Annotated in this window: 49 protein-coding genes, 1 tRNA gene and 1 pseudogene; 29 read left to right on the top strand and 22 right to left on the bottom strand. The window is 61.5% G+C overall.

The genetic code is table 11. The features are described 5' to 3' along the window. The coding region (locus tag ACNA1V_RS14970; RefSeq protein ID WP_415834401.1) for a DUF6056 family protein at positions 1 to 1,673 on the top strand (1,673 nt) is incomplete at its 5' end. 25 nt (positions 1,674 to 1,698) lie between these two features. Here the strand turns inward: ACNA1V_RS14970 and ACNA1V_RS14965 are convergent. From ACNA1V_RS14965 to ACNA1V_RS14955, 3 genes are all read right to left on the bottom strand, one after another. Beyond that, positions 1,699 to 2,052, bottom strand: a complete 354-nt coding sequence (locus ACNA1V_RS14965; RefSeq protein ID WP_415834400.1) for a DUF6693 family protein — start codon at positions 2,050 to 2,052, stop codon at positions 1,699 to 1,701. Positions 2,053 to 2,189: 137 nt separating this feature from the next. Then, positions 2,190 to 3,434, bottom strand: coding sequence for an NAD(P)/FAD-dependent oxidoreductase (locus ACNA1V_RS14960; RefSeq protein ID WP_415834399.1), 1,245 nt, complete (start codon positions 3,432 to 3,434; stop codon positions 2,190 to 2,192). A gap of 14 nt (positions 3,435 to 3,448) precedes the next feature. After that, a complete protein-coding gene (locus ACNA1V_RS14955) occupies positions 3,449 to 6,346 on the bottom strand; it encodes a valine--tRNA ligase (protein ID WP_415834398.1) in 2,898 nt (965 codons plus the stop codon). 469 nt (positions 6,347 to 6,815) lie between these two features. On the opposite strand from ACNA1V_RS14955, the gene ndk reads away from it, so the two are divergent. From ndk to ACNA1V_RS14860, 19 genes are all read left to right on the top strand, one after another. Further along, on the top strand, positions 6,816 to 7,241 hold the full coding sequence (gene ndk / locus ACNA1V_RS14950) for a nucleoside-diphosphate kinase (RefSeq protein ID WP_068368458.1): 426 nt from the start codon (positions 6,816 to 6,818) through the stop codon (positions 7,239 to 7,241). A 66-nt stretch (positions 7,242 to 7,307) separates the two neighbouring features. Next, on the top strand, positions 7,308 to 8,591 hold the full coding sequence (gene rlmN / locus ACNA1V_RS14945) for a dual-specificity RNA methyltransferase RlmN (protein WP_415834397.1): 1,284 nt from the start codon (positions 7,308 to 7,310) through the stop codon (positions 8,589 to 8,591). Then, entirely contained in the window at positions 8,588 to 9,007 is a 420-nt protein-coding gene (locus ACNA1V_RS14940) for a helix-turn-helix domain-containing protein (protein ID WP_415834396.1), read from the top strand. The genes rlmN and ACNA1V_RS14940 overlap by 4 nt, the downstream gene beginning before the upstream one ends. A 50-nt stretch (positions 9,008 to 9,057) precedes the next feature. Beyond that, positions 9,058 to 10,332, top strand: coding sequence for a flavodoxin-dependent (E)-4-hydroxy-3-methylbut-2-enyl-diphosphate synthase (ispG, locus tag ACNA1V_RS14935; protein WP_415834395.1), 1,275 nt, complete (start codon positions 9,058 to 9,060; stop codon positions 10,330 to 10,332). A 60-nt stretch (positions 10,333 to 10,392) separates the two neighbouring features. Beyond that, positions 10,393 to 11,679, top strand: a complete 1,287-nt coding sequence (gene hisS, locus ACNA1V_RS14930; RefSeq protein ID WP_415834394.1) for a histidine--tRNA ligase — start codon at positions 10,393 to 10,395, stop codon at positions 11,677 to 11,679. A gap of 7 nt (positions 11,680 to 11,686) precedes the next feature. Continuing rightward, complete coding sequence (locus tag ACNA1V_RS14925; RefSeq protein ID WP_415834393.1) at positions 11,687 to 12,331, top strand: YfgM family protein; 645 nt, start codon at positions 11,687 to 11,689, stop codon at positions 12,329 to 12,331. Then, complete coding sequence (gene bamB / locus ACNA1V_RS14920) at positions 12,331 to 13,476, top strand: outer membrane protein assembly factor BamB (RefSeq protein WP_415834392.1); 1,146 nt, start codon at positions 12,331 to 12,333, stop codon at positions 13,474 to 13,476. Before ACNA1V_RS14925 ends, bamB begins: the two co-directional genes overlap by 1 nt. Before the next feature lie 6 nt (positions 13,477 to 13,482). Further along, complete coding sequence (der, locus tag ACNA1V_RS14915; protein WP_415834391.1) at positions 13,483 to 14,862, top strand: ribosome biogenesis GTPase Der; 1,380 nt, start codon at positions 13,483 to 13,485, stop codon at positions 14,860 to 14,862. Then, the gene (gene hisC / locus ACNA1V_RS14910; protein WP_415834390.1) at positions 14,859 to 15,932 is read left to right on the top strand and encodes a histidinol-phosphate transaminase; all 1,074 of its coding nucleotides are present in this window, start codon (positions 14,859 to 14,861) and stop codon (positions 15,930 to 15,932) included. Before der ends, hisC begins: the two co-directional genes overlap by 4 nt. Positions 15,933 to 16,125: 193 nt before the next feature. Further along, entirely contained in the window at positions 16,126 to 16,365 is a 240-nt protein-coding gene (hfq, locus tag ACNA1V_RS14905) for an RNA chaperone Hfq (protein WP_068368437.1), read from the top strand. A gap of 97 nt (positions 16,366 to 16,462) precedes the next feature. Beyond that, the gene (gene hflX / locus ACNA1V_RS14900; protein ID WP_415834389.1) at positions 16,463 to 17,569 is read left to right on the top strand and encodes a GTPase HflX; all 1,107 of its coding nucleotides are present in this window, start codon (positions 16,463 to 16,465) and stop codon (positions 17,567 to 17,569) included. After that, entirely contained in the window at positions 17,535 to 18,833 is a 1,299-nt protein-coding gene (gene hflK / locus ACNA1V_RS14895) for an FtsH protease activity modulator HflK (RefSeq protein ID WP_415834388.1), read from the top strand. The genes hflX and hflK overlap by 35 nt, the downstream gene beginning before the upstream one ends. 15 nt (positions 18,834 to 18,848) lie before the next feature. After that, positions 18,849 to 19,724, top strand: a complete 876-nt coding sequence (hflC, locus tag ACNA1V_RS14890) for a protease modulator HflC (protein ID WP_415834387.1) — start codon at positions 18,849 to 18,851, stop codon at positions 19,722 to 19,724. 609 nt (positions 19,725 to 20,333) lie between these two features. After that, entirely contained in the window at positions 20,334 to 23,249 is a 2,916-nt protein-coding gene (locus ACNA1V_RS14885; RefSeq protein ID WP_415834386.1) for a monovalent cation/H+ antiporter subunit A, read from the top strand. A 1-nt stretch (position 23,250) separates the two neighbouring features. Next, positions 23,251 to 23,595: a Na+/H+ antiporter subunit C gene (locus tag ACNA1V_RS14880; RefSeq protein ID WP_415834385.1), complete on the top strand. Its 345-nt coding sequence runs from the start codon at positions 23,251 to 23,253 to the stop codon at positions 23,593 to 23,595. Continuing rightward, positions 23,592 to 25,214 carry a monovalent cation/H+ antiporter subunit D gene (locus ACNA1V_RS14875; protein ID WP_415834384.1) on the top strand — a complete coding sequence of 541 codons (1,623 nt, stop codon included), beginning with the start codon at positions 23,592 to 23,594 and terminating at the stop codon, positions 25,212 to 25,214. The genes ACNA1V_RS14880 and ACNA1V_RS14875 overlap by 4 nt, the downstream gene beginning before the upstream one ends. After that, complete coding sequence (locus tag ACNA1V_RS14870; protein WP_415834383.1) at positions 25,211 to 25,702, top strand: Na+/H+ antiporter subunit E; 492 nt, start codon at positions 25,211 to 25,213, stop codon at positions 25,700 to 25,702. The genes ACNA1V_RS14875 and ACNA1V_RS14870 overlap by 4 nt, the downstream gene beginning before the upstream one ends. Beyond that, entirely contained in the window at positions 25,699 to 25,980 is a 282-nt protein-coding gene (locus tag ACNA1V_RS14865) for a K+/H+ antiporter subunit F (RefSeq protein WP_415834382.1), read from the top strand. The genes ACNA1V_RS14870 and ACNA1V_RS14865 overlap by 4 nt, the downstream gene beginning before the upstream one ends. Next, entirely contained in the window at positions 25,977 to 26,339 is a 363-nt protein-coding gene (locus tag ACNA1V_RS14860; protein WP_415834381.1) for a Na+/H+ antiporter subunit G, read from the top strand. The genes ACNA1V_RS14865 and ACNA1V_RS14860 overlap by 4 nt, the downstream gene beginning before the upstream one ends. Positions 26,340 to 26,512: 173 nt before the next feature. On the opposite strand, the gene radC is transcribed toward ACNA1V_RS14860, so the two are convergent. After that, complete coding sequence (gene radC / locus ACNA1V_RS14855; RefSeq protein ID WP_415834380.1) at positions 26,513 to 27,187, bottom strand: RadC family protein; 675 nt, start codon at positions 27,185 to 27,187, stop codon at positions 26,513 to 26,515. 51 nt (positions 27,188 to 27,238) lie between these two features. Between radC and ACNA1V_RS14850 the strand changes: the two genes are divergently transcribed. From ACNA1V_RS14850 to ACNA1V_RS14840, 3 genes are all read left to right on the top strand, one after another. Further along, on the top strand, positions 27,239 to 27,715 hold the full coding sequence (locus tag ACNA1V_RS14850; RefSeq protein WP_415834379.1) for an FKBP-type peptidyl-prolyl cis-trans isomerase: 477 nt from the start codon (positions 27,239 to 27,241) through the stop codon (positions 27,713 to 27,715). Beyond that, positions 27,715 to 28,716, top strand: a complete 1,002-nt coding sequence (gene ispH / locus ACNA1V_RS14845) for a 4-hydroxy-3-methylbut-2-enyl diphosphate reductase (RefSeq protein WP_415834378.1) — start codon at positions 27,715 to 27,717, stop codon at positions 28,714 to 28,716. The genes ACNA1V_RS14850 and ispH overlap by 1 nt, the downstream gene beginning before the upstream one ends. 476 nt (positions 28,717 to 29,192) lie before the next feature. Then, positions 29,193 to 29,492, top strand: a complete 300-nt coding sequence (locus ACNA1V_RS14840) for a DUF4148 domain-containing protein (protein ID WP_415834377.1) — start codon at positions 29,193 to 29,195, stop codon at positions 29,490 to 29,492. Between the two features lie 172 nt (positions 29,493 to 29,664). Here ACNA1V_RS14840 and ACNA1V_RS14835 read toward each other — a convergent pair whose 3' ends face one another. The 3 genes from ACNA1V_RS14835 to ACNA1V_RS14825 form a co-directional block, all read right to left on the bottom strand. Then, positions 29,665 to 30,261 (bottom strand): BPSL1445 family SYLF domain-containing lipoprotein, encoded by a 597-nt coding sequence (locus tag ACNA1V_RS14835; protein WP_415834376.1) that lies wholly within the window; start codon positions 30,259 to 30,261, stop codon positions 29,665 to 29,667. A 266-nt stretch (positions 30,262 to 30,527) separates the two neighbouring features. Next, positions 30,528 to 31,949, bottom strand: a complete 1,422-nt coding sequence (locus ACNA1V_RS14830) for an amino acid permease (RefSeq protein ID WP_415834375.1) — start codon at positions 31,947 to 31,949, stop codon at positions 30,528 to 30,530. Positions 31,950 to 32,199: 250 nt separating this feature from the next. Beyond that, a complete protein-coding gene (locus ACNA1V_RS14825; protein WP_415834405.1) occupies positions 32,200 to 32,811 on the bottom strand; it encodes an NAD(P)-dependent oxidoreductase in 612 nt (203 codons plus the stop codon). A gap of 359 nt (positions 32,812 to 33,170) precedes the next feature. Between ACNA1V_RS14825 and ACNA1V_RS14820 the strand changes: the two genes are divergently transcribed. Further along, positions 33,171 to 33,605, top strand: a complete 435-nt coding sequence (locus ACNA1V_RS14820; RefSeq protein ID WP_415834374.1) for a winged helix-turn-helix transcriptional regulator — start codon at positions 33,171 to 33,173, stop codon at positions 33,603 to 33,605. Between the two features lie 23 nt (positions 33,606 to 33,628). On the opposite strand, the gene ypfJ is transcribed toward ACNA1V_RS14820, so the two are convergent. Both ypfJ and ACNA1V_RS14810 read right to left on the bottom strand, forming a co-directional pair. Beyond that, positions 33,629 to 34,477, bottom strand: coding sequence for a KPN_02809 family neutral zinc metallopeptidase (ypfJ, locus tag ACNA1V_RS14815; RefSeq protein ID WP_415834373.1), 849 nt, complete (start codon positions 34,475 to 34,477; stop codon positions 33,629 to 33,631). 190 nt (positions 34,478 to 34,667) lie between these two features. Continuing rightward, positions 34,668 to 36,716 (bottom strand): PIG-L family deacetylase, encoded by a 2,049-nt coding sequence (locus tag ACNA1V_RS14810; protein ID WP_415834372.1) that lies wholly within the window; start codon positions 36,714 to 36,716, stop codon positions 34,668 to 34,670. A 260-nt stretch (positions 36,717 to 36,976) separates the two neighbouring features. Here ACNA1V_RS14810 and ACNA1V_RS14805 point away from each other — a divergent pair, with 260 nt between their 5' ends. Then, positions 36,977 to 37,843 (top strand): hypothetical protein, encoded by an 867-nt coding sequence (locus ACNA1V_RS14805; RefSeq protein ID WP_415834371.1) that lies wholly within the window; start codon positions 36,977 to 36,979, stop codon positions 37,841 to 37,843. Positions 37,844 to 37,855: 12 nt separating this feature from the next. On the opposite strand, the gene ACNA1V_RS14800 is transcribed toward ACNA1V_RS14805, so the two are convergent. The 13 genes and pseudogenes from ACNA1V_RS14800 to ACNA1V_RS14740 all read right to left on the bottom strand — a co-directional run. Then, the gene (locus ACNA1V_RS14800; protein ID WP_415834370.1) at positions 37,856 to 38,719 is read right to left on the bottom strand and encodes a DUF1838 family protein; all 864 of its coding nucleotides are present in this window, start codon (positions 38,717 to 38,719) and stop codon (positions 37,856 to 37,858) included. A 157-nt stretch (positions 38,720 to 38,876) separates the two neighbouring features. After that, the gene (locus ACNA1V_RS14795) at positions 38,877 to 39,137 is read right to left on the bottom strand and encodes a hypothetical protein (protein ID WP_415834369.1); all 261 of its coding nucleotides are present in this window, start codon (positions 39,135 to 39,137) and stop codon (positions 38,877 to 38,879) included. 356 nt (positions 39,138 to 39,493) lie between these two features. Continuing rightward, positions 39,494 to 39,569 (bottom strand) — tRNA-Lys (locus ACNA1V_RS14790). 286 nt (positions 39,570 to 39,855) lie between these two features. Then, positions 39,856 to 40,473, bottom strand: a complete 618-nt coding sequence (locus tag ACNA1V_RS14785) for a 2OG-Fe(II) oxygenase (protein ID WP_415834368.1) — start codon at positions 40,471 to 40,473, stop codon at positions 39,856 to 39,858. Between the two features lie 185 nt (positions 40,474 to 40,658). Then, complete coding sequence (locus tag ACNA1V_RS14780) at positions 40,659 to 41,129, bottom strand: MarR family winged helix-turn-helix transcriptional regulator (protein ID WP_415834367.1); 471 nt, start codon at positions 41,127 to 41,129, stop codon at positions 40,659 to 40,661. Between the two features lie 34 nt (positions 41,130 to 41,163). Next, entirely contained in the window at positions 41,164 to 42,957 is a 1,794-nt protein-coding gene (locus tag ACNA1V_RS14775) for an acyl-CoA dehydrogenase family protein (RefSeq protein ID WP_415834366.1), read from the bottom strand. Between the two features lie 149 nt (positions 42,958 to 43,106). Next, positions 43,107 to 43,844 carry an ABC transporter ATP-binding protein gene (locus tag ACNA1V_RS14770; RefSeq protein ID WP_415834365.1) on the bottom strand — a complete coding sequence of 246 codons (738 nt, stop codon included), beginning with the start codon at positions 43,842 to 43,844 and terminating at the stop codon, positions 43,107 to 43,109. A 1-nt stretch (position 43,845) separates the two neighbouring features. After that, a complete protein-coding gene (locus ACNA1V_RS14765; protein WP_415834364.1) occupies positions 43,846 to 45,654 on the bottom strand; it encodes a branched-chain amino acid ABC transporter ATP-binding protein/permease in 1,809 nt (602 codons plus the stop codon). A 2-nt stretch (positions 45,655 to 45,656) separates the two neighbouring features. Continuing rightward, complete coding sequence (locus ACNA1V_RS14760) at positions 45,657 to 46,694, bottom strand: branched-chain amino acid ABC transporter permease (RefSeq protein ID WP_415834363.1); 1,038 nt, start codon at positions 46,692 to 46,694, stop codon at positions 45,657 to 45,659. 77 nt (positions 46,695 to 46,771) lie between these two features. Next, positions 46,772 to 47,917, bottom strand: coding sequence for an ABC transporter substrate-binding protein (locus ACNA1V_RS14755; protein ID WP_415834362.1), 1,146 nt, complete (start codon positions 47,915 to 47,917; stop codon positions 46,772 to 46,774). A gap of 136 nt (positions 47,918 to 48,053) precedes the next feature. Beyond that, complete coding sequence (locus tag ACNA1V_RS14750) at positions 48,054 to 49,619, bottom strand: acyl CoA:acetate/3-ketoacid CoA transferase (protein ID WP_415834361.1); 1,566 nt, start codon at positions 49,617 to 49,619, stop codon at positions 48,054 to 48,056. A 92-nt stretch (positions 49,620 to 49,711) separates the two neighbouring features. Further along, positions 49,712 to 50,080 (bottom strand): hypothetical protein, encoded by a 369-nt coding sequence (locus ACNA1V_RS14745; protein ID WP_415834404.1) that lies wholly within the window; start codon positions 50,078 to 50,080, stop codon positions 49,712 to 49,714. Positions 50,081 to 50,185: 105 nt separating this feature from the next. Beyond that, positions 50,186 to 50,914 (bottom strand): annotated as a pseudogene (locus ACNA1V_RS14740) (thiolase family protein); the annotation flags it as partial. 165 nt (positions 50,915 to 51,079) lie between these two features. On the opposite strand from ACNA1V_RS14740, the gene ACNA1V_RS14735 reads away from it, so the two are divergent. The 4 genes from ACNA1V_RS14735 to ACNA1V_RS14720 all read left to right on the top strand — a co-directional run. Beyond that, the gene (locus ACNA1V_RS14735) at positions 51,080 to 51,868 is read left to right on the top strand and encodes a crotonase/enoyl-CoA hydratase family protein (RefSeq protein ID WP_415834360.1); all 789 of its coding nucleotides are present in this window, start codon (positions 51,080 to 51,082) and stop codon (positions 51,866 to 51,868) included. A 135-nt stretch (positions 51,869 to 52,003) separates the two neighbouring features. Continuing rightward, the gene (locus ACNA1V_RS14730) at positions 52,004 to 53,857 is read left to right on the top strand and encodes a feruloyl-CoA synthase (RefSeq protein ID WP_415834403.1); all 1,854 of its coding nucleotides are present in this window, start codon (positions 52,004 to 52,006) and stop codon (positions 53,855 to 53,857) included. Positions 53,858 to 53,863: 6 nt separating this feature from the next. Then, positions 53,864 to 54,628, top strand: a complete 765-nt coding sequence (locus ACNA1V_RS14725) for an SDR family NAD(P)-dependent oxidoreductase (protein WP_415834359.1) — start codon at positions 53,864 to 53,866, stop codon at positions 54,626 to 54,628. 71 nt (positions 54,629 to 54,699) lie between these two features. After that, positions 54,700 to 54,922: FAD-dependent oxidoreductase (locus ACNA1V_RS14720; RefSeq protein ID WP_415834402.1), on the top strand; the 223-nt coding region annotated here is incomplete at its 3' end.

The raw sequence follows: 54,922 nt of genomic DNA, 5'->3' as shown, positions 1-54,922 counted from the left end.
GGCAGGTCATGGAAATGGGCATGAAAGCGGGGCGGGGCTCGGCGGCAGTGTTTGCTGTCGCTTTTTGTATGGTGTTTTATTTGGCCTGGCTGGCGCCGATGCATTCGGACGATTTCAGCTACGCCAACATGGGGCTGGCGTGGGCGAATCATGTCACACACTATACGCATTGGAGTGGCCGCTTCCTGGCCGACTATATCAGCGCGCTGATTTTGTATGTGGATAGTCCGTGGGTGACGGCGGCGCTGAAAGCCTTTGCGACGGTTGCTGCCATTGCCATGATTGCGCGGATACCGGCGGTCTGGCTGGGAACACCGCCTAAAACCGAACTGTTGGTCTTTTTGCTGGCGCTGTATCTGGCGGGCAATCTTATCCTGGGCGAAACCGTGCTCTGGACCGTCGGGGCAGCCAATTATCTGTTCCCCGTCTTTTTCGCCATTCTCTATCTTTTCCTGTTCAGCCTTTATTGCAACCGGCCGCAGCAGAAGTGGCGCTATTTTGTGCCGCTGGTACTGACTGGCGTGCTGGCAGGTTGTTCCAACGAGAATACCGGCTGGGTGATGGTGGCTGCGACCTTGGCAGGGGCGCTGTATTTGCACTGGCAACGCAAGGATAGGGCTGTGTGGCTGTTGCTGATTCCTGTCCTGCTGGGGTTCGGTGTGCTGTTGCTGAGCCCGGGGAACGTGGCACGTGCGGCACAACCGGCCTTTGCCGAGTTCTATCAGACCCGGTTTTTCGAGCGAGTGCTGCGTTTCACTTTTTCAGGGGGATTTCCCAAGTCGGTGGCCAAGTTGCTACCATTTTGGGGAGTGGCGGCCATGCTGCTGATTCTGGGGCGCCGTGCCGCGAACGCGAAGGTGTGCCGCAGGGTAGCGGTGGGCGTGATCGTGTGTGCATTGGCCAGTGCGTATTCCATGGTGATGTCCCCCACTTTTCCTAGCCGTGCACTGGGCGGGCCGGTCTTTTTGATGCTGATAGCGGTGGCTTTTGCATATACGCCTTTGCTGGATGGCCCAAGTGGCCGCTTTCTGCGTTGGCGCGGGGCGTTCATCGTTGCCGCCTTGCTGGCGGCATTATTGATGTATGTAGCCATGATTTTTTCGTATCAGCGTGTGGCGCTGCAGGAACAGGTGCGTCAGGCGCTGGTCAGGCAGGCAGTGGCGGCAGGGCAGGAAAGCACGGTCATTCCCGCTTTTTTTTATCCCCCTTCGTTGCGCAAGGGTGATGCCGTGGACTCCTATCACAATGACCTGGCTATGGGAGAGTATTACGGCATGCAGGACATCCAGGTTGTGCCACTGGATTATGACTATTCCGTTCTGCTGGATGGTGTCCGGTATGACACGCAGCCGGGCACGGCATCAGGTGATGGGGTGTTCGATGCACTGTATTTGGGACGCAGCAATCTTCTCGGCAGTACGACGTTGGTCCTGGGCGGGCCGCTATCTGGACGCATGCCGGAGGATATTGCCCAGTTGCGCGTAGTGATGACTTTGCGAGATGGCCGCCAGGAAAGCCGACTGCTGCCCTGGGTGCCAGTGCGTATCCCAGATGGGGTGATGATGGGGGGGCGTGTTCCTGTATCACAAGGCGATATTGCCGAGCTTGGCTATACCCTTATCCAGGCAGATGGCTCGGAGAGTCCAGCCAGCGGCACGTTCCTGTTGCATTGAAGCCCGGTGAGGCGCAGGCGCAGCCTTATGGCTCGTTGACGCCGACGATCTTGGTATGGCTCATGCAGTGCGCTGAGATTTTATAGTTGAATACGATATAGCCGATGCCCAGCGTAAGAATGCTGATGATGGCCCAGAGAATGATGTTTCCGATAATGCTGGCCAGGTCTATGGTGCAGACCAGGCGGCCGACGCGTGCGCCCTGTGCGTCATAGGCATACGTTCTGCTGATGATGTATTTCTGCATGTAGTACGGAAAGACGAATAGGGCCAGCCCCAAGGTGACGAGGGCCAGCAAGACCCAGATCACGACGTGCCCGATGACTTCCATGAAGCCGAGATCGGATTTCAGTTGCAGGGATTGGAAACTGGGGTTCATGGTGTCTTGTCTCGGAAACGAAAAGGCAGGGTGGTGTGACGGCAGCCGGGCCGATGCCGGCAGTGGCAGCCCGAAAAAATGCCGCCGGAAAGTGAATTCCCGACGGCAATGGCAGGCCTCTGCGGCTGGCGGGACGGTCAGGCCGCGGGCACGAAGGATTTCAGGGCAATGCGGGCATCCACCACGGCTTCTGGCGCGGGGCTGATGCCCAGCTCAAGCAGCTTGCGGCTGGTGACATGATCCAGCGGTGCGTTGACCGATTCGACACAAACCAGTTGGCCGTTCACATAGTGAAATAGCGAGAAAGACTCGGGCTTGGCGCCCTGGCGTCGAACAATCAATTGGCCTTCGGTGCCGGGGGCAGGCGGCAGGCCGGCCATCTGCAGGCGCAGGCTGCCCTGTTCAGACCAGAACCAGGGCAGCGCTTTGTGCGCCGCAGGCGTGCCGCCCAGCGTGGCGCAGGCAGTCTTGGCCTGGTCGTTGGCGTTCTGAACCGATTCCAGGCGCAGGTTGCGGCCGGTGTAGGGTTCATCAAAACGTGTGCAGTCGCCAATGGCAAGAATGTCCGCGTCGCTGGTGCGCATGTGGGCATCCACGATGATGCCGTCATGGCAGGCCAGGCCGGCGGCCTCAGCCAGTGTGGTTTCGGGCACGGCGCCAATGCCGAGCACCAGGACATCCAGCGCCAGACGTTCATCGCCGGCTTTCAGGGACGTCACTTTGCCTTGTTGAATTTCAAAGTCGCTGGCACTGATGCCGGTGCGGATATCCAGGCCATTGGTGCGATGGCTGTGCAGGACATGCTCAGACAATTCGGCCGATGCGGCGCGCCCCATCAGGCGCGGTGCCGCTTCCAGCACGGTCACTTGCTTGCCTTGGGCGTGTGCGGTGGCGGCAATTTCCAGGCCGATGAAGCCGCCGCCCAGGATCACGACCCGTTGCGCGTCCGCCAGCAGGGCGCGCAGGCGTTCGGCATCTGCGGCATGGCGCAGGCTGGCGACGTTGCTCAGCGATGCATCCAGCTCAGGCAAGGTGCGGGCTCGGGTGCCGGTTGCCAGTACCAGGCGGTTCCAGGCCAGCTCCCGTCCGCTTTGCAGGCGTACGCGCTTTTGGTCGCGGTCAATGGCGGCCACGCCGTCGCCTGTGATGACCTGGATGCCAGCCTGTTCGTACCAGTCTTGCGGCCGATGAGGCATGGGCTGCTCTTCGGGGGCCTTGAGAAAGGCTTTCGAGAGCGGTGGGCGATGGTAGGGCAGCAGGGCTTCTTCGCAGACAAGAATGGTGCGATCGCCCAGGCCGGCCTGGGACAGGCTGGCGCACAGTTGCGCGGCAGCATGGCCGCCGCCGATGATGAGGATGGTTTCGTTTGCCGGGGTGTTCATGCGGTTCTTGTCCTTCAGCCGCGCAGGCGCTCGTATTGGCCGCGTACTTTGTCCAGGGTTTCACGGAATTGCGCGACGCGCTGTTTTTCCTGCTCCACCACGGCTGCCGGGGCGCGGGCGACGAAGTTCTCGTTGGAAAGCTTGCTTTCCGCCTTGGTGATTTCGCCTTCCAGGCGGGCGATCTCTTTTTCCAGACGCGCTTTCTCTGCGGCGACGTCAATTTCCACGTGCAGCATCAGGCGCGCATCGCCTACGACCTGGACGGGAGCGCCCAGATCGGGCAGGGCCGCGACGATTTCAACGCCGCTCAGTTTGGCGAGCGACGCCAGGTAGGGGCGCTGGATCTCCAGCGTGGCGGCGTCGCCTTCTGCCAGCAGTGGCACGCGCTGTGCCGGTGACAGGTTCATCTCGCCGCGCAGGGCGCGCACGGCTTCGATACGGGCCTTGAGCGCTTCGATGGCGGCTTCGGCCTCGGCATCCTGCAGGGTGTCGTCGGCCAGCGGGTGGGCCTGGATGCTGATGCTGGTTTCTTCGCCCTCGGCGCGCACGCCGGCGGCGACGGATACGCGCTGCCACAGCTCTTCGGTAATGAAGGGCATGATGGGGTGCGTGATGCGCAGCAGGCTATCGAGCACATGCAGCAGGGTGTCGCGGGTGGCCTGGGCCTGCTCCGGCGTGCCTTGCTGGATCTGGACTTTCGAGAGCTCCAGATACCAGTCGCAGTACTCGTTCCAGGCGAACTGGTAGATGGCATTGGCAATATTGTCGAAGCGATAGCCGGCATAGCCTTTTTCGACTTCGGCAGCCAAGGTTTGCAGGCGGCTCAGGATCCAGCGGTCGGCAATGCTGAGCGCGGCGCGATTGGCGGGCGCTCCGGCTTGTGCGACCTGATGGCCTTCGGTCTGCATCAGCACGAAGCGCGTGGCGTTCCACAGCTTGTTGCAGAAGTTGCGATAGCCTTCGCAGCGTTTCAGGTCGAAATTGATATTGCGGCCCAGCGTGGCATAAGCGGCCATGGTGAAGCGCAGCGCGTCAGCGCCGTAGGCGGGAATGCCATCCGGGAATTGCTTGCGCGTCTTCTTTTCGATGTCGCCGGCCTGCTTGGGGTTCATCAGACCGTAGGTGCGTTTCCGAACCAGGCCTTCCAGGTCGATGCCGTCGATCAGATCGACCGGATCCAAGGTGTTGCCCTTGGACTTGCTCATCTTCTGGCCATCCGCATCGCGAATCAGGCCATGCACATAGACATCATTGAAGGGCACCTTGCCGGTCAGGTGGGTGCTCATGATGACCATGCGCGCCACCCAGAAGAAAATGATGTCGAAGCCGGTGACCAGCACGCTGGAGGGCAGGTAGCGCTGGATGTCCGGCGTGTCTTCGGGCCAGCCGAAGGCAGTGAAGGGCACCAGGGCGGAAGAGAACCAGGTGTCCAGAACATCCTGGTCGCGCTTCAGCTCGCCTTGCACGCCGGCGGCGCGAGCCTGGGCGTAGGCTTCCTCTTCGCTGTGCGCCACGAACAGTTGGCCATCTTCAGCGTACCAGGCGGGAATCTGATGGCCCCACCACAGTTGCCGGGAAATGCACCAGTCCTGGATGTTTTCCAGCCACTGGTAATAGGTGTTGGTCCAGTTGTCCTGGAAGAATTTGATATCGCCGTTGCGCACCACATCCAGCGCGACTTCGGTAATGCTCTTGCCTTCGTGGCTGGAGCCTGCGCCGGCAGGCTTGCTCATGGCGACAAACCACTGGTCGGTCAGCATGGGTTCCAGAACCACACCGGTACGGTCGCCCTTGGGCTGCATCATCTTGTGGCTGTCGATACGAACCAGCAGGCCTTCGGTTTCCAGCGCCTTGACGATGGCATCGCGGGCGTCGTAGCGATCCATGCTGCGGAAAGCAGCAGGTGCGTTGTCGTTGATGCGGGCGTCGGGGGTGAGGATGGAAATCAGCGGCAGGCCGTGGCGTTGGGCGCAGGCGTAGTCGTTGAAGTCATGCGCGCCGGTGATCTTCACGCAGCCGGTGCCGAACTCGCGATCGACGAAATCGTCCGCGATGATGGGAATCTGGCGTCCGGTCAGCGGTAGATTCAGCATTTTGCCGACCAGATGGCGGTAGCGTTCGTCTTCCGGGTGGACGGCCACGGCGTTGTCGCCCAGCATGGTTTCCGGGCGCGTCGTGGCGACGGTCAGGCCGGTCAGCGTCACGCTGTTGCCCTCTTTGTCAGTGATGGTTTGCGGGCCATCGGCAAAGGGGTAGAGTATGTGCCACAGGTGGCCATCGGTTTCCTCGGAAACCACTTCCAGGTCGGAAACTGCGGTCAGCAGCTTGGGATCCCAGTTCACCAGGCGTTTGCCGCGGTAGATCAGGCCTTCGCGATACAGGCGCACAAAGGTTTCCAGCACGCCCTTGGACATCTGCTCGTCCATGGTGAAGTACTCGCGCTCCCAATCGGCCGAGGCGCCCAGGCGGCGCACCTGATTGGTAATGGTCGTGCCGGATTGGTGCTTCCATTCCCAGACTTTTTCCAGGAATTTTTCGCGGCCCAGGTCATGACGCGACACTTTCTGGGCGTCCAGCTGGCGCTCCACGACGATCTGCGTGGCAATGCCGGCGTGATCGGTGCCAGGGATGAAAGCAGTGTCATAGCCGCGCATGCGATGGTAGCGCACCAGGCCATCCATGATGGTCTGGTTGAAGGCGTGCCCCATGTGCAGCGTGCCCGTGACGTTGGGCGGCGGGAAGTGGATCACGTAAGGTTTGCCGGTCGCTTGCGGGCCGTGGACATGCTGGCCGGAACGGAAGAGATCCAGGCGGCTCCAGGTGTCATACCAGCGGGCTTCGATGTCAGCGGGTTCGAAACTCTTGGGCAGTTCGTTTTGGGAAGCAGTGTCGGGAGTGGAAGAATCGGTCATACCAGTTTCAGCATTGCGCCTTGTCGTGCGGCGCGATAAGGAAGGTGTCTGTGCCGGCGCCGGATCGTTGCGGGCCGGCGTCGGCCTGAAAAACAGTGTGTTCGTGCGGTGGCTCGGCATTCCGGGCGGCCCTGGACGATATCGCGTGAGATGATAACGGCTGGGGCGCCTGCCCGTCCTGGGGGCGGTGTCTGCCGACACCGTCAGGCCCAGGGGGAACCCATTTATGCCCTTGCAATCTAACATTTTAAGGTGTATCCCGCCATGGCTGCATGTTAGAATGCCGGGTTGCTGTAAAAAGCCCGGAATATCTATGCCTGCCGTGTTGCTGCCTGGATGGCCGAGGTTTTCGGCGCCAGTTCTGGCGCTTGCAGTAGCAGACGGCCGCCCTGGCCAGGAGTCCGGGGTTCGGGCGCGCTGTTGATTCCCTTTCCGATTTTTCAATACGCCTTCCCCCTGGAGTATCCTGATGGCTATCGAACGCACCCTGTCGATTATCAAGCCCGACGCAGTGGCCAAGAACGTGATCGGCCAGATCATTGCCCGCTTTGAACAAGCTGGTCTGAAGATCGTGGCTGGCCGCCTGGCCCAGCTGTCGCGCGCCGACGCCGAGCGTTTCTACGCAGTGCACAAAGAGCGTCCTTTCTTCAAGGATCTGGTTGATTTCATGATCTCCGGTCCCGTGTTCGTGCAAGTTCTGGAAGGCGAAGGCGCCATCCTGAAGAACCGTGAACTGATGGGCGCAACCGATCCCAAGAAGGCAGAAGCCGGCACCATCCGCGCCGATTTCGCTGAAAGCATTGATGCCAACGCCGTGCACGGTTCCGACGCACCGGAAACCGCTGCCGTCGAAGTGGCTTTCTTCTTCCCCGAAATCAACATCCACAGCCGTTGATTTCACTTGCTCGCCGGCGCCGGTGCTGTCCCGACGCCTGCGGGCGCAGACAGGCACGAGGCGACCATGAGCACCACCAGCCCAGGCATTAGCCACACTTCATCCGAAACGCCGGAAGTTTCCGGCGCCCAGCGTTCGGCGGCCGCAAGCCAGTTCGGGCGCGAGGCGCGGCCTGTGGCTGGCGCAGTGGCAACAGAGGTCGGGCGGATCAATCTGCTTGGCCTGGCGCCCCAGGACTTGACCCAGCAGGTCGAGCAATGGGGCGGCAAGCCGTTTCGTGCCAAACAACTGCTGCGCTGGGTGCACCAGCGCGGGGTTGGCGAATTTTCCGCCATGAGTGATCTGGCCAAGGATTTTCGCCAGCAGCTCGATGCCCGCTGCGATATCGCAGCGCCTGGCGTCGTGACTGAACAGCGCTCCTCAGACGGCACGCGCAAGTGGCTGTTTGATGTGGGCAGCAACAATGCCGTTGAGACGGTATTCATTCCGGAAGATGATCGGGGTACGCTGTGCATTTCCAGTCAGGCGGGCTGTACCGTCGCCTGTCCGTTCTGTTCCACCGGTTATCAAGGCTTCAATCGCAATCTCACCACGGCCGAAATCATCGGCCAGCTCTGGCATGTGCGCCGCGTTCTCGATGCGGACCGCGGGACGGCGCGCTTGGGCGATGGGGCGGCGGAAGTGGATCCGACGCGAGTGGTCAGTAATGTGGTCATGATGGGCATGGGTGAGCCCTTGCTCAATTATGATCAGGTGGTTGGCGCGTTGCGCCTCATGCTGGACGACAATGCCTATGGCCTGTCTCGGCGGCGCGTGACGGTTTCGACGTCCGGCGTGGTGCCGATGATGGATCGCCTGTCGAAGGATTGCCCGGTGGCGCTGGCGGTATCGCTGCATGCGCCCAATGATGCGCTGCGTGACCGGCTCGTGCCGCTCAACAAGAAGTATCCGCTGGCGGAGTTGCTGGATGCCTGCAATCGGTATCTGGAATTTGCGCCGCGTGATTTCGTGACCTTCGAGTATGTGATGCTCGATGGCGTCAATGACACTGATGATAACGCCCGGGAGTTGATTCGCGTGGCGCGTCAGGTAAAGTGCAAACTGAATCTGATTCCTTTCAATCCTTTCCCGCAATCGGGCTTGAAGCGTTCCTCTGCGGCGCGGGTCAAGGCCTTTGCGCAGCGCTTGATGGATGCGGGTGTCATCGTGACGGTACGCAAGACCCGTGGCGATGATATTGATGCCGCTTGCGGGCAGCTGGCTGGGGATGTGAAGGATCGCACCCGTCTCAAGGAACGTCGTGTCCGCCAGGGCGAGACGGCAATCCCCATCGTGGAGTTGCGTGTATGAGTGCTGTGGTCGTGGATGAGCTGGCCGGCATGCCGGGCGCTGCGTTGCGGCGTGCGCGGGAAGCGCAAGGTTTGTCCCTGGAGGAAATTTCGGCGCGTATCCGTTTTTCCGTGGCACAGTTGCGGGCGCTGGAGTCCGGCCATTGGAACGTGCTGCCCAGGGGCTTGCCGCTGCGTGGTATGGTCAAGGCTTATGCGCGCCAGGTTGGCCTGCATGACCAGGATCTGCTTGATAGTCTGGCGCCTGGCGAGCGGCCTGGCGTGGGGCTGGCCCGTGCTTTTTCGGTAGCGGATCCGCTGGTTGCCGATCCGGCGCGCCGTGGTGGATCGACCGTGTTGTGGTTGTTGGCGCTGGCGGTCGTGGCGCTGGCTGCAGCATTGCTGGCCTATTGGCAGGGCTGGCTGGTTTTTGAATGAACTGACGCTGGATGCAGCGAGAAACAATGCAAACAGGCGAAACCTCCCTAATGTCGGCGCAACCCTATCCGATGGGCCCGGCGGCGCGCCGCGTGACGCGGCAGGTCAATGTTTCCTGGAATGGTCATCAGGTGCTGGTGGGTGGGGGCGCGCCGGTCGTGGTGCAGTCCATGACCAACACGGATACCGCTGATCCCATCGAGACCGCGATCCAGGTCAAGGCGCTGGCGCAGGCCGGTTCCGAAATGGTTCGGATTACCGTGAATTCGCCGGAGGCGGCGAAAGAAGTGCCGGCCATCCGCGAGCAGCTTGACCGCATGGGCGTCAGTGTGCCCTTGGTGGGCGACTTCCATTACAACGGTCACAAGCTGCTGACGCAGTATCCGGAGTGCGCCCAGGCTTTGTCCAAGTACCGCATTAATCCCGGCAATATGGGCGGCGGCAAGAAGCGGGACGATAACTTCGTGCAGATGATCGAAGTGGCCTGCAAATATGACAAACCCGTGCGTATCGGCGTGAACTGGGGCAGCCTGGATCACGAGCTGATGGCGCGCATGATGGATGAAAACAATCGCCGCGCCACACCTTGGGAGGCACAGGCCGTCATGCGTGATGCGCTGGTGATTTCGGCGATCAGCAATGCTCGCCGCGCCGAGGAAATCGGGTTGCCGGGCAACCGCATCATCCTGTCTTGCAAGGTCAGTCATGTGCAGGATCTGATCGCGGTCTATCGTGATCTGTCGGCGCGCTGCGATTATCCGTTGCACCTCGGTTTGACCGAAGCCGGCATGGGCAGCAAGGGCATCGTGGCTTCGACAGCCGCCTTGTCCGTGCTCTTGCAGGAGGGGATCGGCGATACGATCCGTATTTCCCTGACGCCGGAACCAGGTGGTGACCGCACGCGTGAAGTCATCGTCGGGCAGGAAATCCTGCAAAGCATGGGTTTGCGCGCTTTTACACCCATGGTCGTGGCCTGCCCGGGCTGTGGCCGCACCAGCAGCACGTTCTTCCAGGAGCTGGCTGACAGTATTCAGGGCTATCTGCGCAATCAGATGCCGATCTGGCGGGCGCGCTACCCTGGCGTGGAAACCATGAATGTCGCGGTCATGGGCTGTGTCGTGAATGGTCCGGGCGAAAGTCGCCATGCCGACATCGGGATCAGCCTGCCGGGGACGGGCGAAGTGCCCTCCGCGCCGGTATTCGTCGATGGCGAGCGTACCGTGACGCTCAAGGGAGAGACGATTGCCCAGGAGTTTCAGGCGATCGTCGAGGATTATGTCGAGCGCCGTTATGGTCAGGCCGCCGCATCGTCCGAAAACAAGTAAACTGGCCGCCGTGCCCCGGCCCGCTGGCTGGCCTGGGCACGCAACCTTTAGAAAAACGATATGACCCAGGCATTTCAGAAAGTCTCCGCAATACGCGGCATGAATGATTTGCTTCCGGACGCAAGCGGGCGCTGGGAAGCTTTGGAAGAAATAGTCAGGCAGTGGCTGCATGCCTACGGTTATCGCAATATGCGTACGCCGGTGCTGGAGCAGACGCGCCTGTTTACCCGTGGCATCGGCGAGGTCACCGATATCGTCGAGAAGGAGATGTACACCTTCACCGACGGCCTCAACGGCGATTCATTGACCCTACGTCCGGAAATGACGGCAGGGGTCGTGCGCGCTGCGATTGAGCATAATCTGCTGTACGAGCGTCCCCAGCGCGTGTATTCCCTGGGCCCGGTCTTTCGTCATGAGCGTCCCCAGCGCGGCCGTTATCGCCAATTCCACCAGATCGACGTTGAAGCGCTGGGCTTTGCCGGGCCGGATATTGATGCCGAGCTGATTGTCATGCTGGCACGGCTCTGGAAGATTCTGGGCCTGCAGGGCATGCGGCTGGAGTTGAATTCGCTGGGTGCGCCGGCAGAACGTGCGGCTCACCGCGATGCCTTGATCAAGCACCTGGAGCAGCACAAGGATATTCTCGACGAGGATGGCCTGCGGCGCATGTATTCGAACCCGTTGCGTGTTCTGGATACCAAGAATCCTGCCATGCAGGAAATGGCCAACGCGGCGCCCAAGCTGTTCGATTTCCTGGGTGATGAGTCGCGTGCGCATTTTGATGGCGTGGTAGAGCGTCTGGAAGACGCGGGCATCGCATATACATTGAATCCTCGCATGGTGCGCGGCCTGGATTATTACAATGGCACGGTGTTCGAGTGGATCACCGACCAGCTGGGCGCACAAGGCACGGTTTGCGGCGGCGGCCGCTATGACGGGCTGATCAGCCTGCTGGGCGGCAAGCCTGCACCGGCGATCGGTTTTGCCATTGGCATGGAGCGCCTGCTGGATCTCTGGCGGCAGGCCGGAACGCAGGATCAGCCCGAGTGCGATATCTATGTCGTGCATCAGGGAGAGGCTTCGCAGCGTGCGGCAGCGCGTGTGGCGGAAACTTTACGCGATGTCGGCTTGTCTGTGATCGTGCATGCCGGTGCTGCCGGTTTCAAGGCCCAGTTCAAGCGCGCGGATGCCAGCGGTGCCCGTGCCGCGGTGATTCTTGGCGAAGAAGAAGTATCGGCCCGCGTTGCCAGCGTGAAATGGCTGCGTGCCGATGAGCAGGGCAATACAGCGCCGCAGCAGCAGGTGGCATGGGAACAATTGGCGCAATATCTGGTAAGCAAAGCTTAAGGGCATCATGGCATACGATCTGGACGAACAGGAACAAATTGACTCGCTCAAAGCGTGGTGGTCGCGTTATGGCGTGATGGTGCTGGCGGTGGTTTTCATTGCCGCTGCCGCCTTTGCCGGTTTCCGTGGCTGGCAGTGGTATCAGCACAGCAAGGGCATGCAAGCCATGGGCTATTTTGAAGCCCTGGAACTGGCCGTTCAGAATCCTGGCCCTGACTCCGCAGCGCGTATCGCCGCTGCCAGCGAAAGCCTGCGTACCGAGTTCGCCGGGAGCGGCTATGCCGCACGTGGCGGCCTGGTGGCGGCTGATGGTCTGATGGCCTTGCAGGATGCCGACGGCGCACGCCGCGAGCTGGAGTGGGTGGCTGTCAGCAGCGGCGATCAGGCACTGGCGCCAGTGGCGCGCCTGCGTCTGGCAGGTCTGTTGCTGGATCAGGCCAAATATGATGAAGCCCTGGCCCAGCTGGCCAATCCGCCGGCTGCATTCGCTGCGCTGTACGAAGACCGCCGTGGCGACATCCTGTTCGCACAGGGCAAGGTCGAAGAAGCGGGCAAGGCCTGGAACCAGGCGCGTGCCGGTCTGAAGGAAAACGATCCGCTGATCGGTTATCTCAAACTGAAGATTGATGCCCTGTCCGGAGGACAGTCCTGATGCTGCCGCGTAAATTCCGTCGTTTGCCTTTTGCCGCTGCACTGGCGGCCAGCCTGTTGCTGGGCGCCTGCGCGTCTTCCGATGACCGCTATGAGCCGGCCAAGCTGACGTCCTACACACCGGGCGCCACGATTTCCACCGTATGGAGCGTGGATATCGGCAGCGGCGGCGGCAGTGGTTTCGTTCCGGCGATCAGTGGCGATGCGGTCTATGCTGCCACACCTGGCGGTACCGTTTCCAAGGTGGATCTGTCTTCGGGGCGTGTGATCTGGAGCAACCGGGTGGCGCGCAAGCTGTCCGCCGGGGTCGGTACCGATGGCAATATCGCCGTGGTGGTGACACCGGCCGGTGAGATCATCGCCCTCGATGGCGATGGGCAGGAAAAATGGCGCGCCAAGGCCAGCAGCGAAGTCTTGATCCCGCCGGTGGTGGAAGACGGTTATGTCGTGGTGCGCAGCGGCGATTATCGTATCCAGGCATTCAATGCCGATACGGGCGCGCGGCTCTGGAGCGTGCAACGTCCGGGCCCGGCGCTGGCGCTGCGTGCGCCGACACAGATGATTCTGGTGGACGGCCTGTTGATCACCGGCATGCCGGGTGGCAAGATGCTGGTCATCAATGCCGCCACCGGCAATGTGCAGTGGGAAGGCACGGTTGCCACGCCCAAGGGCGCCACGGATCTGGAACGCGTGACGGATGTGGTCGGCCAGCCGCAGGTTGTCGGTGCGTTGCTGTGCGCGGCTTCCTATCAAGGCCGGGTGCTGTGTTTCGATGTGTCGCAAGGCGGTCGTATCGTCTGGAGCAAGGATTTTTCCAGCGCTTCGGGTATCTCCGTGGATGACCGCCTGCTGTTTGCCAGCAGCCAGAACAGCGAAGTCTTCGGTTTCATGCTGGAAGATGGCACCACGCTGTGGCATCAGGATGCTTTGCGTAATCGCGGCCTGACCGCGCCCCAGGTGAAGGGCGGGGTCGTGGCAGTGGGCGATTATGATGGCTATGTGCATTTCCTCGACCGCGCCGATGGTCATTTGCTGGGCCGTGTAAGCCTGGGCGGCGGCGCGATTGTTTCTCCTTTGCAGGCCAGTTATGCCGGCGTGCTGGTGCAAACCGGCAATGGCAAACTCTCCTTGCTTTCAGTGAATTGATATAACGTGTCGTTCAAACCTGTCGTAGCCCTGGTCGGGCGCCCCAATGTTGGCAAATCGACCCTGTTCAATCGTCTGACGCGCTCGCGCGCCGCGTTGGTGGCCGATTTTTCCGGACTGACCCGTGATCGCCACTACGGCGAGGGCCGCGTGGGGGATGTGCCGTTCCTGGTTGTGGACACCGGAGGTTTCGAGCCCGTGGCCAAGGACGGCATTTTGCGCGAAATGGCGCAACAAACCCGCCAGGCCATTGCCGAAGCCGATATTGTCGTCTTTCTGGTGGATGCACGCGCAGGCCTGAATGCTCACGATCAGGACATCGCCCGTCTGTTGCGCACCTGCACCCAGCATATTGTGCTGGCGGTGAACAAGGCCGAAGGCATGTCGGAAAATGCTGCTATCGCCGAGTTCCATGAACTCGGGCTGGGGCATCCGCATGCCATTTCGTCCGCGCACGGCGACGGCGTGGTGGATCTGATTACGGAAGCACTGGAGCCATTCCGGGAAGCGGCCGAGGACGAAGCCCGGTTGCAGGCCGAAGAAGAAGCTGCCGACGGCGAAGCGAGTGCGGTGGCGCACCGGATCAAGCTGGCCATTGTCGGCCGGCCGAACGTAGGTAAATCCACCCTGATCAATACCTTGCTTGGCGAAGATCGCGTGATTGCCTTTGACATGCCGGGCACGACGCGCGACGCCATCGAGATCGAATTTTCCCAGGGCGGCAAGGACTATACCTTGATAGACACCGCCGGCCTGCGCAAGCGCGGCAAGGTATTCGAGGCCATCGAGAAGTTTTCCGTCATCAAGACCCTGCAGGCCATCGAAGCCAGCAACGTCGTGGTACTGATGATAGACGGGCAGCAGGAAGTGTCTGAGCAGGATGCGCACATCGCCGGCTTCGTGCTTGAAACCGGGCGGGCGCTGGTCGTTGCCATCAACAAATGGGACGGCATGGACGAAGATCAGCGCGAACGGATTCAGCGCGAATTCGAGCGCAAGCTGCGGTTCCTCGCCTTTGCCCGTATGCACACCATTTCGGCCTTGAAGGGGCAGGGAGTCAAGGCTTTGCTGAAATCGGTGAACGCTGCCCATGCGGCGGCCTTTGCCAAGCTGTCCACGCCCAAGCTGACGCGTGAGTTGCATGCGGCAGTGGAACAGCAGCAGCCGCCGCGCAAGGGGATTTTCCGTCCGAAGATGCGCTACGCGCACCAGGGCGGGCAGAATCCGCCCTTGATCGTGGTGCACGGCAGCGCGCTCGACGCCATTCCGGATTCCTATCGGCGTTATCTGGAAGCGCGTTTCCGCACGGCCTTCGATCTGGCCGGCACGCCGCTGCGCATTGAATTCAAGTCGTCCAACAATCCTTATGTGGAAGGCAAGCAATGAGCCGTTTCTGGAGCAGCAAAACGCGGGAGCTCAAGCCTTATGTGCCGGGCGAGCAGCCGCGTGAGCAGCGTCTCATCAAGCTGAATACCAACGAATTGCCCTATGGCCCGTCGCCCGGTGCCCTGGCTGCCATGCGTGCGGCCTGTGACGACAGCCTGCGCCTGTATCCGGACCCGACCGGCTTGGCATTGCGGCAGTCCATTGCGCAGGCTTACGGCCTGGACGTGGAGCAGGTGTTCGTCGGCAATGGTTCCGATGAGGTGCTGGCGCATGCGTTCCAGGCGTTGCTGCAGCAGCCTGCGCCGCTGCGCTTTCCGGATATCACCTATAGCTTCTACCCGGTGTATTGCGGGCTGTATGGCATTCAGAGCGTGCGGGTGCCCCTGGCGGACGACTTGCGCCTGTTGCCGCAGGCCTATCAGGATAATGCCGGCCCGATTATTTTCGCCAACCCCAATGCGCCCACGGGCATTGCCTTGCCGCTGGCCGATGTCGAGGCGATTGTCGCTGCCAACCCGGATCATGTGGTCGTGATCGACGAGGCGTATGTGGATTTCGGGGGCGAATCGGCGGTGCCGCTGATTGCCCGTCATGACAATCTGCTCGTGGTGCATACCTTGTCCAAGTCCCGTGGTCTGGCGGGCTTGCGGGTGGGATATGCAATGGGGCATGCAGACTTGATCGAAGGTTTGACGCGCGTAAAGGATAGTTTCAATTCTTATCCTTTGGATCGTGTGGCCCTGGCTGGCGCGCAAGCTGCCATCGAAGATACGGATTATCTCGCGGAGTGCTGCGCACGCGTGGCCTTCACGCGGGAAAAAACCGTTGCTGCCATGCGGGAAATGGGGTTTGATGTGCTGCCGTCTGCAGCGAATTTCATCTTTGCGCGCCACGCCGGGCGCCAGGCAGCCGAACTGGCCGGAGCGTTGCGGCAGCGCCGCATCATCGTGCGGCATTTCCAGCAGCCCCGCATTGAACAGTTTCTGCGTATTTCAATCGGTACCGACGAGGAAATGGATGCCCTGTGCGACGCGCTCTCGGGCATACTGGCAGATCAGGGCGGCTGCTGATTGGAAGACGCTGGAAACATTCGGGAAAACCCTGTAGAGTGTTATGTTTAATCCACGCGTCTTTCATGATCAGGGTTTTGCCGCCATGAAAGCAATGAGGCAGGCATCGCGGGCGCTTGTTTCATCACTGGCCCATGGTGCCCGCCGCCTGGGTCAACGCCACTAAAACCAATAACATCAAGGAGCCTGGCCAATGAGCAACAAAGGGCAAACACTGCAAGATCCGTTTTTGAACGCGCTGCGCAAGGAGCACGTGCCGGTCTCTATCTATCTCGTCAACGGCATCAAGCTGCAAGGCCAGATCGAATCTTTCGACCAGTACGTCGTCCTGCTGCGTAACACGGTGACGCAGATGGTGTACAAACATGCTATTTCCACCGTCGTGCCTGCACGTGCGGTGTCGTTCCAGGTCGCGGAACAGGGTGCCGCCTGATTCTGGCCGGATATCCCATTACATACTGGCCAGCGGGGGCTGTGCATGGGCACAGCTGTCTCGCGGCTGATCGGCTGGCCAGCCGGAAAGGAGGCCGATGCGCGCATTGATTATCAGCGTGGATCTCGGGTCACCAGACCATGTCGCTCACGCGGAAGAGTTCAAAATGCTGGCCGAAGGGGCTGGAGCGGAGATCGTGGATATTCTCACGGTCAAGCGTCAGCGTCCTGATGCCGCCTATTTCATCGGTACTGGCAAGCTTGAGGAAGCCGTGGCGCTTTCCAAGGCGCACGAGGCCGAAGTCATTCTGTTCGATCAGCCCCTGTCGCCCGCGCAGCAGCGCAATCTGGAACGCCAGATTGGCCTGCGGGTGGTGGATCGGGTCGCGCTCATTCTCGATATCTTTGCTTTGCGGGCGCAAAGCCATGAAGGCAAGTTGCAGGTCGAGCTGGCGCAGCTGCAGCATCTGTCCACCCGTCTGACACGGCTCTGGACTCACCTGGAACGTCAGCGTGGCGGTATCGGCATGCGCGGTCCCGGGGAATCGCAGCTGGAGATGGATCGCCGGATGATCGGAGATAAGGTCAAGGTGCTGCGCGAGCGGCTGGCCAAGGTCGAACGTCAGCGTCGTACCCAGCGCCGGTCACGCAATCGTGGTGTGCATCTGTCGGTATCCCTGGTCGGCTATACCAACGCCGGGAAGTCCACGCTGTTCAACGCCTTGACGCGGGCAGGGGCCTATGCGGCCGATCAGCTGTTCGCGACGCTGGATACGACAACGCGCCGGATCTGGATCGAAGGGGCCGGACAGGTAACGATTTCCGACACAGTCGGTTTCATCCGCGATCTTCCGCCTACACTGATTGCGGCGTTCCGCGCTACGCTGGAAGAAACCGTCCACGCGGATCTGCTGTTGCACGTCGTGGATGCATCCAGTCCACAGCGTGATGAGCAGATACTGGAAGTCGAGAAAGTATTGCAGGATATTGGCGCAGGAGACATACCCCGTATCCAGGTCTATAACAAAATCGACCTCGCAGGCCTGGCCTCGCGTGTCGATTATGATGTGCATGGTACGATTGCGCGAGTATTTGTCAGCGCCGCAGAGCGCATCGGTCTGGACGCGTTGCGCGGGGCAATAGCGCAGGCCGCCATCAATGCAGGGAACAATGTCAGCAATTTCCAAACTGTTCAATCTGAATGATCCCGGCTGGGGCCGGAACAACAAGCCGGGCGACAAGCGCCCAGGGCGCAACCAGGATGGTCCGCCGGATCTTGATGAGGTCTGGAAAGACTTCAATCAGCGTCTGGGCGGGCTGTTCGGCCGCAAGCGTTCCGGCGGAGGCCAGGGTGGGGGCGGCAGCTCTGCTGGCGGCCCGTCGTCGCGCGGCTTCAGGGTCGGCGCCGGCGTCATTGCGCTGGTGGCTGCCGGCCTATGGGCGGCGAGCGGCTTCTATATCGTGCAGGAAGGCCAGGTTGCCGTCGTGACGCAGTTCGGCAAGTACAAGTCCACCTCCACGCCTGGCTTCCAGTGGCGCCTGCCCTATCCGTTCCAGAATCATGAGCTGGTCAACGTTTCGCAGTTGCGTACCTTCGAAGTCGGTTTCCGCGGCAATGCGCGCAACAAGGTACTGCAAGAGTCGCTGATCCTGACCGACGATGAGAACATCGTCGATGTTCAGTTCGTGGTTCAGTATCGTCTGCGTGCCAATGGCGCGCCGGACTACCTGTTCAAGATGCGCGATCCTGACGAAGCGGTGCGTCAGGCGTCCGAGGCCGCCATGCGTGAAATCGTGGGCCGCAAGCCTATGGATTTCGTGCTGTATGAAGGTCGTACGGAAGTCGCCGGCGAGGTTCAGAACCTGATGCAACAGATTCTGGATCGTTACCAGACGGGTATCCAGGTCAGCACGGTGGCGATTCAGAACGTGCAGCCGCCTGAACAGGTTCAGGCTGCCTTTGATGATGCCGTCAAGGCAGGCCAGGATCGCGAGCGCCAGATCAACGAAGGCCAGGCATATGCCAACAAGGTTGTGCCGCTGGCGCGTGGTACGGCTTCGCGCATGATCGAACAGGCCGAAGGCTATCGCGCCAAGGTGACTGGCGATGCAGAGGGTGACGCGTCACGCTTCCTCAGCATCCTGGACGAGTACCGTAAGGCGCCCAATGTCATGCGTGATCGCATGTATCTGGAAACGATGCAGTCCATCTATGGCAATTCCAGCAAGGTGCTGGTCGATACCAAGGACGGCAGCAACATGATCTACCTGCCGCTCGACAAGTTGGTTTCGTCGGGTGCCGCAAATAATGCGGATAACAATGCTGCCCAGGCGGGCGGCGCAGCGATCCAGGCCCAGCAGGGCCGGGATGTTCCGGCAACCGGCTCGGCGTCCAGCGTCGGCGGTGGTTCTGGCTCAGGCCAGGGCGCACAGCCCTATTCGCTGACTCGCGACCGTCCCGTCCGCTAAGGAGCACCCAGTATCATGAAACGTTTTGCCGTTCCCTTTCTCATCGTCATCATGGCAGTCATCGCGCTGCTGTCGTCCTGCCTGTTCATCGTACGCGAGCGTGATTATGCGATGGTGTTCGCGCTGGGTGAAATCAAGCGCGTCATCAGCGAGCCGGGCCTGTACTTCAAGCTGCCGCCGCCCTTCCAGAATGTCGTGACTCTGGATAAGCGGATTCTGACGATCGAAACCTCGGATTCCGAACGCATCCAGACGTCCGAGAAGAAGAACCTGCTGCTGAGCTCCTACGTCAAGTGGAAGATCGCCGACCCGTTCCAGTACTACGTGACTTTCGGCGGCAACGAGCGTGCCGCCCAGGAACGTCTGCAGGCACAGATCCGCGATGCGCTGAATGCGTCCGTGAATATTCGTACCGTCAAGGACGTCGTGTCCAACGAGCGGGACAAAATCATGGATGAAGTGCGAACCAACGTGGCGCGCCGTGCTGAGCCCTTGGGTGTGGAAATCATCGACGTTCGCTTGAAGCGCCTGGAATTCGCGCCCGAGATTTCCGAGTCGGTCTATCGCCGTATGGAAGCAGAGCGTACCCGTGCGGCCAATGAGCTGCGTTCCATCGGTGCGGCGGAAAGCGAGAAGATTCGCGCCGAAGCCGACCGTACGCACGAGGAAATCGTGGCCAAGGCGTACGCCCAGGCCCAGGGGATCAAGGGTGAAGGCGATGCGGCGGCTGCCAACATCTATGCCTCAGCCTATACCAAGGATCCTGATTTCTATCGCTTCTACAAGAGCCTTGATGGCTATCGTTCGGCCTTCTCGAGTCCGAAGGATGTCATGGTGGTGGATCCTTCCTCGGACTTCTTCCGGTTCATGAAGGATCCGTCCGGCAAGTAATTGCCGTGCCGCTGAGCCGGCCGGAGGCATTTGATGCATTCCGGTTCCGGCGCCAGGATGAAAACGCGTGCTGACCGGCACGCGTTTTTTTTTGAGAGGTGCAGGGGGGAAGTCCGGGTACGCCAGGCAGGACGAGGGAAGGCTTGGAAAAATTGCTTCAGAATTGACGAGGATGGGCTGAATTGTCGGCAGTCAGAAGCGGATGCATGCAGGATGATGACATTTCAGATTATTTCTGGAAAAAATGTTTATTGCGGTGCAGCAATTCGGGCGGCAGGATTTTTTTGCTGCCTGAGTCGGGGTAATTCAGGCATTTTGGGGCTCGCTCGCGGTATGACATATTCCGACGGATTCCTGAGGGTCTCTGGCATGTTGCAGATGCACATTTTTTTGTGTAACAAGCCTGTGACGCTAGGGGGTAGAATGCTTTTCCATGGATTGTCCATACGTTTTTTCCCGGCGCCGCGGGGGCCACACCAGGAGAAGAAAACTGTACACGCTGCATGATGCAAGGCCCGTCGCGGTGCGGGCCTGTCGAGGGAGTAGCACCGATTACGCCGGATGGGATGTCCGGCGTGTATGGCTCAATGCGCTGGGGGGGCTGGCGCGATGAGATTATTGCTGCTGCTGATACTTCCTTTTGTCGCCAGTCTGGTCGTTGCACGGCTGCCGCGTGACGGCCGTAGCCGGGAATCCTGGGCAGCCGGGATCGTGGCTGCCATCGGCTTGCTGCTGACGCTGTCGCTCTATCCCGAGGTGACCAATGGCGGCGTGGTTCGCTTCACGCTGGCGTGGGCACCGACGCTGGGCCTGGATTTCTCGCTGCGCATGGACGGCCTGGCCTGGATGTTCGCCCTGATGGTGACGGGCATCGGCGTACTGGTCACCATGTATGCGCGTTATTACATGTCGCCGCAAGATCCGGTGCCGCGTTTCTTCGCTTTCCTGCTGGTGTTCATGGGCGCCATGCTGGGCGTCGTGCTCTCTGGCAACCTGATCCAGCTGGCGCTGTTCTGGGAACTGACCAGCCTGGCCTCTTTCTTCCTGATTTCGTATTGGTATCACCGCAGCGATGCGCGCCAGGGGGCGCGCATGGCGCTGACGGTTACCGCGACGGGGGGGCTATGCCTGCTCGCGGGCGTGCTGCTGCTCGGGCATATTGTCGGCAGCTATGACCTGGATACCGTGCTGGCCTCGGGTGCGCTCATTCGCGACAGCGCGCTGTATTTGCCAGCCCTGATTCTGGTGGCCCTGGGCGCGCTGACCAAAAGCGCGCAATTCCCCTTCCATTTCTGGTTGCCCCATGCCATGTCGGCGCCGACGCCGGTGTCGGCCTATTTGCATTCGGCCACCATGGTGAAGGCTGGCGTGTTCCTGCTGTTGCGTCTTTCGCCTGCGCTGGCCGGTACCGACGCCTGGTTCTGGCTGATCGGCGGCGCGGGGATGGTGACGCTGGTGCTGGGCGCCTACGCGGCGATTTTCCAGACCGACATGAAAGGGGTGCTGGCATATTCCACCATCAGCCACCTGGGCCTGATCACCCTGATGCTGGGCATGGATAGCCCGCTGGCGACGGTCGCGGCGATTTTTCACATCCTGAACCACGCGACATTCAAGGCGTCGCTGTTCATGGCGGTGGGGATCGTCGATCACGAAACCGGCACACGGGATATCCGGCGCCTGAATGGCCTGCGGCATTGCATGCCCATCACGGCGACCTTGGCGACGGTGGCGGCGGCGGCGATGGCCGGTGTGCCACTGCTCAACGGCTTTCTGTCCAAGGAAATGTTCTTTTCCGAGACGCTCTTCCTGGAGCGTGCCGGCCTGTTCCACGTGGCCCTGCCGGTCGCGGCGACGGTGGCTGCCATGGGCAGCGTGATCTATTCGCTGCGCATGATTCATCAAGTGTTCTTCGGCCCCCTGGCCACGGATCTGCCCCGTACCCCGCATGAAGCCCCGCGCTGGATGCGTTTCCCGATTGAAATGCTGGTGTTGGCCTGCCTGGTGGTCGGTATCGTTCCGGCCTGGGCTGTCGGCCCCATGCTGCAATCGGCAGCGATCTCGGTATTGGGGGATCATCTGCCGGCCTATAGCCTTGCGATCTGGCACGGGTTCAACATGCCGTTGATCATGAGCATCCTGGCGCTGGTGGGCGGTGTGGCCGTGTATGTTGTCATGAACCGCCACCTCAAGGTCGGTGAAATCGACGGCACGCCGCTGATCTATGGTTTCGATGGCAAGCGTACCTACGAGAGCCTGAAGTCTCGCTTTACCGATGGTGCGGCCTGGCTGTTGCGCTATGTCAGCACGGATAGGCTGCAACAGCAGATTCTCTGCATCCTGCTGGTCGGCCTGTTGGCAGGGGTCACGCCGTTCATGAAGGGCGAGCGCGTCGGCGCCTTGCCGGGCTGGCACGAATTCGACCCCCTGTTTGCGCTGATGTGGGCCTTTGGTGCTGCCTGCGCGGTGGGCGTGGCCTTCCAGGCCAAATATCACAGGCTGGCTGCGCTTATCATGCTGAGCGGCACCGGCCTGGTGACGGTCATGACGTTCGCCTGGCTGTCCGCGCCGGATCTGGCATTGACCCAGCTGGGCGTGGAAATCGTGACCACGGTCTTGATTCTGCTGGGCCTGCGCTGGTTGCCTATGCGTGTCGAGCAGGCAGGCTCGGCGCCGCCGAATCAGGTCAAGGAACTGCTGACCAGCTTGCGGCGCTTGCGAGATCTGGCCATTGCCGTCCTGGTGGGGTTGGGCATGGCGGGGCTGGCGTACATCGTCATGACTCACAATCAGGGCTATACGCTGTCGAATTTCTTTTTGCAGGCAGCCAAGCCGCTTGGGCACGGCAACAACGTCGTGAACGTGATCCTGGTGGATTTCCGCGGCTTCGATACCTTGGGCGAAATTACGGTGCTGTGTGCCGTAGCGCTGACCGTCTATGCCTTGTTGCGCCGGTTCCGGCCGGCCATCGAAAGCCTGGGCCAGACGCGCCAGCAGGCAGATCCCTATGCCTATGGCAATCAAGGCGTGCGGGATGGCGACCTGCCGCTGGATTATCTGATGGTGCCGGCGGTGGTCAGCCGATTGCTGCTGCCCATGGCTGGCATGGTGTCCATCTACCTGCTGTTGCGCGGCCATAATCTGCCGGGCGGAGGCTTTGTGGGCGGCTTGGTCATGGCCATGGCCATTCTGCTGCAGTACATGGTGGGCGGGACGGCCTGGGTGGAATCGCGCATGCGCTTGCGGCCCCAGCACTGGATCGGCGGCGGTCTGCTGCTGGCCGCGCTGACGGGCGCGCTGTCGTGGCTGGCTGGCCGGCCCTATATGGATTCCATGGTGCTGGAGTTTTCGCTGCCGCTGTTTGGTCATATCGCGCTGGGCACGGTGCTGTTGTTCGATATCGGCGTTTACATGCTGGTGGTGGGCGCCACGGTATTGATGCTGGTTGCCCTGGCGCACCAGTCGGCACGCAGTCATCGCGCTCGCGCTGCCATGGCGGAGAACGAAGCCGGGGAGGGCGCTTGATATGGAATTGATTGTTGCATTGGCCATAGGCGTCCTGACGGGCGCTGGCGTCTGGCTGTTGCTGCGGCCCCGGACATTCCAGACCATCATGGGGCTGTCGCTGCTGTCCTACGCTGTCAATCTGTTCATCTTCGGGACGGGCAGCCTCAGCGTGGGCAAGCCGCCAGTCCTGGACGGTGAGAAAGTTGCGGATATCGCCAACTATGCCGATCCGCTGCCGCAGGCCTTGGTGCTGACCGCTATTGTCATCAGCTTTGCCATGACGGCGCTGTTCCTGGTGGTGTTGCTGGCGGCGCGGGGATTGAGTGGTACCGATCACGTGGATGGCAAGGAGAGTGATTCGTGAGCGGCCTGTTGTCTCATTTGGTGATTCTGCCCATCCTGCTGCCTATGCTGGCAGGGGCAGCCATGCTGCTGCTGAACGATACCCGTAAGGCGGAACGCCGCCGCATCAGCCTGATATCAACGGTACTGGTTCTGGTCGTGGCGCTCGTCATGCTGGGTCTGGCAGCCTTCGAAGGGCAGACCTGGGTGCTGACGTATCGTCCCGCCAACTGGGAGCCGCCTTTCGGCATTGTCCTGGTGGCAGACCGTCTGTCCATCCTCATGCTGGTGGTGACGGCGGCGCTGGCGCTGGCTTCCATGCTGTCGGCGCTGCAGCGCTGGGACAAGGCAGGGGTGCACTTCCATCCTTTGTTCCAGTTCCAGCTGATGGGGCTCAATGGCGCCTTCCTGACGGGGGATATTTTTAACCTGTTCGTGTTTTTCGAAATCCTGCTGGCGGCGTCTTATGGCCTGCTGTTGCATGGTTCGGGTCAGGCACGGGTGAAGTCGGGCCTGCATTACATTGCCATCAATCTGGTCGGCTCCTCGCTGTTCCTGATCGGCGCTACCTTGATCTACGGCAGTGTCGGCACGCTGAACATGGCGGAGCTTGCGACGCTGGCAGGCCGCCTGGATGACAAGGCCCTGGCGATGTTCCAGTCCGGGGCGGCGATCCTTGGGTGCGCCTTCCTGATCAAGGCGGCCGCCTGGCCCATGAACTTCTGGCTGGTGCCGGCCTATATTTCGGCGGTGCCACCGGTAGGCGCATTGTTTTCCATCATGACCAAGGTGGGTGCCTATGCCGTGTTGCGCCTGACCTCCTTGCTGGCGTCGCAGGACAGCCCGCAGGACTTCACCTCGTTTGCGAGTACCGAGGTCTTTGCCGTCGGTATCCTGACCATCGTGGTGGCGGGCGCAGGCCTGCTGGTTTCGCAGGATATGCGGCGCCAGGCGGCGTACAGCGTGATCGTATCGGCAGGCACCTTGCTGGCTTGCATCGGCTTCGGGAAGATGCAGATCATCGCGCCAGCGCTGTATTACCTGGTCAGTTCCACCTTCGCCGTTGGCGCGCTTTTCCTGCTGGTGGATCTGATCGAACGCAACCGGCCGTTTGGCGCAGATGTGCTGGCCTTGAGCCTGGAAGCCTTCGGGGTTCCGGATGATTCGCAGGCCGATACGGAGCAGGCCGATACGGTGGTGGGAATCACGGTGCCTGCCGCCCTGGCCGTGCTGGGGGGCTGTTTTGTGTGCGGCGCGCTGATTATCGCCGGCCTGCCGCCGCTGTCGGGCTTCATCGCCAAGTTCGGCATGTTTGCCGCTGCGTTGGGCGATGCCGGTTCTTCCGAGCCCGTGTCGGGGCGTGCCTGGGTGTTCATCACGGTGGTGTTGCTCTCCGGGTTGGCGGCGATTGTTTCGCTGTCGCGCGTTGGTATCCGCACGTTCTGGGTGGTCGAACGTCAGCGCGTGCGTCTGAGCTTGATGGATATTGCTCCGGTGCTGTGGTTGCTGGGGCTGTGCGTGCTGATGGTGATATTTGCCGGGCCGGTACTGAGTTACCTGGATCAAACCGTGCAATATCTCTCTGTGCCTACAGGCTATACCGATGCGGTACTGGGTGCTGCGGCGGGAGGTGCGCAATGAAGAAATGGTTTCCTTCCTGGCCGGTTAGCATTGTTCTTTTCCTGATCTGGATCCTGCTCAACCAGAGCCTGGATGCTTCCACACTCTTGCTGGCTGCCGTGCTCGGCTGGTTTGGCCCGTACATCACCCAGCGCTTGCGGCCCTTGCAGGCCAAAGCCAGGCTGGCGCCGGTGATTGTGCCGCTGGCGCTGCATATATTGTGGGATATCCTGCTTTCCAATCTGGCGGTAGCCGGGGTGATTCTCGGCGGGCAGGCGCGCCGCCAACGCTCGGGTTTCATCCAGATTCCGCTGGATTTGCGGGATCCGCACGGGCAGGCCGTGCTGGCGGGGATCGTGACTGCAATTCCGGGAACCGTCTGCACGGGTTTCAGCGAAGACCGCCGCCTGATGACGCTGCACGTGCTGGATCTACGCGATGAAGGCGCCTGGGTGCGCCTGATCAAGTCGCGTTATGAGCGTCCCCTCATGGAGATTTACGAATCATGAATCCGATACTGAATTGGGCATCCGGCTTTGCTTTGCTGTGCTTCGCCGTCGGCCTGGGTTTGTGCATGATCCGTATGATGCGCGGCCCGACAGCGCAGGATCGTGTGCTGGCGCTGGATGCCGCCTACATCAATTGCATGTTGATCCTGCTGGTGCAGGGGCTGCGCGCGGGCAGCAGCACCTATTTCGAAATTGCGCTGCTGATTGCCTTGTTCGGCTTTGTCAGTTCGGTCGCGATTGCCAAGTTTCTGCTGCGTGGGGAGGTCATTGAGCCATGACGGAATCGGAACTCGGTACCGCCGCATCGGTGTTGATCGCATTCCTGCTGGTCGCGGGCGGCCTGCTGGCGCTGATCGGCTCCATCGGTCTGCTGCGCTTGCGCAATTTCTATCAGCGGCTGCACGCGCCTACCCTGGGCAATACCTTGGGGTGCGGCTGTATTCTGGTGGCCAGCATCCTGTACTTCAGTCTCTCGGAAGGGCGCCTGGCGTTTCATGAAGTGTTGATCACGATGTTTATCGTCATGACGGCTCCCTTGAGCGCCATGCTGTTGAGCAAAGTCGCCTTGTACCGGGATGGACGCGAGGCGCGCGCACGTGAGCCGGCGCAGGAAGAGACGCCTGAAAAATCTGAGTAAAAATACCTGAGCGCAACCTGCGCGCGAGCCCGCATGCAGGTGTGTCGTGGCCAGGTACAGGCGGATGTACTCAGGGGGGCGAGGCAGGCCGGTCACGCTGCGTTCGGGTTCCGAACGTGAAGTTCCAAACGTGAGGATTCCAATGCTTGCCGGGCTGCCGCGTGATAGGCGGGTCAGCAAAGCCCGAGCGCTGCCAGGGAGCAACTGGCATTGCCGGCAATGATCAGGTGATCGACCAGCTTGATATCTACCAGCGCCAGGGCCGCCTTGGCTTTGCGGGTCAATTCGATATCCGCTTGGCTGGGCTCCAGCGAGCCGGAAGGATGATTGTGGGCGAGGATCATGGCGCTGGCATGATGGGCCAGCGCCGAGCGGACCACTTCCCCGACATACACGGATGCCTGGTTGGTCGTGCCTTGTGACAGCGTGCGGCAGGCCAGCAGCCGCAAACGGTTGTCCAGGTACAGGGCAATGCAATGTTCAATGCGCAAATGGGCCAGGTGCGCGGCACAATAACGGGCGACGGCTTCCGGTTGCTGCATGACGTTGTCGTCCTGCAACGCTTCCGCGCAGGACCGTCTGGCCAGTTCCATGGTCGCGACAAGCTGGCAGGATTTGGCTGGGCCCAGTCCCGGAATGGCGGCCAGTGCCGCCCGATCTGCCGCCAACAGCTGGCGTAGCCCGCCGAAACCTTGCAATAGCTGCCGTGCCAGGCTCAGAACGGGCGTGTTCGCAGTGCCTGTACGCAGCATGATGGCGAGCAGTTCAGCGTCTTCCAGGGCGGCAGCGCCGTAACGAATCAGCCGTTCGCGGGGCAAGAGCGGGGTGCTGGTTTGGGTTTCTGGCATAAGTCACTCTAAAATGGGGGATTGATATCCAACTCGCTACGGTGGCAGACTTTGAGCGCGACAGCTGAACCAGTGAATGCTTCGATCCATGCGGATTCGTACCTCACCTTGAATTACCGCATTGTGCTGGCCTCCGGGCCGGCGCAGGGTTCTGTGTTTGCGGATACTTTCGATGGCCGTCCGGCGACCTTGCAAATGGGGATCGGCCAGTGGGCGCCTGGGCTCGAAGAAGCCTTGCTGGGTCATCGTGAAGGGGATAAATTCAGTTTCACCGTTGCGCCGGCCCAGGCCTACGGGGATCGCAACCCGGAATTGGTACAGGCTGTCACGCGTGCGATGCTGGAAGAGCATGCAGGCCCCGATGCCAGTTTCACGCCGGGGGATATGGTGGAGTTCACTGCGCCCAATGGCCTGCGTTATTCCGGCGTGCTGAAATCCGTCAATGAAGACCACGCCGTTTTCGATTTCAATCACCCGCTGGCCGGGATTGCGTTGACGGTGGATGTGGCCATTCTTGGAGTGCTTTGATGACGAGCGTAGAGACACCGATCAGCGCGGGCGAGATCGTCCTGGCCCAGCCCAGGGGGTTCTGTGCCGGCGTCGATCGTGCCATCGACATCGTGGAGCGGGCGCTGGAGCTGCATGGCGCGCCGATTTATGTGCGGCATGAAATCGTGCATAACCGCTATGTCGTATCGACGCTGCGCGACAAAGGCGCAGTCTTTATCGACGACCTGGACCAGGCGCCCAAAGGGGCCATCGTGGTGTTTTCGGCCCATGGCGTGTCTCAGGCAGTCCGCAAGGAGGCCGAGGATCGCGGGCTGAACGTGTTCGACGCGACTTGCCCCCTGGTGACCAAGGTGCATATCGAAGTCAAGCGCATGCGGGCAGCAGGGCGCGAGGTCATCATGATCGGCCACCGGGGGCATCCTGAAGTCGAGGGGACGCTGGGGCAGGCGGACGATGGCATCTATCTGGTGGAAACGGCCGAAGATGTCCTGACGCTGAGCGTTCAGGATCCTGACAATCTGGCCTATGTAACGCAGACCACGCTCTCGGTGGATGATGCGGCCGTGGTGGCGCAGGCCTTGCGCCAGCGCTTTCCGACCATTGTCGAACCCAAGAAGAGCGACATCTGTTATGCCACGCAAAATCGCCAGGATGCCGTGAAATTCATGGCGCCGGATTGTGACCTGGTATTGGTGGTCGGCAGCGTCAACAGCTCGAATTCAAACCGTTTGCGCGAAGTGGCGGAGCGTCTGGGTACCGATGCGTATCTGATCGACCGGGCTGATGCCATAGATCCGGCCTGGCTGGAAGGTCGCCAGCGCATCGGCATAACGGCTGGCGCTTCCGCGCCGGAGGTATTGGTGCGAGAGGTGATAGACCGGCTCAAGGAACTGGGCGCCTTGTCTGTGCGCACCTTGCCAGGAGAAGAGGAAAATGTGGCCTTCCCCTTGCCCAAAGCGCTATCGCGCAAGCTGGTGCCTGAGGTGGGCCCGGAATCCGCGGCCAATAATACGCAATGATGTGGGTTGATTCCCTGCGCCCGGCGAACGCTTCCAATCGCGAGTTTCACCGCGCATAGCTTCTGTACGGTGAAGGCTGCGTCAAACGCCCGATGCCCCATGGCATCGGGCGTTTTTCATTGCCAGGCACTATCCGGATTGACGTGATGCCTGCCGCTGCCTGGTCGCCATGCAGTGGCTACCGGTACCTAGGCATTGCTGCGTGCGCACATTTTTCATCACTTTGGGTCTCTATGAAGATGAAAGTGATTCCAGTGGGTATCTGAACAGCATCGAGAAAGTTTCATTCTATTTCAGTCGGTAATTCGTATTTTTTTATTCTGATATTTCCATATATGGAAAGATGATTTGCGAATTTACGCTTTTTCATACTAGGGATTCTACGCATACTGTCGTCACTGTCATCGTTTTGACATGTTCCCGCAAACGAACCAGAGCGCGGGAAGCAGACATATAAAACCGTAGGAGTTGCACAAATGAAAGCACTGAAACAAACCCTGTCGTTCGCCCTGGTTGCCGTGTCTGTGGCGGGTGCCGCCACAGTGCATGCTGCGACTGATAACCCTAACGACCTGCCGCCGCTGCGTGTCGGCACCCCGCTGAGCTCGCAACAAGTCCAGGCAGAACTGGCGCAAGCCCAGGCGGCCGGTCTGACGAATGTTCGTCCGAATGACTTGCCGCGTCTGAATGTCGGTACGCCGCTGAGCCGCGCCCAGGTTCAACAGGAACTGCAGCGTGCACGCGCTGCCGGCGAAATCGAACAGGTCATCAACTGAGTTGTAATCGCTGTGCCAGCATCTGCCGAGACTATGGGTGGATGCAATGAAAAGCGCCTGGATACGTTCATGTATCCAGGCGCTTTTTTTACGGGCACTAAGGAGGCTGCCTCGCAAAGTGCAAGGCAGCCGGCCACAGAACCCCTTGAGCAGAGATTCCCGGGCTGGGGGATTACAGGTCTATCGGCTGAACCTTGGAGCCTTGCAGCGAGACACCGGCAGCCAGACCGGCATTGTTCAGCACGAAGCCGACGACCGGTTGATTGATGGTATTGCTGTCCAGAGAGCCGTTGGCACCCAGGGTGGCCAGGGCGACGTTGGCGTCGGCGCCGACGGCCCAGCCGCTGCTGCTCAGGAAGGAGTCGAGCGCTTGCTGGGTGGTGAAGACCAGGACGATGGCACGGGATTGAGCGCCTGCCTGGAAGCCGATGGAACCACCACCCAGGCTGTAGTAGCCCTGGGTTACGCCGTTGACGCGCAGGGCGCCCTTGCCGTATTCGCCGCCGACGATGAAGCTGGCGCTCATGACTGAGGGGAATACCAGCACGCCCTTGGATTGCTGGATCAGGGTTTGGGAGCCGGGAGCCGCGCTGTAGAGGCGGCTCAAGGTCGAATTCACGCCGGCATTGATCTGGCTGCGCTGTTCAGCGGCGCTGGCCGTGTCATTGGGAGTCGTGGTGGTGCAGGCCGCGAACGTCAGGCTGGCAAATGCCATGGCGCATGCGGCCAGGGTACGACGAGAGGAGGAATAGCCTTGCTTGCGCATCATCAGTCTCCATTGTGCTGGATTCGCCGGGCGCGAAACGCCATGGCAGGATTGGGCATCAGGATATGCCGCCATAGGCGTTACATATCCTCAACGTATCATGCGAGCTTACTGTGTTCTCAGGATGGCGTAAACGAAGGAATGCGACAAAGCGTAATTCGCGTCTGCGCTGCGTCAAAAGACAAAGAAATAACGCCGGCACGAGGCCGGCGTCGGAAGTAGCGGAATGCAGGGGCGCATCGTTAGCGATGCGCCGACCTTGAGGCGGTCTATTCCGTGATGCCGGCGGCAATTTTGCGACGGCGCACGAAAATATAGGAAATGCCCAGGAATACAAACCAGAGGGGCGTGTAAATCAGCGCGACGGCCGTGTCCGGTTTCTGTGCCAGGGCCCAGAGGACGAAGGCAAAAAAGATATACACGACAATGGCGGCGGGGATGCCGCCAGGCATCTTGAAGTCCGAGGCGGCATGCAGGGCAGCGCGTTTGCGGCGGTACTGGATGTACGAAGCCAGGATGATGGACCACACGAAAATGAACAGCAAGGCAGAGATGGTGGTCATCAGCGTAAAGGCTTCCATCACGCTTTGGCCGGCATATAGCAGTACCACGCCGGACAGCAGGAAGACGCAGGAAAAGAACAAGGCGTTGACCGGTACCCGGCGGCGGTTCAGGCGGCTCAAGCCCTGGGGAGCGTCACCGCTGGAGGCCAGGCCGAACAACATGCGCGAGGTCGAGTAAATACCCGAGTTGGCGCTGGATGCGGCAGAGGTCAGCACAACGAAGTTCACAACGTGCGCGGCAATGGCCAGGCCGGCCAGCGAGAACATGGCGACGAAGGGGCTGGTATCAGGGCTGATCTTGTCCCAGGGTGTGACTGTCATGATGACAAACAGGGCGCCCAGGTAGAACAACACGATCCGGATAGGAATGGAGTTGATGGCCTTGGGCAGATTGCGGCGCGGATTTTCGGTTTCGGCGGCAGCAGTACCAACCAGTTCGATACCCACGAAAGCAAACACGGCTATCTGGAACCCGGCGACGAATCCGCTGAATCCATTGGGGAAGAATCCGCCATGTTCCCATAGGTTGCCTACCCGGGCGGGGGTGCCGTCAGGCAGCTGGAAGTGGTTCAGCAGCATGACCATGCCGGTAATGATGAGCGCGCTGATGGCGACGATCTTGATCAAGGCGAACCAGAATTCGATTTCGCCGAAGTTGCGCACGGAAGGCAGGTTCAGCACCAGCAGGACAAGGATCAACCCCATGGCGGGGATCCATAGCGGAAGCTCAGGGAACCAGAAGGCGACATAGCCCGCGACGGCTACTACATCGGCCACGCCGGTGACGATCCAGCACAGCCAGTAAGTCCAGCCGGTGAAATATTTGGCCCAGGGGCCCAGCAGGTCGCCGGCGAAGTCCGCAAAGGAGCGGTATTCCAGATTCGACAGCAGCAACTCACCCAGCGCCCGCATCACGAAAAACAGCATGATGCCGATGATGGCATAGACGAGCAGGATGGACGGGCCGGCCAGTGAAATCGTTTTTCCCGAGCCCATGAACAGGCCGGTGCCGATTGCGCCGCCGATGGCGATCAGTTGCAGGTGGCGATTCGATAGATTGCGCGCCAGATGGCCGCCTTCCGTCTCGGAAACAGCGCCGGATTGTCCGGATTCCGTGGAGCTGGACATTGCTGGTATCTCCTGGTGTTTGCCGCCGGGGGTGCTTGGGTCTGGGGAACAGGCCGCCATTCAGCTTGCGGCAGCGTTAAACATGGTGCGCTGCGGCAAATGTCGCAGCAAGCTACGCAGTGTACGGCAATCAGGCCGAATTTGCGGCGCGTGAGATTGGTGTTTTCCCGAGGGCGATATCAGCCAGGCAGGCCGCCCCGTCAGGTCGATGCCAGGCGGGGCGGCCGATAGGGAAGATGCCGGTCAAGGCTCAATAGCCGACGGTGAAACGCTGGCGCGAGTGAGCGGGTTTTTCCAGTTCGTCCACCAGTGCGATGGCGTAGTCCTCGAACGAAATACGGCTGCCTGTTTCATTGCTGAGCAAGGTGTCTTTACCCAGCCGGAATTGGCCGGTGCGTTCGCCAGCGACGAATTCTGCCGAGGGTGACAGGAAGGTCCAGTTCAGCGCTTTTTCGGCGCGCAATTGTTCCAGGAATTCGGCACCCTTGGTGGCTTCCGCCAGATAGGCGGCGGGGAAATCGGGAAGGTCCAGCACGCGTTTGCCGGGGGCGACTTCCAGGCTGCCGGCGCCGCCCACGACCAGATAGCGCGGCACGCTGGAGGCTTTGACGGCTGCCAGCAGGGCGGCGGTATCGCTGGCGGTGAAATGCACGGCACTGATGACGGCATCATGGCCGCGCAGCGCCTCGATCAGGCCGGCCTGATCATAAACATCTGCGCGACGGGCAATCACGCCAGGCAATACGGCGATTTTTTCGGGATGACGCGCCAGCGCGGTCACTTGGTGGCCGCGTCGGGAAAGCTCCTGCAGAATGCGCGAGCCGGCTTGTCCGGAGGCTCCGATAAGGGCGATATGGGCCATGTGTGCTGCTCCTTGAGTCTTGTGCGGGTGTGAGGGAATGATGTCCAGGCCGGCGGCATACCGGCGCTGGCAACAGGCGCCAGGCAGGAGGGATGCGAGTTTCATGCCTGGTTCCTATATTGGTATGACTTTGTGGTCTATAGTCTAATTAATAGACCAATGGGGAAATACTAGGTGCTTTCGCCACCTTGCGCAAGAAGTCATCAGCGCATGATCAGGTCACGGCACGCTGACCATCGTTGCGGCAAGCCTGCGACGGTGCAGGTAGATTGAGGTGGCGGGCGCAGTGTCTGGCGTCTGTCGCCCTATACTTTCCATCTGCGGCAAGCGCAGGCAACCGGGACACAATAGGTAAGGATATGACTGGAGAATGGCAGAGTGGCGAGACGGCAAGCGGCGGCGGGCGTGCGCCAGGCAAGGTTTCAGGTGCGCTGGCATTGCCGGCCTGGCAGCCCTGTCCGATCCGCGATGTGCTGGATCGCATCGGGGATCAATGGAGCCTGCTGATACTGGAGGCGCTGGGACGCGAGCCGGTGATGCGCTTCAATGAACTGGGCCGGGAAGTGTCGGGCATTTCACGGCAGATGCTGTCGCGCACGCTCAAGCGTCTGGAGCAGGATGGATTGGTGGGCCGTACCGTTTATGCGGAGGTGCCGCCCAGGGTCGAGTATGCCTTGACGGCGCTGGGGCACTCATTTCTGCAACCCATGCGGGCGCTGGTGAATTGGGCTGACGGTCATCACGATCAGATCCGGGCCGCCAGAGTGGCCTATGGCGAGCGCGAGGGCGTCTGAACGGCAAGGATGGCGTTTCAGGGTCAGCGTAGATTGCCGAAGGTGTCGCAATCGCGCAGTCGGCCGCTGTCATATCCGCGCTGGAACCATTCCATGCGCTGGGCCGAAGTGCCGTGAGTAAAGGAGTCCGGTACGACGCTGCCGCCATGGCGGCGTTGCAGGGTGTCGTCACCGACGGCGCTGGCGGCGCCCAATCCGCTCTCGATATCGCCCGCCTCCAGGATATTGCGTTCGGCTTCGGCATGGTGAGCCCAGACGCCCGCATAGCAGTCGGCCTGCAACTCCAGCTGGACGGAAAGGCGATTGGCCTCGGTGCGGGAGACGCGCTGCTGCGTGTCCTGCACGCGTTTCAGCGTTCCAAGCTGGTTCTGGACATGGTGGCCGATTTCATGGGCCATGACATAGGCACGCGCAAACTCGCCGGGTGCACCCAGCTTGTGTTCCATTTCGTCGAAGAATGCCAAGTCGAGATAGACGCGGGTATCAAGTGGGCAGTAGAACGGCCCCATGGCGGCTTGTCCGGTTCCGCAGGCGGTCGGTGTGGCGCCCCGATACAGCACCAGGACGGCATCCTGGTAACGGCCATTGGTTTGCGCGTTGAAAATGCCGCGCCAGGTATCTTCCGTATCGCCCAGCACGCGCGCAACAAATTGCCCCTGTGCATCATCGGGTGTGCCGGTGCGTGCCGGCTGGCTGGTGGCGGGGCCGCCGCCATCGGCCATTTGCAGGACGACGCTGGGGTCGATGCCAAAATACATGGCGACCAAGGCCAGAACAATCGTGCCTACGCCCAGGCTGCCGCGACCGACACGCGGGCCGCTGCGGCGGCGGTCTTCAACGTTCTGGCTGGCTCGGGAGCGGCCCAGGCGCATGGTGAGTTCCTATGGTGTCGAGTAATGGCGAGGCGGGGCGAGGCGGCGTATGCGCTACGGCTTGAGTGCCTCTGTGCGGGCGCGCTGCGTCAGCGCGGCCCCGCCAGCAAGCTTAACGCGCTTTGGAGCAGGGGTGCCGATTTGCGGGCCGCTTGTGACTATCCTTGACGGCCCGGCCGGTCAGCCCGGTTCAGGGGGAAGCCGAGCGGAGGGAAACAGCCGGCGTGGTTGCGATGGACGGTATGGCGCCGGGCGCATCTGGCGATGTTTGCGCCGCTGCCGGCAGCGCTGCCGTGGTTTCCCGTATCCAGGTATCGCTACGCGGATCACGGCGCCACAACTCATAGGCTTGCACGGTCCCTGCCTGTCGGGCGGCCAGGTGTAGCGTGCCGGCCACGATGCCCAGCGTGGGCAGGGAGCCGGCATGGGGAATCAGCCGCAAGGGGGCAGCGTCTTCTTCGAGTACCCAGACAGCGCCGCCAGGTTGCTCCAGGGCGGCAATGACCACATCGCCATCGTCATCCAGGCCAATGGCAGGTTGCCCGACGTAGCGCAGCGCCAGGGCTTCTGGCGCCTGCCAGCTGGCTTCCGGGCTGGCGCGGCTGATGTGGTATAGCTGGCCGTCCTGGCCGCGCAAGTACAGCTCCTGTTCACCTTCATGCGCCAGGACGGCCAGGCCGCCACTGCTGAGCGGTGCCGCCAACTTTTGCCAGGGTGTCCAGGTCAGCGCCGGGAATGCCTGTTGCGAGGTATATAACACGCCATTCCGGGCAAGCGCGAAGGCCTGCAGCTCACCGCTGTCTGCCTGCAACAGGGCAAGATCGGCGCTGGCGCCGCTCAACGGCGGCAGCGCTTGCCAATTCTGCCAGCGCCAGGCAGCGTCTGTGTGCCGGGCGGCGGGCGCAGCGGGGATGGCGCGGCTCCAGTACAGCTGCCCGTCGTTGCCCAGGGCAATGGCATGGCTGCCCTGGGGGGACAGTACGGGAGGCCGCATGATGCGCATGCCGTCCAAGGCCTGCCAGGCTTGCCAGGTGCCGCTGGCAGGGTCTTGGCGCGTACTGTGGACGATACCCATGGCGTCGCGCAGCAACAGGCCGGCAGCACCGTCTGGCCAGGCAAAGGATTGCGGCGCTTCCGCGCTGTGGCTGTCCAGTGCCTGCCAGCCGCCGGGCGAGGCGCTCCAGGTGGTTGCGGCGTTGCTCCATTCGCTGGTGGTGGCAAGTATCAGGCTGCCGCGGCTGTCGGCCGCCAGGGCGGCGGGCATGTCGTGGCGGGTCTGATAGTAGCTGCGCGCGACCCAGGCTGCGGTAGGGCCATAAGGTTGGTGGCAGGTCTGGCCTTGGGCGCAGTAGCGCCGGTCCAGCCAGGCATAGCGCAGGAAGGTGTCCGTTTTGGCGGCCGTGGCGGTGGCGCTCAGATTGGCTGCCCTGTCCTGGGTGGGGTAATCGACATAGCCAATCGCCGTGTAATGGCCGGGCAATTGCTTGATGGCATCGCGTGTCAGCCGGGCGCTGGCGATATGATCCGGGTGGCCATGACCGGCGCAACGCCAGCACAGGGAGGTATAGGGAATGGCGCTGGTGTCATCGAGGTGCCGGATGGTTGTCGGTTGATACGCGTGGATCAGCGCTGCCAGGGTATAGACCAGTGCTGCGCGGTCATACCGTTCCTGAAAGTCTCCCAGGGTGTCCACGCTTTGCCCCTCGATGGACTCCGCCTGGCTCAGTGGCGTCAGGCTGCCCCATCCATGGCCCAGCCAGGGGTCTTGCAGGCGCATATGCAGCAATTGAAGGCCAGGCCGGCCCTGCAGCCGGTAGCGTGCCAGCGTGTGGCCGGCCACGTTGATCCGGTCTTCCTGCCATTGGTCCGGCAGGCCCGCCATGTGGGCATGGGCAGCGCGAACCGCGCGCTCGCGCTCCAGCATGTAGGGGACGCCTTCATCTCTCTCGCTGGCGGTAAGGTACAGCACGGCCAGGCAGCCGCCTGCCTGAACCACGCTTTGCAGATCGGGGTTCATGAATAGCAGATCGTCATCCATATGGGCGACGACAGCGAGATCCCGTATGCCATGGCACGGCATGGCATCGCGGGCAGGCCAGGGGTCTGCCGCAGCAGGAGGCGAAATGGCGGATGAGGCGGGGGCGGGCGGCGCAGCCGCATGGCTGGTGGCGCCTAGGACAAAGCAGGCGGCGCAGCTTGCCAGGTGGTGTGCAGCGACGCGCAGGAGAGAGAACTGCATGATGGCGATAGGGTGGAAAACCGGGCGGCAGAAATCTGGAGGAGGATTATGCGCCTGAAATATGACCATGCGCGGCACGGCGCTCCGCTTCACTGGCCACGGCGTGGATTTTTTAGCGATCAGCAGTTTTCGGCGGCAGGGATTCTCGTCGATAATGCCGGTCGCAATCGGTGGCGCGGTAATGGATGCAATGGAGCTGGAGTGAGAGATGGGATTAGCAGTTTGATGAATGGCCGATGCTGCCGGCACGGGGAATGCGCATGAGTTTGCTGCCCGATCGCCAGGATATACACGGCATGGCCAGTTTCGGCGCAGGCCCGTTCGTTACCTTGCGCCGTTTTGTCCAGCATGGCCGCCTGATTGTCTGGAATGCGCGGCAGAATCGCAAGGGCTTGATGCGCACGGCTCGGGCGCAAGAGCACGCGCTGCTGCCTGTGTGGCGTACGGCTGGCTACAACCGCAGCGTGGGTGCGCTGTTCGCCCTGGGCGCTTTCCTGTTTCTTGTCGGGGCAATGCTGTCCTTGATTCCAGGTAGCCTGGGATGTTCGGTACGGCAGGTCAACATCGTGTTTTTTCTGGGCTCCGTGCCTTTTACGATGGCAGCCTATATGCAGCATTTCCAGTCTGCCAATGCGCCTGCATTGCCGGGTCCGGATCCGGCCGCGCAGGCAGATTTGCCGCGTATCCAGTTAATTGGCTGGCATCCGCGCAGCGCGGGCTGGCTGAGCACGCTGACGCAATTTCTTGGCACGCTGGCCTTCAATATCAATACCTATAACGGCATCGTTACGCCGGATAACTGGTCTCTGCAGGATACCCTGGTATGGGCGCCTGACATGATAGGGTCGCTGCTGTTCCTGGTGTCCGGCTATCTGGCGATGCTGGAAACCAGCCATGCCTATTGGAGCTGGCGTCCGCGCGAGCTGGCCTGGCAGATTGCATTCATCAATCTCCTGGGCTGCATATTCTTTATGACGGCCGCGCTGCTGGCCTATGTCCCGCCGCATCAGGAGGCAGCGTGGATGGTCACGCTGGCCAATGCCCATCTGTGGCTGGGGGCCCTTTGCTTCATGCTGGGCGGACTGCTGTTGGTGAAGGAAAGCCGCCAGGCCGATCCCTTGGCCTGACGGCTGGCTGGATCAGGCGCGGCGCGCCTGGTCGATGGCCTGGCGTGCGACAGTCCAGCTGGTGGCGTTCGGGCGTGCGTCGTCCAGCGGTGGTGGCGCATCGTATTGCGGATAGGTGTCGCGGATGGCGGCCTGCAGCACTGGAGGGAGGGCGGCAATGCCATCGACCGCCTGGCCCATGGCATTGAATACCATCAGGCCGGGACGGCTGCCCATACGCATGAATGGCAGCCAGGGAGCGATGCGTACCCAGGCCAATGCTGCACCTGCTGTATCGGTGTGGCGGTTCAGCAAGGTCTGGCGATCGGCGATGAAATCGAAAATTTCCATCGCATGATAGTGATTGCCGACGTGATCCTGATAGTCGCCGGCCAGCGGATTGGGATAGAACAGCGGAATTTCGGCAGGAGCGAAAACCCGCTCACCCTGCACCCGGAATGGGGCCGCGAAGGGGCGGCCCTGCGGGTCGCGTTCGAAGAACGGACGTTGGTTGACCGGATCGTTGGCGACATGCATGACTTCAACTTCCTGAGCGGTCCAGGGGTTGTGCCAGGTTTGCAGCGGCATTCCGCTATATGGATCCAGATAAAGCATGAGTTCGCGTGATACCAGCCGGAAACCGGTGCCGCGCACAGGGTCGTGCAGCGTGCCGGCCTGACGGATATTCATGCCTTCCACGCGAAACAGCAGACGGTCGGGCTCGCCTTCGCGCCGGGCCCAGGCATGGCCTGACCAGTGATAGACGACCGCTTTGCCGTCCTGCGTTGACGCATGCAGTTTGCGTACCGCTGCCAGGGCATCAGGCGCTTGTGAGAGATCCAGCAGTGCCGCGGACGGCGGGGGCGAAGTCTCTGGAGAGGAGGGGGTAGCGTTCATGGGGTGCGGCTCCGAATGCTGCCAGGCCATCGGGGCGGCGTTTCATCCGGCTGTCGGCATGACAGCCGGCGCAGCGGTTCCGGCAGCGCGGCAAAGGGGGCAGCATACCGGCATTTTTCGGTCGGCCCAAGCCTGGCGTGAGCCGACCGGCGCGCATTCAGCTCGCGGCGTGGGACGATTCGAGGTGATGAATGTCCTGGGGGCGGAAACGAAAGCGCATGCGCTTGGGCGCCGTGGCACGGCTGGTGAAGGTCGGGCTGCCAAACAGATCGACCACCATTTCCACGGTGCTGACGATGGGGCGTTGGCTGCCGGCGAGCACCAGGGTCACGCGATCGCCGATCTTGATGTCGCGGGCATTGCTGCTGCCGGTATTGGCGTTGGGGATCAATTGATCCGGATAAATATTCTTCAACATAATGGTTTTCCTTGTTGTTGTTATGGGCAGGGGCACGAGCTGTTGCCTGCGGAAGGTTCCGCAGTGCTGGTTTGAGCCATGGGCCATGCCTGTAATGAATAAAAGACGGCCACAGGCGCCGATGGGCAAAACCGGGTGGCGTGGAACAATGGAGGGAGAGCCCGGCGGTTTCGGCTATCGGGCGCAAGCCGGGACTGTACTGTCGCAGCGTGACGCCAGGGATGAAACCTGCGGGAATCTTCGAAATCTGCGTCTAGCCCTGGTTGGGACGGGGTAGCCGCATGGGCGCGGGATGTTGGGGAATCGCCGGCGCCGGAAAGTGAAACGGCCTGTATTTCTACAGGCCGTTCAGAATCTGGTGGGTTGTGTAGGGTTCGAACCTACGACCTACGGATTAAGAGTCCGCTGCTCTACCAACTGAGCTAACAACCCATGCTCTTGTTCGACTGACTTCGATGTGTTTCGTTGTGTGTCGAGCGAAGAATTGAATTATACGACGTTTTTTTTGCCTGTCAAAGTTTTTTTTCGATTTCGTGAAAAAATTTTCACCGGCAAACTTTCTGGCGGACCATCAATCGGTATCTGATCTCACCATCAGTACCGGTGAACCGCCGGAAAGGGTGGGATTTTGCCAGAAAATATATTGTTTCGGCAAGTTTTCAAACCCTGGCGCTGAAAACAGCCGTGTCTCCGCTTGTTGCCAGCGGCGCCTGGACGCTCAAAGCGTGTCTTCGTCGGTACGGAACCAGCCTGTGAGTGACCAGCGTGTGCGCTGGCAGGGAAGTACGGCATGGGGAATGGTATCGGCACGGAAGAGTGCCAGCCTGCCCATCAAAGGCGCTACGCGCGCAACTTCACGTTCAGGGGTGCCAGGGTCGTAAATGCACAGTTCGCCGCCATCACCTGGCTGCCAGGTTTCGTTCAGATACAGCACCATGGAAATTTTCCGATAGCTGGTGTCACGGTGCTGATCTATGTGCCGGGCATAGCCGGCGCCCGATCCATAGCGGGCGTAGTGGCATTCCAGGCGTTTGAGACCCAGGAAGAAATAGCGGTTCAACACGACTTGCAGTTCGTGGAACCAGGCCCTGAAATCGGTGCAGGCGGGATGCGGGTCGGTATCGTCCAGCCAGCAGATCGTGTCACCGCGGATATCCGTGTTGCGCTGTTGCGTCAGGGAGCGGCCGATGCGGGCGGCGTGGAAATGGCCGGTTTCCCAGCGGTGCATGCCCTCTGCCAGCAGACGATGTGCCAGTTCCGCTGGAATGATGTCGTCAGACACTGTCCAGCCTTGATGTTCCAGATCATGCAACAGCCTATCGGGGATGATGGGCACGATGCGCGGCTACCGCAGGGAACGCGTGAACTGGGGCAAGGTATGCGATCGCAGTCTCCGGAGAGGGAAAAAATCGACGGACGCCGATTTTATCGGAGAGCAGGGAGAAAGAAAATTGTTTTTTGCTCAGCGAATGAGCAATTCGGTGCGGCCGGAAGGGCGCTGGTTCGGCCGCCCGGCGGTGCTTAGGCGTGCTGGGCCACTTTATGCAGCAGTTCGCGCAGCATGGCGCGTTCCGCCGTACTGAGATGGCGTAGCAGATGGCGTTCCATTTTCAGTGAAATGTCGTGGCTCTGGCGGGCCAGCGCTTCGCCGTCCGTTGTCAGGACGATATGCACCGAGCGGCGGTCGGTGGCGTTCGGCTCCCGGGTCAAGAGGCCGCGCTGGGTCAGGCGATCCAGCATGGTCGTGACATTGGGGGCAGGGATGGCAAGCGCCAGGCTCAATTGTTTTTGCGTCACATTGCGGTTGTGCGCGATCAGCAAAAGCATGGAAAACTCGGCAGGTCGCAAATCCAACGGCTTGCCGATGTGCTTGAAGAACGTTTTGCGCGTCGGGACATCTGCCAGCGCTAGCTGGTGGCCAAGAACATGCTGCAAGCAGCTGAGATCCAGGGCTTCCAGATCTTCAGCGGCATCGTGAGTGAGGGTATCCATGGCCATAATCATAATAGAGCCCGGCGCGCCCGCGTCAAAGAGCAGGGAGCCAGGGCAGCGCGGCCTGCTGTGCGCCAACCAGGCGCAGGCGCAGCGCCAGTTCCGGCAGCAGCCACTCCAGGCCATAGCGGCAGGTGTCCAGCTTGGCGGCATACCAGGGGTCGGCCTGTTCCGTGGCCGACAGCGCCAGCACGGTGCGCGCGCTGCGCAGCCAGGCCCATCCCATCAGCAGCAGGCCGGCGGCATGCAGATAGTCATCGGCGACGCGCAGCGGCCATTCCGGGTCTTGCGCAGCCCCTGCGGCCAGCGCGCGGGTGCTGTCTTCGAAGGCCTGGATGGATTGGTGCAGGTTGGCGGCATGCGCTGCCAGCGATGGCAGTGCGGCTGCGGCGTCGGCATCGGCCCGCAGCTCGGCGAGCAGATCCAGCAGCGCTGCGGATGGTACGCCTTCAGGCGTCAAGGCCTTGCGTTGCAACAGGTCGATGGCCTGAATTTCGTTCGTGCCCTCGTAAATCATGGCGATGCGGCTATCACGCACGCTTTGCTCAATGCCATATTCATGAACGTAGCCGTGCCCGCCCCAGATCTGCAACGCGGCGTTGGCGCCATAGTGGCCGTGGTGGGTCAGATAGGCTTTGACGATAGGGGTGAGCAAGGCCACCCGGGCGCCTGCGTGTCGGCGTCGGGCCTCATCAGGATGCTGTTCCGATTCGTCCAGCTGCACACCGGTCCAGTAGGACAGGACGCGCAGCCCTTCGGTCATGGCTTTGAGCGACAGCAGCGTGCGGCGCATCGCAGGATGCAGGGCGATCGGGTCGGCAGCGCCGGCAGGCGTCCCTTCAGGGCGCAGGCGCGCACGCGACTGCTGGCGTTCCTGGGCGTAGCGCAATGCATTCTGGCTCGACAGTTCCAGGTGGCCCAGGCCTTGCATGCCGACTTGCAGGCGGGCGGCATTCATCATGACGAACATGGCATTCAGGCCGCGATTGGGTTCGCCGATCAGCCAGCCGGTTGCCGCTTCCAGGGACAGAACGCAGGTTGCGCTGCCCTTGATGCCCATCTTTTTTTCGATGCCATCGCAGCGTACGGCATTACGGGTGCCGTCAGGCAGGATGTGGGGCACCAGAAACAGGCTCAGGCCACGGCTGCCTGCCGGCGCGTCGGGCAGGCGGGCCAGCACCAGGTGGACGATGTTCTTGGTCAGGTCCTGCTCGCCACCGGAAATGAAAATCTTGTTGCCGCTGATGCGGACTTCTGCGCCAGGCCCCATTTCGCCGACCGCTTGGGCCCGTGTGCGCAGCAGCCCCAGATCGCTGCCCGCATGGGATTCCGTCAGGCCCATGGTGGCCAGGTATTCGCCGCTGACGATCTTGCGCAGGTAGGTTTCCTGCAGTTCAGGCGTGGCGTGCGCTTTCAGGCATTCATAGGCGCCATGCGCCAGGCCGGGATACATGGCCCAGGCATGGTTGCAGCCTGCCAGCATTTCATAGAAAGCCGCATTGAGCAGTTGCGGCAGCCCCTGGCCGTCCCAGGCCGGGTCGCAGGCCAGCGCGGGCCAGCCGCCTTCGCAAAATGCGTGATAGGCGTCACGGTAGCCGTCAGGCGTACTGACCGCGCCATCCTGCCAGCGGCAACCTTGCAGGTCTGCCGGGCTGTTGATGGGCAGCAGCACTTCCTTGGCAAAACGGCCGGCTTCCTGCAAGACCTGGGCTGCCGTGTCGGCGTCCAGGTCTGCGAAGGCAGGCATGGATGCCCACGATGCAGGTGCCTGGAGCACGTTGTCGATGACAAAGCGCATATCGCGCAGGGGCGGATCATATTCCCACATGTGATGCTTCCTTCCAGTTCGCCGGATGGGCCGGCGCGAAACAGAAATATTCGGACCATGGCCCCCGCACGGCAAGTGCGGATGGGGGCCTGGCGTATGGCAGAGCGGGCTCCAGCCTCCGCCGGAACCGGATGCGCCTGAGCCTGAGCCTAATGGTGGGCCGTGCCCAGGTAGGTCTCGGCCACTCGCGGGTCATCGGCCAGGTCGGTGGCCGGGCCGTGCAGCGCCACATCGCCGGTTTCCAGAACATAGCCGTAGTCGGCGATTTCCAGCGCAGCACGGGCATTCTGCTCAACCAGCAGGATGCTGACGCCGGTGGCGCGCAATTGTTCGATGATGCGGAAAATTTCCTTGACGATCAGCGGCGCCAGGCCAAGGCTGGGTTCGTCGAGCATCAACAGTTGCGGTTCGCCCATCAGGGCGCGACCGATGGCCAGCATCTGGCGCTCCCCTCCGGACAAGGTGCCGGAGAGCTGGCTTTGGCGTTCACGCAGGCGCGGAAACAGTTCGAAGACCTGTTCCAGCCCTTGTGTGGCCGCACGCGGATGCAGCAGCGAGCCGCGCAGCCGGTAGCCGCCCAGCAGCAGATTGTCGCGAACGCTCATGGTGCTGAAGAGCGCCCGGGTTTCTGGCACCAGCGCCAGCCCTTGCTGCACGCGGGCTTCCAGCCGGCTGTTGATGATTTCCTTGCCTTGGTAGCGAATGCTGCCTTGCGCGGGCAGCACGCCCATCAAGGCATTGAGCAACGTGGATTTACCTGCGCCGTTGGGGCCGATGATGGTAACCACGCTGCCTGCGGGCACATGGAAATCCAGTTGATGCAGCACTTCGGCACGGCCATAGCCGGCCGTCAGGCCACGAATTTCAAGAAGCGGCGTTTGGCTCATTTCAGTGCTCCGTTCCCAGGTAGGCGGCGCGTACGGCCGGGCTGGCCTGTACTTCGGCGGGCGTGCCTTCGATCAGTCGGGTTCCGAACTCCATGACGACAATGCGATCCGTCAAGTTCATGACGAAGTCCATATCGTGTTCTACCAGAAGCAGGCTCATGCCTTCGGACTTGAGCTGACGCAGGACATGGGCCAGCGCCTGCTTTTCCTTGTGACGCAGGCCGGCAGCCGGTTCGTCGAGCAGCAGCAGGGCCGGGTCGGTGCACAGGGCACGGGCGATTTCCATGAGGCGTTGCGGGCCGAGCGCCAGGTTGCCTGCCAGTTCATGCATCTGGTCGGCCATGCCGATACGCTGCAACTGGCGTTCCGCTTCGGCGAACAGCTGGCGTTCTTCTTCGCGGTTGAGTTTCAGCATGGCGCCCAGGGCGCCCGAACGGCTGCGCAGATAGCCGCCGAGTGCGACGTTTTCCAGCACGGTCATATCCGGCATCATCTTCACGTGCTGGAAGGTGCGCGACATGCCGCGCCGGGCGATGTCGCGTGACCCCAGGCGCGAGACATCCTCGCCCCGGAAACGTACGGTGCCGGAGGTCTTGCGCAGCACGCCGGAGACCAGGTTGAACGTCGTGGATTTGCCAGCGCCGTTGGGCCCGATCAGGCCGATGATTTCGCCCGCACGGATGCTGAAGCTCACATCATTGACGGCGACCAGGCCGCCAAACTGTTTGCGGATGGCATCGACTTCCAGCAGCATCGAACCGGCTTCAGGCTGCGGGCGGCGCGGCAAGGGGGCGGCGTTGCCCCAGTCGCGGACGCGTTGCCGGCGCGGCAGGCGGTTGATGAAGGTAGGGAACAGCCCTTGCGGCATGTATTTCAGGATCAGGATCAGCATGATGCCGAACACCACGATCTCGAAACTGCCAGTCGCGCCGATCAGCTTGGGCAACAGTACCTGCAGTTGATCTTCGACCAGCTTGACCACCGCAGCGCCGGTAAAGGCGCCCCAGATGCTGCCCACGCCACCGGCGACGGCCATGAACAGATATTCGATGCCGAACTTGATGCCGAAGGGCGAGGGGTTGACCGAGCGCTGGAAGTGCGCGAACAGCCAGCCGGAGACGGCGGCGAACAGAGCAGCGATCAGGAAGATCTGTACCTTGTAGCGGAAGGTCGAGATCCCCATGGCCTCGGCCATGGTAACGCCGCCCTTGAGGGCGCGGATGGCGCGGCCGGTACGGGAGTCCAGCAGGTTGACCAGCGCGCCTGCACCCAGGAGCGCAAAGCCCCAGATCAGGTAATAGATATTGCGGTCCTGCGTCATGTCCAGGCCCAGCAGCGGAATGGCAGGGACGCCGGCGATGCCGTCGAATTTGCCCAGCCACTCCATATTGGCCATGACGTAGTTCAGGGCCAGGCACCAGGCGATGGTCGCCAGCGGCAGGTAGTGGCCGCTCATGCGCAGCGTGATCCAGCCCAGAATCAGGGCGCAGGCGGCGGTCAGCAGCAGGCCCACGATCAGGTTGAACCAGGGGGACAGGCCCAGCTGGGTGGACAGATAGGCCGTGGTGTAGGCGCCGATGCCCACAAAGGCCGCCTGGCCGAAAGAGGTGAAGCCGCCAATGCCGGTTAGCAGCACCAGGCCCATTGCCGGAAGGGCATACAGGCCGATGTAGTTCAGCTGGGTAATCCAGAACGCGGGTAGCGGCAGCTGGGGCAGCAGGGCGATCAGCAGGACGAAAATGATGAGCGCCCAGTTGCGCTTGGGGGCGCTGCGTGGAATCAGGGAGTTGAGGGAGGTATCTGTACTCATGATCAGTCTTCCTCGGTATGCGGATCGCGCAGGGAGCGCCACAGCAGCACGGGCAGGATGAAAGTGAAGACGATGGCTTCCTTGAAGGCGCTGGCCCAGAAGGAACTGAAAGCTTCGATGATGCCGACCAGCATGGCGCCCAGCAGGGCCATGGGATAGCTCGACAGCCCGGCAAAGACGGCGCTGATAAAACCCTTCAGGCCGATCAGAAAACCGCTGTCATAGAAGATCGTCGTGGTCGGCCCGATCAGCAGGCCGGACAGGGCGCCGATAAAGGCGGCGACGGTAAAGGATTGCTTGCCTGCGGATTCGGTCGAGATGCCCATCAGGCGCGCGCCCAGCTGATTGACGGCAGTGGCGCGCAGCGCCTTGCCACGCAGCGTGTGTTCGAAAAACAGCCACAGCAGCACGATCAGGGCGACGGTGATGAGGAAGATGATGATGGTTTGACCAGACAGCAGCAGGCTGCCCAGGCTCATCTGTTCATCCCAGAGTGCCGGGGTGCGGAAGCCTTCGGCGCCGAAGAAATACAGGCCCAGGCCGGTCAGCGCGAAGTGCACGCCCACCGAAACGATCAGCAGTACCAGCACGCTGGCATTGGCCAGGCTTTGGTAGGCCAGGCGGTAGATCAGGGAGCCAAAGGGCGTGACCAGCGCCAGTGTCAGCAGCATCTGGGTCAGCAGCGAGGGCTGGCGCGGTGCGATCCAGATGGTCAGCGCAGAGATCGCGACCGGGAAGGCCAGCGTGCGCAGCAGGCGGCTCAGGATCTGCACAGCGGACTGACGCTGGCGCAGGTCGGCCACCAGGTCGAGGACGGCGGCACAAGCCGCCATCAGCAGCAGGAACCAGACGGTGCCGGGCACCTGGCCGAGCTGCAGCATGCCCAGCGTCAGGGCACCGAAGGCGACGTATTCACCCTGAGGAAGATAGATGACTCGGGTGACAGCAAAAACCAGCACGGTCGTCATGCCCAGCAGGGCATAAATCGCGCCATTGGTCAGGCCGTCCACAAGCAGGATACTGGCGATGGAAAAGTCCATGAGCGATATCGGCGATAGGGATGAACAGGCCCGCCGGCGTCGCGCTGACGGGGCCTTGAAGAAGAAACGGCGGAAACTCAGTCGGCTTCGAGCACCCAGTCGCCGTCCACCACTTTCATGATGACCGGGCTTTCAGGGGTGAAGCCCCAGTGGTCGCTGTCAGTGAAGTCGATGACCCCTTGAGAAACCGGAATGGCAGGCAAGTTTTCCAGGGCGTCGCGCAGGGCGGCCCGGAATTCAGGCGTACCCGGCTGCGCGTGCTTCAGGGCTTCGGGAACGGCCTGTTGCAGCAACAGCAGAATGTCATAGGTATGCGCGCTGAACTGATTGCGGGTACCTGCGCCGAAGGCTTGTTCGTAGTTCTGGACAAAGTCGGTGGCCGCGGTCTTGGAGGGGTTGCTGGCAGGCAGCTGTTCGGCGATCACGGCCGGTCCGGACAGGACGTAGGCACCTTCGACGGCCTTGCCACCGACGCGGATCAGGTCGCGCGAGGCGGCAGCGTGGGTTTGGTAGATCTTGCCCTTGTAGCCGCGCTCGACCAGCGCACGATGCGGCATGGCGGCGCCGGAGCCCGAAGCCACGACCAGAATGGCGTCCGGTTTGGCGGCCAGCAGTTTGAGGGTCTGGCCAGTCACGCTGGTATCCGTGCGCTGGAAGCGCTCGGTGGAAACCAGCTTGATGCCGTATTTTTCGGCCAGTTCCTGCATGTCCTTGAGCCAGGTTTCGCCATAGGCGTCGGTGTAGCCCAGAAAGCCCAGGGTTTTCACGCCTTGCTTGGCCATGTGGGCCAGGGCGGCATTGGCCATCACGGTGGAGGAGTGCGCCAGGCGGAAGGTCCAGGCGTCACGGCCGGGCGGGACGGGTACCGGGGACAGGGCCAGCTGCGGCGTCTGGGTTTCCATGGCCACATCGACGATGGCCAGTGCCGATGGCGTGGCGACCGAACCAACCAGCATGTCCACTTTTTCTTCGGTGACCAGACGGCGCGCATTGCGGGTGGCGGTCGTGGGGTCGGTGGCATCGTCCAGGACGATGATGTTGATTTTCTCGCCGGCGATTTCCGCAGGCCAGAGCTTGAACCCGTTATTGCTGGGGATGCCCAGCGCTGACGTAGCGCCTGTCAGCGGCAGGATGGCGCCGATGTTGATGTCGGCCTGAGCCGGAAAGGCGGCGGCAATGGCAAGCGTGGTGGCGAGTTTCAGAGCGGTGCTGGGGCAGTTCATGTTGTCTCCTGATTATCTGGCATTTAGTTATTAATAATAATTAAAAATGCGATGCTCTAGCATAGGGGAAACCCCAAATATTGATGTTTTTATAGGGGTTTTCGTTTCTGTATATAGATACTATCGTTAATTATTTTTAGTGAGTCTTGGCAAGGATCGCAGCTTTGAGGCCGCCCCACTCTGCCTGGAAGATGGCCGCGTCCATGAGGCGTGGGGAGCGAACGATGGGCCGGAAGGACATATGCGCCAGAATGTCGCGTTCGATATCCACGCCGGGGGCGACTTCGATCAGTTCCAGGCCTTCCAGGCCAAGCTGGAACACGGCGCGTTCGGTGATGAACAGCACATCCTGCTGGCGTTGCGCCGCGTCATGGCCGTTGAAGGTGATTTGTTCGACCTGTTCCACGAACTTGCTGCTACGGCCTTCCTGGTCGATGCGCAAGGCGCCATCGGCGACAGTGATCTTCAGGCCGCCAGCGGTGAACGTGCCGCAGAACACTAGCTTGCGGGTGGATCGCGTGATGTTGATGAAACCGCCGCAGCCGACCGGACGGCCATTGAATTTGCTGACGTTGACGTTGCCTTGGGCATCGACTTGAGCCAGGCCCAGGAAGCTGGCGTCCAGGCCGCCGCCATCGTAGAAATCGAACTGCGAGGTTTGTTCGATGATGGCCTGGGCGTTGTAGGCCAACGCGAAATCGCCGCCTTGCGCCGGAATGCCGCCGGTAACGCCGCTTTCGACGCTGAGCGTCAGCAAATCGGCGATGCCTTCTTCGGCGGCCACGGCAGGGATGCCGGCGGGAATGCCTATGCCCAGGTTGGTAATGGCGCCGGGCGTCAGTTCCAGCGCGGCGCGGCGGGCGATGACCTTGCGCTCATCCAGCGGCATCGGTGGCAGGCTGCCCAGCGGAATGCGGACATCGCCGCACAACGCGGGGTTGAACTGCGTGGTGATGGTCTGCAGATGGTTCTCGGGTTGCGCGACCACGACATAATCCACCATGATGCCGGGGATCTTGACCCGCTTCGGGTGCAGGCTATTGGCCTGGACGATGCGTTCGACCTGGGCGATCACGATCCCGCCGCTGGCACGCGCCGCCTGAGCGATGGCCAGCTGTTCGAGCAGCACGCCTTCCTTGTCCAGCGTCAGGTTGCCGGCCTCGTCGGCCAGCGTTGCGCGGATGATGGCGACGTCGATCTTGGGGCATGGGTAGTAAAGCCACTCCTCGCCCTGGAATTCGACCAGGCGCACCAGGTCTTCGCTGCAGGTGCTGTTGAGCTTGCCGCCTTCCTGGCGCGGATCGACGAAGGTGCCCAGGCCGACTTTGGTCAACAGGCCGGGGGAGCGGCTGGCGATGTGGCGCGTGAGCTGCGACAGTGAACCCTGTGGGAAGTTGTAAGCCTCTACCTTGCCGTCATAGACCATTTTCATCATTTCGGCACCGGTCTGGCCGAAGTGGCCAGCAATGGTGCGGCGGATCATGCCCTCATGGGCGAAGTGCTTCATGCCGCCGTTGCCGCTGTTGCCGACCGCGCCGCAGGCCCAGGTGGTGAGCTGGCGCGGATGGCCGGTTTCGAGGAATTGTTGCTCCAGGCCCTGCAGAACTTCTTCAGGCAGGCTGGACATGGCCAGGCCGCCCAGGAACAGAGTGGCGTTGTCGCGGATCAATGCGCCCGCGTCCTTGGCTGTGATGATTTTCATGCTGATGACCTTTCGATTCGTGGATGTCGCCGGGGGTGGACGTGGCGCTGACTTGTCAGCCCGGCTTCGCCTGTAGGTATGCGTGGCCGGGATCAGCGGCTGCTGTCGCTGACGCGGATGACGGTAGCCAGGCCGGTATCGCCTGCCGCGCAGCCGGTGAACAACCCGGTGCCGCCGCCGCGCAGGACGAGTTCCTCGATCAGTTCGAGAATGGCGCGCAAGGCCGTGGGTGCCTGAGGGTGGCCCCAGATGATCGGGCTGCCGTAGTTGTTCATCTTTTCCCAGGGGAAGCCGGTATCGCGCGCCAGGGCGATATCGTTGACGGCGAAGGGGTTGTGCGTCTTGATGGCGTGGATATCGGCAATCGTGAGGCCGCTGGCCTGCAGGGCGCGGAAGGTGGCGGGGGACGGCGCCATGGGCATATGCGCGGGTTCCACTCGCGCCATGCCGAATCCGAGGATTTCAATGGCGATTTCCGGGCGAGTGGAAAGCTCGCGGGCGCGTTCCCGCGTGGTGACGATGGCACCCGCATTGCCATCGGCAGGGTGGGTCTGGCCGCCGAAGGTGATGGTGCCGCCTTCGCGGACGGGCTTGAGCTTGGCCAGGCCTTCGGCTGTGGTGGGGAAAATGCCTTCGTCGGCCTGCAGGACGCCAAGGTCTTTGCGTCCTTTGGGTGGCGTCAGGGGCGCATCGACCATATAGCGCTTCTGGAACGCGCGGTCGTTGGCCAGCGCTTCCAGGTATTGCTGGTAGCGGTGCAGCTTGAGAGCGTGTTGTTCGGCCGTGTCGATGCCATAGCGCTGCGCGACGTTCTCGCCGGTTTCCAACATGGGCTTACCGGCATAGGGGTCGCGCGCCATGTTGTCTGGTACCCAGCGTTCCGGCGTGCCATAGCCGCCAAGGCCGCTGGGGTCGGGGTAATAGAGCAACGGGCCATTGGACTGCTTGTCTGCCATCAGGAGCAGTGCGCAGCTGGCGCTGCCCATGGCGATTTCCTGGCTGGCCATCAGCAGCGCACGCACGCTGGTGGCGCAGGCCTGCTGCACCGATGGGCCTGCCACGCGGTCTATGCCCATCATGCCAGTGACATAAGGCAAGCCGTAGAAACTGCCGGGGTAGGGGTTGGTGGTGCCAAGAATGGCCAGGTCTATCTGGGACAGATCCACATTCCGGTCTGTCAGGGTGTTCTTGGCTACCTGGGCGACCAAGGGGAGCGGGTTCAGCGTAGAGAGGCTGCCTTGCCATTTGGCGAAAGGCGTGGACCAGTAGATGCCATAAGGAATATGGGCGCGCATACGGTAGTCTCCGTTTTGGCTTTTGGTTCTATTAGGGAACTATTCTTTGTTTTCTTTCTGTGTAAAAACACATTTTTATAAGGGTTTTCACTAGTCAGAATGCTTGTTTACAGACCAAATTATTTATAAACTATAATCAAATAAACAGCAAGAAGGCGTACCTCAATGAAGAATTTCGAGCAGTATTCCAATCTGACGGTGGAGATTGATGGCGCCGTTGCGCTGATTGGCCTGAATCGCCTGGAAAAGCGCAATGCGCTCAATGACGGTTTGATTCTGGCGTTGCGCGATGTCTTTGAATCGCTGCCGCTGGAAGTCAAAGCTGCCGTGCTGCATGGCAAGGGCGAGCATTTTTGCGCCGGCCTGGATCTCAGCGAGCTGAGCGAGCGCGACGCCGAGCAGGGCATGCATCATTCCCGCATGTGGCATCGGGCCCTGGAGTCCGTGCAGTTCGGTCGTATTCCCGTGGTGTCGGCGCTGCAGGGGGCAGTGGTTGGCGGAGGGCTGGAACTGGCTTGTGCCACGCATATCCGCGTGGCTGATGCGACGACTTTTTACGCGCTGCCAGAAGGCGCGCGCGGCATTTTTGTGGGTGGCGGCGGTTCTGTTCGGGTGCCGCGCCTGATTGGCGCGGCACGCATGGCCGACATGATGTTGACCGGCCGTGTTTACGGCGCCGAGGAAGGGGAGCGGGTCGGCTTTGCACAATATCTCGTGCCGGCGGGCGAGTCACTGGCCAAGGCGCGTGAACTGGCGCAGCGTATTGCGGGCAATGCGCCCATGACGAATTACGCGTTGATGCATGTGTTGCCGCGGATTGCTGAAGCGCCGGCAGACAACGGTCTGTTGATGGAGTCGCTGGTGTCAGCCATTGCGCAATCCGCGCCGGAAGCCAAGGTGCGCGTGGCGGAATTCCTGGAAGGACGGGCAGCCAAGGTGCGTTCCGGTTCGTAATGTAGTCGTCCGGGCGTGAAGAGATCCGGTTCACCGACATCGCGTCCGAAAGATGGGTTTTCAGAGGGATCGAGGAGACATAAAGTGACTTCTGAAGTGAAGAATGCGGCGCAGGCCGCACCGCGTTATCGTGCCATGCGTTATGGCGTTGATGCAGTGTCCGTGGAACGCCGGGAGAATGGCGTTTGCTATTTGCGTGCCGAGGCTGAGTTGCAGCCTGCCGCCACCAGCATGGGCAGCCGTCTGGCTTATTGGGCCGAGCGGCGTCCAGGGCACACCTTGTTTGCCCGGCGTGAGCGGCTGGCCGATGGCAGCCTGGGGGAATGGGTGCACCTGAGCTACGCCGAAGCGCTGGCGCAGGCTCGCCGTATCGGTCAGGCCTTGCTGGATCGCGGTCTGGATGCAGAACGCCCCGTCGTGATTCTGGGTGAGAACAGCCTGGAGCATGCCGTGCTGGCCCTGGCATGCCTGTATGTCGGTATTCCGTATTGCACGGTGTCGGCAGCGTACTCGACGTTGGCGACGGATTACACCAAGTTGCGTCGGGTGCTGGAAACGTTGACGCCGGGGTTGGTCCTGGCGGTGGATGGTGCGCAGTATGGCCGGGCCATTGATGCCGAAGTGGCCGAGGACTGCGAGGTCTGGCTTGAGCGTGATGATGGCTGGCAGCGTCGGGCAGGCCGCCAGGCCTTATGGCGCGATGTGCTGGTAACGCCGGCCGGGCCGGCGGTGGATGCGGCGGCGGCTGCGGTCACGCCTGAACATATCGCCAAGTTCCTGTTTACCTCTGGTTCGACCAAGTTGCCTGCTGCGGTGATCAATACGCATGGCATGTGGTGTTCCAATCAGCAGCAGCTGGCGCAGTCCATTCCGCTGGTGCAGGATCCGGATCTGACGCTGGTGGATTGGCTGCCCTGGAGCCATACGTTTGGCGGCAATCACAATTTCGGTATTGCGCTCTACAACGGCGGCTCCCTGTATATCAACGACGGGCGCCCGACGCCGGCCCTGATCAAGGAAACGCTGCGCAATCTGCGTGAAATTGCCCCGACGGTATATTTCGATGTGCCCACGGGTTTTGAGGCCATTGCTGCCGCAATGCGCACGGATGATGCCTTGCGGCGCAATTTGCTGTCGCGGGTCAAGCTGTTCTATTACGCGGCGGCCGGATTGGCCCAACCGATCTGGGATGCTTTGCATGCGTGCCAGGAGCAGGAATTGGGCGAACGCATTGTGATGGGGACGGGGCTGGGCATGACCGAATCCAGTCCGTTTGCGCTGTTCGTGAACCACCCGGATGTGCGAGCGGGGGATCTGGGCGTACCGGCGCCAGGTTTGACGATCAAGCTGGTGCCCAATGGCGACAAGCTGGAGGTGCGTTATCGGGGGCCGAATATTACGCCGGGCTATTGGCGTGATGCGGAGGCTACCCGTAAGGCGTTTGACGAGGAAGGCTTTCTTTGCACGGGCGATGCCGTGGCCTGGGTCGATCCGGCAGCGCCGGCGCGCGGCCTGCGTTTCGATGGCCGGATTTCCGAGGATTTCAAGTTGTCCACCGGTACGTTCGTGAGTGTCGGGCCGTTGCGTACGCGTATCGTGGCGGCAGGTAGTCCGTATCTGGCGGATGTAGTTTTGACCGGTTTGAACCAGAAGGATGTCGGTGCCATGGTGTTTGTTTCGCCAGCCGCCCGAGAGCTGGCGGGGGCTGATGCAGAGACGCCACAGGCGGAAGTGAATGCGCATCCTGCCGTACGCGCTGCCTTCCAGGGCATTCTCGATACCTTGGCTGCGGGCGCGACCGGCAGCGCCAATCGGGTTGCGCGCATGGTGCTGCTGGAAGAGCCGCCGCAATCTGCGGTGGGCGAGATTACGGACAAGGGTTCGATCAATCAGCGCGCCGTGCTGCGGCACCGGGCTGCGCTGGTAGAGGCGTTGCACGAGGGAACGGCGCCTGGGATTTTTTACCCCTCTGCCAAGAAAAAGGACTGAGAGATCATGGATATTCAAGGTGTAGCAGCATTGGTGACCGGCGGTGCTTCCGGTCTGGGTGAGGCGACGGCGAGAGAGCTGGCGCGGCGCGGCGCCAAGGTGGCGATTCTGGATCGCAATGGCGAGGCCGCCGCACGTGTGGCGGCAGAGATCGGAGGCCTGGGCCTGGCTTGCGATATCACTGATACGGCCAGCGTGGAGCAGGCGTTGGCGGCTGCGGCCCAGGCGCATGGCGCCGCACGTATTCTGATGAATGTTGCCGGGATCGGGACGGCCAAGCGGATTGTGCAGCGTGATGGCAGCGCGGCGCCCTTGGAGGATTTCTCCCGGGTGGTGCAGATCAATCTGATCGGTGCCTATAACGTGAGCCGTTTGTTTGCCGCCGCTTGCGCGGCTTTGCCGCCGCTGGAGGATGGCTCGCGGGGGGTGTTGCTGTTTACGGCGTCAGTGGCGGCGTTCGATGGCCAGATTGGCCAGCAGGCCTACAGTGCTTCGAAGGGCGGGCTGGTCAGCATGACGTTGCCGATGGCGCGCGATTTGGCGCGTTATGGTATCCGGGTGGCCACGATTGCCCCGGGGTTGTTCAAGACGCCTTTGATGAATGAGTTGCCTGAAGAGGTGCAGCAGACGTTGGCCGCTTCCATTCCGTTCCCGCAGCGTTTGGGCAAGCCTGAGGAGTTTGCGGGGCTGGCCTGCCATTTTGTCGAGAACGATCATCTCAATGGCGAGGTGATACGCCTGGATGGTGCTTTGCGTATGGCACCGCGCTGAGCGGGTGTGGCAGTCCGGCCTGTGGCCGGCAATGAAACAGTAGGGGAGTAGAAGTGGTGCAACGCGAATCCATGGAATATGACGTCGTTATTGTCGGCGGCGGGCCGGCTGGCCTGGCGGCGGCGATTCGCCTGAAGCAGCTGTCGGCCCAGGCTGGCAGCGAGTTGGGCGTTTGTGTGCTGGAGAAGGGCGCGGAGTTGGGCGCGCATACTTTGTCGGGCGCCATCATGGATCCGCGCGCGTTGAGCGAGTTGTTGCCGGATTGGCGCGAGCGCGGCGCCCCGCTGGAGGTGC

The sequence above is a fragment of the Kerstersia similis genome, assembly GCF_965139615.1.
Lineage (GTDB): Bacteria > Pseudomonadota > Gammaproteobacteria > Burkholderiales > Burkholderiaceae_B > Kerstersia > Kerstersia similis.
The sequence above is the reverse complement of the archived record's forward strand: the minus strand, read 5'-3'. Positions and strand labels throughout refer to the sequence as shown.

Bases quoted from the DNA above. Each gene is read 5' to 3' on its own strand.
- rlmN (WP_415834397.1), top strand. From the start codon at position 7,308: ATGAGCACCACCAGCCCAGGCATTAGCCACACTTCATCCGAAACGCCG.
- hflX (WP_415834389.1), top strand. From the start codon at position 16,463: ATGCGCGCATTGATTATCAGCGTGGATCTCGGGTCACCAGACCATGTC.
- ACNA1V_RS14860 (WP_415834381.1), top strand. From the start codon at position 25,977: ATGACGGAATCGGAACTCGGTACCGCCGCATCGGTGTTGATCGCATTC.
- ACNA1V_RS14810 (WP_415834372.1), bottom strand. From the start codon at position 36,716: ATGCAGTTCTCTCTCCTGCGCGTCGCTGCACACCACCTGGCAAGCTGC.
- ispG (WP_415834395.1), top strand. From the start codon at position 9,058: ATGTCGGCGCAACCCTATCCGATGGGCCCGGCGGCGCGCCGCGTGACG.
- ACNA1V_RS14795 (WP_415834369.1), bottom strand. From the start codon at position 39,137: ATGTTGAAGAATATTTATCCGGATCAATTGATCCCCAACGCCAATACC.
- ACNA1V_RS14800 (WP_415834370.1), bottom strand. From the start codon at position 38,719: ATGAACGCTACCCCCTCCTCTCCAGAGACTTCGCCCCCGCCGTCCGCG.
- ACNA1V_RS14730 (WP_415834403.1), top strand. From the start codon at position 52,004: ATGCGTTATGGCGTTGATGCAGTGTCCGTGGAACGCCGGGAGAATGGC.
- ACNA1V_RS14825 (WP_415834405.1), bottom strand. From the start codon at position 32,811: ATGGCCCATATCGCCCTTATCGGAGCCTCCGGACAAGCCGGCTCGCGC.
- ACNA1V_RS14885 (WP_415834386.1), top strand. From the start codon at position 20,334: ATGAGATTATTGCTGCTGCTGATACTTCCTTTTGTCGCCAGTCTGGTC.
- ACNA1V_RS14840 (WP_415834377.1), top strand. From the start codon at position 29,193: ATGAAAGCACTGAAACAAACCCTGTCGTTCGCCCTGGTTGCCGTGTCT.
- ACNA1V_RS14880 (WP_415834385.1), top strand. From the start codon at position 23,251: ATGGAATTGATTGTTGCATTGGCCATAGGCGTCCTGACGGGCGCTGGC.
- ACNA1V_RS14805 (WP_415834371.1), top strand. From the start codon at position 36,977: ATGAGTTTGCTGCCCGATCGCCAGGATATACACGGCATGGCCAGTTTC.
- ACNA1V_RS14925 (WP_415834393.1), top strand. From the start codon at position 11,687: ATGGCATACGATCTGGACGAACAGGAACAAATTGACTCGCTCAAAGCG.
- ndk (WP_068368458.1), top strand. From the start codon at position 6,816: ATGGCTATCGAACGCACCCTGTCGATTATCAAGCCCGACGCAGTGGCC.
- hfq (WP_068368437.1), top strand. From the start codon at position 16,126: ATGAGCAACAAAGGGCAAACACTGCAAGATCCGTTTTTGAACGCGCTG.
- ACNA1V_RS14870 (WP_415834383.1), top strand. From the start codon at position 25,211: ATGAAGAAATGGTTTCCTTCCTGGCCGGTTAGCATTGTTCTTTTCCTG.
- ACNA1V_RS14735 (WP_415834360.1), top strand. From the start codon at position 51,080: ATGAAGAATTTCGAGCAGTATTCCAATCTGACGGTGGAGATTGATGGC.
- ACNA1V_RS14765 (WP_415834364.1), bottom strand. From the start codon at position 45,654: ATGAGTACAGATACCTCCCTCAACTCCCTGATTCCACGCAGCGCCCCC.
- ACNA1V_RS14770 (WP_415834365.1), bottom strand. From the start codon at position 43,844: ATGAGCCAAACGCCGCTTCTTGAAATTCGTGGCCTGACGGCCGGCTAT.
- hflK (WP_415834388.1), top strand. From the start codon at position 17,535: ATGTCAGCAATTTCCAAACTGTTCAATCTGAATGATCCCGGCTGGGGC.
- hisS (WP_415834394.1), top strand. From the start codon at position 10,393: ATGACCCAGGCATTTCAGAAAGTCTCCGCAATACGCGGCATGAATGAT.
- ACNA1V_RS14965 (WP_415834400.1), bottom strand. From the start codon at position 2,052: ATGAACCCCAGTTTCCAATCCCTGCAACTGAAATCCGATCTCGGCTTC.
- ACNA1V_RS14955 (WP_415834398.1), bottom strand. From the start codon at position 6,346: ATGACCGATTCTTCCACTCCCGACACTGCTTCCCAAAACGAACTGCCC.
- ACNA1V_RS14820 (WP_415834374.1), top strand. From the start codon at position 33,171: ATGACTGGAGAATGGCAGAGTGGCGAGACGGCAAGCGGCGGCGGGCGT.
- ACNA1V_RS14775 (WP_415834366.1), bottom strand. From the start codon at position 42,957: ATGTGGGAATATGATCCGCCCCTGCGCGATATGCGCTTTGTCATCGAC.
- ACNA1V_RS14835 (WP_415834376.1), bottom strand. From the start codon at position 30,261: ATGATGCGCAAGCAAGGCTATTCCTCCTCTCGTCGTACCCTGGCCGCA.
- ACNA1V_RS14960 (WP_415834399.1), bottom strand. From the start codon at position 3,434: ATGAACACCCCGGCAAACGAAACCATCCTCATCATCGGCGGCGGCCAT.
- bamB (WP_415834392.1), top strand. From the start codon at position 12,331: ATGCTGCCGCGTAAATTCCGTCGTTTGCCTTTTGCCGCTGCACTGGCG.
- hflC (WP_415834387.1), top strand. From the start codon at position 18,849: ATGAAACGTTTTGCCGTTCCCTTTCTCATCGTCATCATGGCAGTCATC.
- ACNA1V_RS14725 (WP_415834359.1), top strand. From the start codon at position 53,864: ATGGATATTCAAGGTGTAGCAGCATTGGTGACCGGCGGTGCTTCCGGT.
- ACNA1V_RS14940 (WP_415834396.1), top strand. From the start codon at position 8,588: ATGAGTGCTGTGGTCGTGGATGAGCTGGCCGGCATGCCGGGCGCTGCG.
- ACNA1V_RS14830 (WP_415834375.1), bottom strand. From the start codon at position 31,949: ATGTCCAGCTCCACGGAATCCGGACAATCCGGCGCTGTTTCCGAGACG.
- radC (WP_415834380.1), bottom strand. From the start codon at position 27,187: ATGCCAGAAACCCAAACCAGCACCCCGCTCTTGCCCCGCGAACGGCTG.
- ypfJ (WP_415834373.1), bottom strand. From the start codon at position 34,477: ATGCGCCTGGGCCGCTCCCGAGCCAGCCAGAACGTTGAAGACCGCCGC.
- ACNA1V_RS14750 (WP_415834361.1), bottom strand. From the start codon at position 49,619: ATGAAAATCATCACAGCCAAGGACGCGGGCGCATTGATCCGCGACAAC.
- ispH (WP_415834378.1), top strand. From the start codon at position 27,715: ATGACGAGCGTAGAGACACCGATCAGCGCGGGCGAGATCGTCCTGGCC.
- ACNA1V_RS14760 (WP_415834363.1), bottom strand. From the start codon at position 46,694: ATGGACTTTTCCATCGCCAGTATCCTGCTTGTGGACGGCCTGACCAAT.
- hisC (WP_415834390.1), top strand. From the start codon at position 14,859: ATGAGCCGTTTCTGGAGCAGCAAAACGCGGGAGCTCAAGCCTTATGTG.
- ACNA1V_RS14780 (WP_415834367.1), bottom strand. From the start codon at position 41,129: ATGGATACCCTCACTCACGATGCCGCTGAAGATCTGGAAGCCCTGGAT.
- ACNA1V_RS14865 (WP_415834382.1), top strand. From the start codon at position 25,699: ATGAATCCGATACTGAATTGGGCATCCGGCTTTGCTTTGCTGTGCTTC.
- ACNA1V_RS14755 (WP_415834362.1), bottom strand. From the start codon at position 47,917: ATGAACTGCCCCAGCACCGCTCTGAAACTCGCCACCACGCTTGCCATT.